The organism is Bacillus sp. DE0042 (assembly GCF_007680225.1).
Lineage (GTDB): Bacteria > Bacillota > Bacilli > Bacillales > Bacillaceae_G > Bacillus_A > Bacillus_A wiedmannii.
Genome location: NZ_VEJP01000010.1, coordinates 16,411 through 74,081 on the forward strand (window position 1 = coordinate 16,411; position 57,671 = coordinate 74,081).

A 57,671-nucleotide genomic window follows, 5' to 3' on the forward strand; every position below is an offset into this window, starting at 1 on the left:
AAAGAAGAAGTAAAAGAAGAAGTAAAAGAACCAACAAAAGAAGTTGAAGAAGCGAAAGAAGAAGTAAAAGAACCAACGAAAGAAGTTGAAGAAACAAAAGAAGAAGTAAAAGAACCAACGAAAGAAGTTGAAGAAGTAAAAGAAGAAGTAAAAGAAGAAGTAAAAGAACCAACAAAAGAAGTTGAAGAAGCGAAAGAAGAAGTAAAAGAACCAACAAAAGAAGTTGAAGAAACAAAAGAAGAAGTGAAAGAACCGGTAAAAGAAGTTGAAGAAACAAAAGAAGAAGTGAAAGAACCGGTAAAAGAAGTTAAAGAAACAAAAGAAGAAGTGAAAGAGCCGGTAAAAGAAGTTGAAGAAACAAAAGAAGAAGTAAAAAAGCCAACGAAAGAAGTTGAAGAAGTAAAAGAATCAGCAACAGGATTGGATCAAGAGCCAAAAGAGAATAATCAATTTGTTGAAAAAGAGGGAAGAAAAGCAGACACATTAAATAAACAACATACTAATAAGTCAGAGGAAGGCAAGAAATCTTTACCATCAACAGGCGGTGAAGCTAGCACATCGACTTTACTTTCTGGAATAACACTTGTTCTTTCCACCCTAAGTATGTTCGTATTTAGAAAGAGATTATTTAAGAAATAAATAACGTTTAATCTTATTATTAGATATAACTAATTTTCGCTTTTTCGAGAGGACATTATCATGGCAGTTTCATTAGAAATATGCATATGATGATGTCTTTTTTTATGAGAGAAGGATATTGCTGGGCACTTCTAAGTGTATTAGAAATGGAAGAAAGCAGATTATTGGCGGGAGATAAAGGTTGATTTGTTCACGATATATACAAATTGTAGGAAGAAATAATATGAAATATTGCATTTTATATTGTTGTATCTAGATTTTATGTTAAATTCTTCAAGGGAATATATAAATAGGGGGCAATGATATGAACAAGAAATCAAAGATTAATAAAGTGATGCTTAGTATTAGTACAATGGCGTTATCGTTAGGAGCAATTCAAACGAATGTATCAGCAGAAGAAAAGGTACCATATAATGTATTGCATTCGAAACCAGTTGGAATAGAAAAACCAGTAGATGAAGTTGGGCAAATTTCGAAAGCAGAGGAAACATTATCGTTTCAAGAACGTTTAAAAGTAGGAGACTTTTCACAGCGACCAGCATCTATTATGAAGAGCTCAGAAGTAAAGCAAATGAAAGAAAGCTATTCAATGGCTGATTTAAACAAAATGAATAATCAAGAATTGGTTGAAACGCTAGGAAGTATTAAATGGAATCAAATTACAGACTTATTCCAGTTCAATGAAGATGCAAAGGCTTTTTATAAAGACAAAGGGAAAATGCAAGCGATTATAGATGAATTAGCTCACCGAGGTAGTACGTTTACGAAAGATGATTCAAAAGGAATTCAAACGTTTACGGAAGTGTTACGTTCAGCTTTTTATCTCGCATTTTACAATAATGAATTAAGCGATTTAAATGAGAGAAGCTTCCAGGATAAATGTTTACCTGCTTTAAAAGCAATTGCAACCAATCCAAACTTTAAGCTTGGTACATATGAGCAAGATGCAGTCGTATCTGCATACGGTAAATTAATTAGTAATGCTTCAAGTGATGTGGAAACGGTTCAATACGCATCGAATATTTTAAAACAATACAATGATAATTTTCATACGTATGTAGACGATCGTATGAAAGGACAAGCTGTATACGATATGATGCAAGGTATTGATTATGATATGCAATCTTATTTATTTGAAACTCGTAAAGAAGCAAAAGATACAATGTGGTACGGGAAAATAGATGGATTTATTAATGAAATAAATCGTATTGCTCTTTTAAATGAAGTAACACCAGAAAATAAGTGGCTCGTTAATAATGGAATTTATTTTGCTAGTCGTTTAGGGAAGTTTCATAGTAATCCAAATAAAGGTTTAGAGGTTGTTACACAAGCAATGCATATGTATCCGCGTTTAAGTGAGCCGTATTTTGTTGCAGTGGAACAAATTACAACGAATTATAACGGAAAAGATTATAGCGGTAATACGGTAGATTTAGAGACGATACGTAAAGAAGGAAAAGAACAGTACTTACCAAAAACGTATACATTCGACGATGGATCTATCGTATTTAAAACAGGAGATAAAGTATCAGAAGAAAAAATTAAGAGACTATACTGGGCTGCAAAGGAAGTAAAAGCACAGTATCATCGTGTAATTGGGAATGACAAAGCATTAGAGCCAGGTAATGCAGACGACGTATTAACGATAGTAATCTATAATACTCCAGACGAATATCAGTTAAACAGACAACTGTATGGATATGAAACAAACAACGGTGGCATTTATATAGAAGAAACAGGTACATTCTTTACATATGAGCGTACGCCAGAACAAAGTATTTATAGCTTAGAAGAGTTATTCCGTCATGAGTTTACTCATTATCTTCAAGGTAGATTTGAAGTGCCAGGTTTATTTGGAAGAGGAGATATGTATCAAAATGAGAGATTAACTTGGTTCCAAGAAGGAAATGCAGAATTTTTCGCAGGATCTACTCGTACAAATAATGTAGTACCGAGAAAGAGCATCATTAGTGGATTATCATCTGATCCTGCAAGCCGTTATACAGCAGAGCGCACATTATTTGCTAAATATGGTTCTTGGGATTTCTATAATTACTCGTTCGCATTGCAATCTTATTTATATACACATCAATTTGAAACATTTGATAAAATTCAAGATTTAATTCGTGCAAATGACGTGAAAAATTATGATGCCTATCGTGAGAATTTGAGTAAAGATTCTAAACTAAATAAAGAGTATCAAGAGTATATGCAACAGCTAATTGATAATCAAGATAAATATAATGTACCGGAAGTAGCAGATGATTATTTAGCTGAACATGCACCAAAATCGTTAACAGCAGTAGAGAAAGAAATTAGTGATACGTTGCCGATGAAAGAGGCAAAAATGACAAAACATAGCTCCCAATTCTTTAATACATTTACATTAGAAGGCACATTTACAGGTAGTGTAACAAAAGGTGAATCAGAAGACTGGAACGAAATGAGTAAACGAGTAAATGAAGCACTAGAACAACTGGCGCAAAAAGAATGGAGTGGCTACAAAACTGTTACAGCATACTTCGTCAATTATCGTGTGAATAGTTCAAATGAATTTGAATATGATGTAGTCTTCCACGGTATCGCAAAAGATGATGGAGAAAATAAAGCTCCAACGGTTAATATAAATGGACCTTATAATGGGCTTGTAAAAGAAGGAATTCAATTTAAAAGTGATGGCTCAAATGATGAAGATGGAAAAATTGTTTCTTATTTATGGGAATTTGGAGATGGCAGCACAAGTGCAGAAGTTAATCCAATACATGCATATGAAAGAGAAGGAATTTATAAAGTAGCGTTAAGAGTAAAAGATGATAAAGGTAAAGAGAGCAGAAACGAAACCACTGTTACGATTAAAGATGGAAGTTTAACAGAATTAGAACCAAATAATCGTCCAGAGGAAGCGAATCGTATTGGGCTAAACACTACTATAAAAGGTAGCCTTATCGGCGGAGATCACACCGATGTTTATACATTTAATGTAGCATCAACGAAAAATATCGATATTTCCGTTTTAAATGAGTATGGAATCGGGATGACATGGGTGCTTCACCATGAATCAGATATGCAAAATTATGCCGCTTACGGTCAAGCTAATGGAAATCATATAGAGGCAAAATTTAATGCAAAACCAGGTAAGTATTATTTGTATGTATATAAATATGATAATGGCGATGGAACGTACTCATTATCACTAAAATAAACGCTTTTCCAATGTATGTTTAACTTTACTTTTTGTGGAAAATAGTATATTATATAGATATATAATATATCGGTTATTTACTAGGAGGAGCCTGTCACAATAGGTTTCTCCTGTTCTTTTTTAGGGGCCTGTCTTACAGGCTTTTCTTTAAAGGGTAAATAACTGAAAATTAAGAACTATAATCTTTGAAAGAGGTGGGGCATACACATAACAAAAAAGGGATTGTTTAAGAAAGGGGGATAAGAAATGGCTTTGTTTGGTTATCCACTTGAAACAATTTATTTATACGGATTTATTATTGCTACTATACTCACTGTTATTTATATCTTTTTTGGAGATATATTTGAATCCATATTTAGTTTTGGAGGCGGATCGGTATCCGTTGTTACTTTATTACTTAGTTTTTTCGCCATGTTATGTGGACTTAGTTATATAGGAGAATATTTATTTTCCTTTAATAGCATTCTTATTTTTGGGGCTGCATTTGCTATATCCTTTATTGGTGTCTTCATAATGAAAATATTAATTTTAAAGCCGATTGCAGAAGCAGAACAAAACACTGTGCAGCGTATGGATGAATTCATTGGTTGTAAGGGAGAGGTTATTACGACTATTCCTACAGAAGGGTTTGGTGAAGTATTAATTTCCTCCCAATTTGGAAACAATGCAATCCTAGCTAAAACAGTTGGAAAGAAAGATATTTCACAAGGAACGGAAGTTATTATCGAGGGAGTCCAAGATGGTGTTTTACTTGTACAGAACATCGCTTATTCTTTAAAGAAACCAAAATTATAAGGGGGAATTTACATGACGATTCCATTAATTATCGGTGGAGTATTACTCGCAATTTTAATTCTACTCATTTTAGTATTCATTACAAAGTATCGAACAGTTGGACCAGATGAAGCATTAATTGTTACTGGAAACTGGCTTGGTGGCGGGAAAAATGTAGTTACCACTGATGATGGAAAGAAGATTAAGATTATTCGTGGTGGCGGTACTTTCGTAGTTCCGATTATGCAAAGAGCAGAGCCTTTAAGTCTATTAAACTACAAATTAGAAGTGGGAACACGTGATACGTATACGAAACAAGGTGTACCGATTACAGTAAATGGTGTTTCTATTATTAAAGTAGGATCTACCATTGAAGAAGTTTCTACAGCAGCTGAACAATATTTAGGAAAAGAAACAGAAGAGTTGAAAATAGAAGCAAAAGAAGTTTTAGAAGGTCATCTACGTGCTATTTTATCTTCTATGACAGTAGAAGATGCCTATAGTAATAGAGAGCAATTCGCTCAAAAGGTACATGAAGTAGCTTCTACAGATTTAAAGAAGATGGGACTTCGCATCGTTTCCTTTACAATTAAAGAAATCATGGATAAGAACGGTTACTTAGATGCACTTGGTCAGCCACAAATTGCGATGGTTAAGCGTGATGCAACAGTTGCAAATGCAGAGCGTGAAAAAGAGGCACGAATTGAAAAAGCTCGTGCTGAGAAAGAAGCGAAAGAAGCTGAGTATCAACGTGATGCACAAATCGCTGAAGCTGAAAAACATAAAGAGTTAAAAGTACAATCTTATAAGAGAGACCAAGAACAAGCTCGCGCAGATGCAGATCTTTCCTATGAATTACAACAAGCAAAAGCGCAACAAGGTGTTACAGAAGAGCAAATGCGCGTTAAAATCATTGAGCGTGAAAAGCAAATTGAATTAGAAGAAAAAGAGATTGCGCGTCGTGAAAAGCAATATGATGCAGAAGTAAAGAAAAAGGCAGATGCAGATCGCTATGCTGTTGAACAATCAGCAGAAGCGGAAAAAGTAAAACAAATGAAAAAAGCAGATGCAGATCAATATAAAATTGAAGCGGAAGCAAGAGCACGTGCAGAAGAAGTTCGTGTAGAAGGTTTAGCGAAGGCGGAAATCGAAAAAGCGCAAGGTCAAGCAAAAGCAGAAGTACAAAAAGCACAAGGTACAGCGGAAGCAGATGTTATCAGATTAAAAGGTTTAGCAGAAGCGGAAGCGAAACAAAAAATTGCAGAGGCATTTGAGTTATATGGCCAAGCGGCGATTATGGATATGGTTCTTAACATGCTTCCAAGTTATGCGAAGGAAGTTGCAAGCCCACTTAGCAACATTGATAAAATTACAGTTGTCGATACAGGTGGCGGTGGTAAAAATAGCGGTGCCGGAAAAGTTGCAGGTTATGCGACTGATTTAATGGCAACGATGCAAGAAACATTAAAAGCTTCTTCTGGCATTGATTTAAAAGAGTTATTAGAAGGATTTGCTGGAAAAGGAGCAGTACAACAATTATCAAACGATAAACCTGTTGTATCTGTAGTAGAAGATGCGAAAAAAGAAGTAGAAAAAGATAAAGAATAGTAAAGCGGGAGGAACCTCTAGTAAGTGAGATACTAGAGGTTCTTCAGTGAATTATAATATTTCGAATAATATACATTTTTATATATTGTTTTAATTATTTAATTTATATAGAATGAAAAAGGTATGTATCAACTCTTCAATAGAGAAAGAGATAGAGAGTCGCATTGATACATTTGAATCGTATGATTTATATAAAGAAATTAAATGTAAAACAATTACATTTAAAACGGTATGGAGGAGTAGAAATATGTTTCAAGGGAAATTAAGGAGTAGTAGTTTAAAAGCAAAGTTACTTGTATCATTTGTTATGATTTTAATTCTTCCAAGTATTGTAATTGGTTGGACGTCTTATCAGCAGGCCAAGACGAATTTTAATGAAACGATTGTAAACTCGGCGAAAGATAATATAAAAATTTTGGATAATGTAATTAACAAGGAATTGGATAGTAAAAAAGTAGATGCAACTTATTTTACGAAATTATTCACACACTCAAGTTACCAAGCAGACCAAATTCAAAACATCCAAAATAAACTAGAAGAATACAACAAATTACATCCAGAAATGGAAGCAATCTATACAGGATCTAGTAATGGACAGTTTATTCAATCACCAGCTATTCAGATGCCAGACGGATATAATCCTACAGAAAGAGATTGGTATAAAGAGGCAGTGAAGAAAAGCGGAGAGGTAATTGTAACTGCTCCATATAAGTCACAAACGACAGGGAATATTGTTATTACACTAGCGAAACAAAATGAGGATAAAAGTGGCGTTCTTGGGATTGACTTAATAATTAATGATATTGTTACTACTTCCAAGATGGTTAATATCGGTAAGGAAGGGTATGTAGCAATATTTGATCAAGATAAAAATGTAGTAGCACACCCGAAAATGAAGCCGGGAGAGAAATTAGAAGAGAAACTTAGTAAGGAATTTTATAAACAGGAATCTGGTGATTTTCATTATTCATTAGAGGGTGAAGACCGTAATATTACTTTTAAAACGAATAAGAAAACTGGATGGAAAATAGCAGGAATTATGCCTTCAAAAGAAATTATTGAAGCAGCTGAACCTATTTTCTATAAAACGATAACTGTTATTGGTATTTCATTAATAATTGGCGGGATTTTAATTTACTTCATAATTGCTTCTATTATTAATCCGTTAAAACAACTTGTTATATCATCGAAAAAGATTAGTGAAGGCGATTTAACAGAATCTATTGCAGTTCATTCTAAAGATGAAATTGGACAGCTAGGAGAAAGCTTTAACGAGATGGCAGCATCATTACAGAATGTCATTTCCAATATAAATACTTCAGCAGGTCATGTAGCGGCATCTTCAGAAGAATTAACAGCTAGTATGAAGCAGACGAGTGAAGCAACGGAACAAATTACACAAGCGATAGAGCAAGTGTCGAGTGGAGCGGAAATACAAACGAAAGAAGTCGAAGAAGGCGCGACATTATTAGAAGAAGTTACAGAAGGAATTCAACGTGTGGCAGACAGTTCTTCATTAGTATCCACAGCATCTATGTATACGAAGAAAAAGGCTGAAGATGGTGGGAAGTTAGTTGAACAAACGGTGAATCAAATGCAATTAATCCATGAGTCTGTTTCACAATCAGATAAAGTGATTGTGTTGTTAGATGATAAATCGAAGCAAATTGGAGCAATCCTTGAGGTAATTCAACATATTGCAGAGCAGACAAATTTATTAGCATTAAATGCTGCAATTGAGGCTGCGAGAGCTGGAGAACAAGGAAGAGGATTTGCAATTGTAGCAGATGAAGTGCGAAAGTTAGCAGAACAATCAGGACAGTCTTCTACGGAAATTGGAAAGCTAGTAAAAGAGATACAATTTGACATAAAAGAAACAGTAAGCTCTATGAAGCAAGTTGGGACAGAAGTACAATCAGGACTTGTAGTTGCAAATGAAACGAAGCAAAGCTTTGTTGAAATATTGAAGTCTACAGATGATACAGTTGTACAAATTGATAGTATGGTAGAAGTAGCGAAACAAATGACAGTAGATGCAAAACAAGTCAGTGCATCTATTAATGAAATTGCAGCTACGATTGAAGAAAATGCAGCAAGCGTTCAAAATATTGCTGGTTCTTCAGAAGAACAATTAGCTTCAGTAGATGAAATCAATGCAGCAGCAGTTCATTTATCGCAAATGGCAGAAGAATTACAAGAGATGATTGGGAAATTTAAAGTGTAATAAAAAAGAAACGAGGTAGTAATTGTACCTCGTTTCTTTTTTTATCCCGCTATTTGTGGGTTGATTAAAGTTTCAGTTTATGAAGATAAAAATAAAGAAATATAGAGTAACCGTGTTATGATTAGGTAAAATTATAAAAGACTGTATTTTCGTTAAATTCTATCTTTAATTATGTTAGGGGAATGGTTTTGAGGCTTAAAAAATTAAAACTACAACCGAGAATTACATTAACAATTAGTACACTTATTCTAGTTGTACTTCTGTTAACGAGTTATTTATTTTATTATATATTGTCTGAAACGGTAGAAGAGCAAATTGGTAAACGGGCTTTGCATGTTGCAAAAACAGTTGCTGCTATACCTGAAATAACGGAAGCTTTTCAAAAAGAAAATCCAGCTTCTATTATTCAGCCAATTGCAGAAAAAATTCGAATTGATACAGATGCTGATTTTATTGTAGTTGGAAACAAAGAGGGGATTCGATATGCACATCCTAAGCGAGATAAAATAGGAGAAGCAATGGTTGGTGGAGATAATAAAGGAGTTCTATTAGAAGGAAAATCTTATATTTCGAAAGCAACTGGATCATTAGGTCCTTCATTACGCGGCAAAGTTCCAATCCGTAATCAGGAAAATGAAATTATAGGCGTGGTGTCTGTTGGATTTTCAATGAATGATATTCATGGAGCGGTAGAAGTATATGGAAAGCGTGTATTTTGGATTACAGTAATAGGTCTTTTAATCGGGATAATTGGTTCTATATATTTAGCCGGAAGTATAAAAAGAATGATGTTTGGGATGGAGCCAGAAGAAATTTCATCTTTATATGAAGAGCATAGTACAGTGATTCAATCTGTACGTGAAGGGATTATTGTCATTGATCACAATGGCATGATTAGTTTAGTCAATCAAGCGGCTTATGATATTCTTTCGTTAGATGAACAGCGTAATATTATTGGAGAATTTATTTTAAATGTAATTCCTAATTCAACGATACTAGATGTACTTCAAACTGGTGAAGAACAGTTTGATCGTCAATTAAATATAAAAGGGCAGGCTGTTATTGCGAACCGTCTACCTATTAAAGTGAAAAATAAAGTAACTGGCGTTGTATCGAGCTTACGTTTGAAATCTGAAATGGATCAGTTAACAGCAGAGTTATCTCAGACGAAGCAATATACAGAGGCATTACGAGCGCAAACGCATGAATATAACAATTTGTTGTATACGCTTTCAGGTCTTATCCAGTTAGAATCATATGAAGATGCTTTAGAGCTTATTCATAAGGAAACAGCGGTATATCAAGATTTTGTTCAATTTATTATGAAGCGAATTCAAAATCCATGGTTAGGTGGAATTTTAATTGGATTCTATAATAGAGCGCGAGAGTTAAAGATTGATTTTATGCTAGATCGAGAAAGTAGCTTAGATAAATTAAGCCCGCATATTGAGAGTAATTACGTCGTTTCTATTTTAGGAAATTTAATTACGAATGCATTTGAAGCAATTGAAAGAAATGAAGAGAATGATAAGAAGGTAAGGATGTTTGTAACTGATATTGGAGAAGAGATAGTAATTGAAGTGGAAGATTCAGGACAAGGGATTCATGATGAAGTCATTACTAGCATATTTTATAAAGGCTTCTCTACGAAAGAAGGCGGGAAACGAGGATATGGATTAGCAAAAGTGAAAGAGTTAGTAGAAGATTTAAATGGAAGTATTGCAATCGAAAGAGGGGATTTAGGTGGTGCATTATTTATTATTGCATTACCAAAAGAGAGAGGCGAATTGTAATGGGTGAGGAGATTGAAGTATTGATTGTAGAAGATGATATTCGAATTGCGGACATTCATCGTCGTTTTACTGAAAAGATTGAGGGATTTAAAGTAATTGGAACAGCAACGACTGGAGAACAAGCGAAAGAATGGCTAGAGTTTGTGAAGCCACAACTCGTTTTATTAGACGTGTACTTACCTGATATGCAAGGAACGGAACTTGTCACATATATTAGGCATAATTTGCATGATACAGATATTATTATGATTACAGCTGCATCGGAAACAGATGTGGTGAGGCACGCTCTACGAGGCGGAGTAACAGATTATATCGTAAAGCCACTTATGTTTGATCGATTTAGGGCGAGTTTGGAAAGTTACCAAAAAAAGATTGTGCAGTTAAAGAAAACTAATCAATTATCTATAGAGCAAATTGAACATTTATGGTCTCAAAGAGGCGTAAAGGGAAATGAAATAGAATATGCCCCGAAAGGGATAGATCCTTTAACTTTAGCAAAAATAAAAAAGCATATGTTAACAGTTGATGAAGAAGGTATTACGGCAGAAGTGTTAAGCTCAATGGTTGGGGTAAGCCGATCAACAGCGAGGCGCTATTTAGAGTATTTAATATCTGGAAAGAAAGTTCATGCGGAGCTTATATATGGGAGTGTAGGGAGACCAGAAAGAAGGTATTTTCTTGTTTCTTCATAACAAAAAAACAGTAGAGAATTACATTTCTTCTACTGTTTTTTACGTCTTATATTGGAATAATTCCGATTACAATTCCCGCAATTAACATCACCATTGTCGTTCCAACAGCCCAAAGTAACGTAAAGCGTTGATGTTCACCAAAATCAACTTTGGCCATTCCGACTAATAAATAAGTGGAAGCGACAAGAGGACTTAGTAAGTGAACAGGTTGCCCGAGTAATGAAGCGCGTCCCATTTCAGCTGCACTAATTCCGTAAGCAGCCGCAGCTTTCGTTAAAATAGGTAGTACCCCGAAGTAAAATGCATCATTGGACATGAAAAATGTGAACGGCATACTAAGAAGAGCTGTAATAATCGGTAGTTGTGGCCCAAGAGCGTCAGGTATAAGAGTAACTACACTTTGAGCCATTGCATCTACCATTTTTGTTCCTGATAAAATACCAGTGAAAATTCCAGCGGCAAATACGAGAGAAACAACCGCTAATACGTTTCCTGCGTGAGAAGCAATACGTTCTTTCTGTTGTTCTAAGTTCGGATAGTTAAGCATAACAGCAATAGCGAAAGCGATTGTAAATAAAACAGGTAACGGCATAATTTCTAGTATGAGACAAACAAGTAAGGTAACAGTTAATAAAAAGTTAATCCATAGAAGTTTAGGGCGTTTATGAACGGCAGCTTCTACTGTTGCAGCTTGCTCATCCATCGTTTGCATTTGTTTTAAATATTGTACATCCATAATTCCTAATCGTTTTCTTTCCTTTTTTCCAAGATAGTAAGCAACGAAAACGACCCAAATTGCACCAGCAATCATTCCTGGTATAAGTGGTGTAAAGAGCTCTGATGCGTCTAGTCCAAGAGCACTCATAACCCGAGCTGTCGGTCCGCCCCATGGTGTAAGATTTGTCACTCCTGCTCCTAACATAACAACCCCAGCTAATATAAGTGGATTCATTCCAAGGCGTTTATATAATGGGTACATTGCGGAAACCGTAATCATATACGTTGTTGTTCCATCCCCATCTAATGAAACGATAATAGTAAGAATCGCTGTACCAACAACAATTTTTAAAGGATCTCCTTTTACAAATTTTAAAATCCTACTAATGACAGGATCGAATAAACCGCTATCAATCATAATTCCAAAATACAAAATAGCAAACATAAGCATAATACCAGTAGGTGCTAGTTTTTGAATTCCTTCTAACATCATAGGTCCCATATTTGCATAAAAACCACCAATTAATGCGAAAGTAATTGGAATTAATATTAATGCTACTAGTGCCGACATACGTTTCGTCATAATTAAAAACATAAAGACAAATACCATCGCAAATCCAAGTAGTGCTAACATGTAATCTCCCCCTCAAAAATGATTGCGCTTTCAAAATGTAATGAAAATTCAGAAAAAAGTGTTTTTTATTTATCATAAAAGCATTCATTCAAATGGTAAATAATTTGAAAAATAACATCATTAGAAGCATAATTTTTATTTTGGTCATTTTGTTCACGGTAGTTAATTTGAATTTTTAAAAAGTAAGCTGCTCTCCGTAAGAATGGTAGAATAAGATGAAAATATTGAAGTGTGAAATAGGGAGTAGATTTTATATGAAAACGAGAATTGAAGAGATTTATAGTTCTTATGAAGGAAAAGTAGAAGAGATTTTTGTTAATGAATCTTCTTACGTATATGAGTGGGAAAATTTAATGATGATCCGAAAAAATAACGGTGAGCTTGAAAAAGTTGCGGTCGGTATTAGTGGAAATATAAGATTAGTAAATGTAGTTGTTGGGCAACAAATTAATACAGATATATTATTAGTTAAGTTAGAAGATGATTTATTAATTACAGGTTGTGAATGATGAGAGATGTGTAGAAATGACTGCACATCTTTTTTGTTCCATATATTACAAAAAGTACATTGTTTTTTCACAAATCTCACACAAGTTTTTGATATTCTCTTTGTGGAAGATGCGGTTAGGGAGGAAATAAAATGAGAACAAAGTATGTGATGTTTGCTATATGCTTATTCTTTGTCTTTACAATAGTAGGATGTGGTAAGAAACAAGCAGAGGCTGTAGCAATTGATGAGAAACATGATAAGTGTGATATTTGCCAAATTGGGGTAATGGATAATCAATTTGCAACAGAAGTCATTTTAGAAAATGGAAAAGCGTTAAAGTTTGATGATATCGGTTGTATGTATAAATGGATGGAGATTAATCCAGGTGAAAAGACGAAAGAAAAATTTGTTCGAGATTATGATTCGAAAGAGTGGATTTCATTAGAAGATGCGACTTACGTATATGATAAAACAATAACGACACCGATGGCCTATAATGTCATTTCATTTGAAAATAAAAAGGATGCAGAAAGCTTTGTGTCTAACTATAAAGGGAAAGTTCTTTCATATAAAGAGCTAGCAGAGCATAAATGGGAAATGAATAAAGAAATGATGGGGAACCCGAAAAAAGGAAATCACGGTGGACATCATTAATAATAGAAAAGGACAACTATATAGTTGTCTTTTTTTATTATTACTCAGGTGCAAATATAGAAAAGGTGTAAAATTTTTAGAAGAACGGTTACAATGGAATATAGTAACCTAAAGCAATCATTTATGTACTTTTTAGAAATGTATACAAATGCGGTAAAATCGTGCTAAACTAATTGCTTCATAATGTTAATGATGAGGCCATCAGGCACATCATTCCAATAGGTTGAGAAACATAGTATAGGTTTTAAGATAATCCGATTAAAGAAGGAATATAAAGGGCTTATGGATAAATGTACTCAAGAAGAGTTATTGTATGTGATGGAGGAATGGTTAAGAAAACATTATCTTTCATAGGAGCTGTAGTTGTGAGAAAACAAAAAATTTTATTATGTATGTTATTAGGACTTTTAATGACGGTAGTGGCTTGCGATAAGCAAGAGGAGCCAGAATCGAAACCGGTTCATGTGAAAAACGAAAAGAAAAAAGAAAAGCATAAAGAACAGGAAGAACCTAAAGAAGAAAAAAGTATAAATTTAATGGACAAACAGTTGCTACTTTCTGCGACTCTTGGCGACACGGAAACAGCTATGAAGCTGATTCAAGATGGAGCCAATATAAACGTAGAAGGTGACAACGGAGAAACTCCTATCCTTGCAGCAACGTATCAAAATCATGTAGAGACAGTTAAAGCATTAATTGGTGCAGGTGCTAATATTGAAAGTAAAGATGAGAAACAAAGTAATCCATTTCTTTATGCAAGTAGAGAAGGATATACAGACATTGTAAAGCTACTAATTAATGCAGGGGTTAATACGAAAGAAATTACTAAATCAGGTGGAACAGCACTCATTTCTGCATCTGAACGTGGCCATATAGAGGTTGTAAAAGAATTGTTAGAGCATACAGATATTGATGTGAATTATAGAAATGCTCGTGGTGGAACGGCTTTAGTAGAAGCAATCGTATTAGGAAATGGTAGTGAAAATCATAAGAAAGTAATTCAAATGCTTATTGACCACGGGGCAGATGTAAATATGGCCAATAAGGAAAATATTACGCCACTGCAATATGCTGAAAAAAGAGGTTTTAAAGATATTGCAAATATGTTGAGGTTAGCTGGAGCGAATGAAGTCGTACAGCCACAACCACAACCAGTGGAATAACAAGATAAAGAAATAAAAAGTACGAAATAATCTCATTTAGATAGACAGAATGAAGAAGTCATTTAGTATGATGGATTCAGTAATGTGTATTTGAATGGGATTTTTGTTTTGTGCATGAAAAATAGATTATGAATGGTATATGGAGTAACTAAGGAGGATATAAATGAGGCTTTCAGAACTTGATTTAATAGCAATTCAGGTAGAGGTTTTATTTGTTCATAATCAAGTAGGAAAAATGAAATATGTAAATGAACAAGGGAATCCGAAAGCACCACGCTTTTTTCTTGGCAGAACTCGTGAAGGGAGTATAACGAGATATCATTGTGATCTGGATGATGGAACGGTAGGTAAGATTGAGAAATTAATTCGAGAACCTTCAAATCATATAGAGATAGCAAAGATCATTGATGTATTAAATGAAGAAAGAACAGTGAAAAATATTTGGATGGGCCCTGCTTTCATGTTCTCGAATAATTTACATAAGCCGACTAGAGCAATACAGATAACAGAGAAGAATAAAGGGCTTTTGCGAGAAAATTTTCCTAATCTAATAGAACAGATGGAATGGAGGCAACCTTACTTTGCAATTGTAAAAAATGAAAAGGTAGTTTCTATATGTTGCAGTGCTAGGAGTACGCCTCTAGCTGCTGAGGCGAGTGTGGAAACTTTAGCGGAGTTTCAAGGGAATGGATATGGTACTGATGTTGTTACAGCATGGGCGATATCAATACAAGAAGAAAAACGCATTCCACTTTATAGTACTTCTTGGGATAATTATGCTTCACAAGCAGTTGCGAGAAAACTAAAACTGATTAACTATGGAATGAATTTGCATATCACTTAAATTTTGAAAATAGTTGTTTGCTGTTGGGGTTCATTCGTATATTTAGATTATTGTTAAAAAATATGGTGAATATTAACATTCGATTAACATCTAATTAACAATCTATCAAAACTGACTTAATAAATGCGTAATATAGTAAAGGTAACAGAATAACTAGGGTAGAGAACATTTGAGAACACCCGCTTACATATAACGTGCCACTTTCTTAGGTTTGCTCTATTTCCTAGAGTTCAAATAAGGAGAAAGGTGTTCTATGTAAGTAGGTGTTTTTAGTTTGGATAAAAATAGAAAAGCTAGGTGGAACGAATGTTTAAAGAACCTTATATTGCGATGATAAAAGATTGGAAAGGGTACAAAACATACAAAAAATTACCGAAAACAGTTTTTCTTATGACTGGTTCAATGCTGGAGTTACCAGAGCGTGTATATGAATTACAGAAGCATGGACATGATGTATTTCTTCATTGTGATTTTATACAAGGTTTAAATACAAATACAGAGGAAGCTCTTTTGTATATTCAAGATGTTATCGGGGCGCAGGGTATTATTTCAACAAAAGGTTCGACAATTCGAAATGCTAATAAAATTGGATTAAAAACGATTCAACGCATTTTTATTGTTGATACTTTATCTCTTACAAAATCAATTGAGAATTGTAAAACGACTAAACCGAATGCGGTAGAGATTATGCCTGGTATTATGCCTTCCATTATTAAGCAGTTAGCAGAAGAAATAGAATTTCCTATTATTGCAGGCGGACTGATTCAAACACGAGAAGATGCGGAAATTGCTATTCGTGCAGGAGCAAGTGCAATTTCAACGAGTCATTATGAAGTATGGATACACGAAGAAAAAAGGAGTGCAATCTTGTGATTGAATTGAAAAATGTTTCAAAGGTGTATAAAAATGCGGAAGAGACAGCGGTTAAAGGTGTATCGGTTCACATTAAAAAGGGCGAGTTTTTTGTTTTAGTTGGACCTTCAGGATGTGGGAAAAGTACACTATTACGAATGATTGCTGGCTTAGAAGAGATTTCTTCGGGGGATTTAATTATTAATGAACATGTTGCAAATGATTTAGAGCCGAAAGACCGTAATCTATCAATGGTATTTCAAAATTATGCGCTATATCCACACTTATCTGTAGAAGAAAACATTTTATTCGGACTTAAGGTAAGAAAAGTACAAAAAGAAGAGCGACAAAAGCGATTAATGGAAGCAATTGAAATGGTAGGACTGAAAGAGTATGTAAAAATGAAGCCAGGACAATTATCAGGGGGACAAAGACAGCGTGTTGCGCTTGCTAGGGCGATCGTGAGTCAAGCACCAATTTGTTTAATGGATGAACCACTTTCGAATTTAGATGCGAAATTACGTGCGCAAATGAGGATTGAAATTAGAGAAATTCAGCAACGGTTAGGAATTACAATGATTTACGTTACTCACGATCAAATAGAAGCGATGACTATGGGAGATCGTATCATGGTCTTAAATAAAGGAAGCATACAGCAAGTTGGAACACCGCTTGATATATATAACGAACCAGCGAATGAATTTGTTGCAAGCTTTATAGGGTCTCCTTCGATGAATATAAATGATGGAGAAATGGACAAAGAAAAAGGTGTATTACATATAGGGCAATTGCAAATTCCATTATCTAATGGACTGTTAAAGCAATTACCAGAAGGAACAATTCGAATAGGCATGCGTCCTGAACATATTGAACTGTCTGGGGAAGGGCAAGAAGTCACGTTACAATCTGTAGAAGTATTAGGGAACGAATCTATATTAAGTTTTGCGGTAAATGGAATAACTTGGAGTGCAAAAGTCATTGGACAGCTACTCCTGAACAAAGGTGACAAAGTAAAATTATTATTCTCGCAAGATAAGTTATGCTTCTTTCACCAAAATACGAATGAACGATTAAAAGTGGTAGCTGAAGAAGAGTTGAAAGTGGTGGCGAAATAATGATTGAGGTAGGCAAGTTACCAGCACAAGAAAAAGTGTCAAAAAAGAAGTGTTTATGGAGTAAAACGAAAGATTTAAGAATAGGATTATTATTTTTGGCGCCATCTATTTTACTATTTTCGATTTTTCTTTTTTATCCATTATTTAGGACGATTTACTATAGCTTTTATTTAACAGATATACACGGAGAAGCTAATCTTTTTGTTGGCTTAGAAAATTATCAATACTTATTTTCTGATCCTGCTTTCTACAAAAGCATAAAGTCAACTTTATTATTTGTTGTATATACAGTGCCTACGAGTATTATATTCGCTTTATTTCTTGCATTGATTGCAAATGGAAAAGTAAGAGGTATTGGGTTATTCCGTGTGTTATTTTCTTCCACTATGGGAATATCAGTAGCTGCTAGTGCGGTGATTTGGCTATTTTTATTTCATCCAAGTGTCGGGTTATTTAATAATATATTAGCCTCTATGAATCTACCTGCAATCGCATGGTTAACGAGTCCAGATTGGGCATTGTTCTCTGTATCGGTTACAACGGTTTGGGTGAATACAGGATTTGCATTTTTAGTTATATTAGGTGCTTTACAAAATATTGATACGTCTTTATATGAGAGTGCATCTATAGATGGCGCTAGCTATTTATATAAGCTTCGCCGTGTTACATTACCGATGCTATCACCAACTTTATTCTTTATCGTGACAGTAACGTTAATTAGTGCGTTCCAAAGCTTTGGACAAATTGATATTTTAACGCACGGTGGACCAAATGATGCAACAAATTTAATTGTGTACTCGATTTATAAAGAGGCGTTTGTGAATCATCAATTTGGAACAGCAAGTGCACAAGCGATGATATTATTTGTTTTCATTTTCATTGCTACATTACTTCAATTTAAGTTTGCTGAGAGAAAGGTGCATTATAAATGATCGTTAAACAGTGGAAACAAAATTTCCTATTATATATGCTGCTCATTATTAGTGCAGTAATGGTGTTTTTTCCTGTACTCTATGCGTTTTTAATAAGCTTTATGACACCAGATGATATTCAAATGAGAAGGCTATTTCCGACCCAATTTACTTTCGATAATTTTATTAATATTTTTCAAAAAGTACCGCTTTTGACATACTTGTACAACAGTTTAGTTGTATCGACAGTCGTTATGATTGGACAACTTATCGTATCAAGCTTAGCGGCTTATGCTTTTGTCTTTTTACAGTTTAAAGGAAGAAACCTTATTTTCTTCCTGTTTATTTCAACGATGCTTATTCCGTGGGAAGCAACGATGGTACCGAACTTTTTAACGATTCAAAACTTCGGTTGGATCAATAGCTTTGCTGGGATGACAGTGCCGTTTTTTGCAACAGCTTTCGGTATTTTCTTGTTACGTCAACATTTTATGACGCTTCCGAATGAACTGAAAGAAGCAGCCTTTATTGAAGGGATTGGAAATGTAAGGTTTTTATTTAGCGTCGTAATTCCGTATTGTAAAACGAGTTTTATTACGCTTGGAGTATATAGTTTTTTAACAACATGGAATATGTACTTATGGCCACTCTTAGTGACCACTGATGAAAAAGTAAGAACAGTTCAAATTGGTGTAAAGCAGCTTCAGTCTCAAGAAGTTGCAACTGATTGGGGAAGCGTAATGGCCGGTGTTACGGTTATTGTCATTCCAACACTGATTTTACTATTTGTAGGGCAAAAGCAATTACAACAAGGATTAACAAAAGGTGCAATTAAATAACCAAGAGAAGGTGAGATTAAAATGAGTTTAGTTAAAAAAGGTGCTGCTCTATTAATGGCAGCAACAATGGCATTATCTAGTGCCGCTTGTTCAAGTAGTAAAACGGAGGGGAAATCTGAAGCGCAGGCAAAAGTAGCACCAGTTGAAAAAAATGGTGATAAGACTGTAATTCGTTTTTGGCATGCGATGGGTGGAAAAACACAAGGCGTACTAGATGGGCTTGTTGCAGACTATAATAAGTCACAGAATAAATACGAGATAAAGGCAGAGTTCCAAGGGACATATGAAGAGTCTTTAACGAAATTTAGAACGATGTCTGCTACGAAAGAAGCGCCAGCTCTTGTTCAGTCGAGTGAAATTACAACAAAATATATGATTGATAGCAAAAAGATTACGCCAATTGATAGTTGGATAAAAAAAGATAAGTACGACACCTCAAAGTTGGAAAAAGCAATTACAAATTATTATTCAGTTGATGGAAAAATGTATTCTATGCCATTTAATTCATCTACACCAGTACTAATTTATAATAAAGATGCTTTCGCAAAGGCGGGCTTAGATCCAGAAAAAGCTCCGAAAACGTATGCGGAATTACAAGAAGCAGCGAAAAAGTTAACGATTAAAGAAGGCGGAAATGTAAAACAATATGGATTCTCCATGCTGAATTATGGTTGGTTCTTTGAAGAATTGTTAGCGACACAAGGTGCTTTATATGTAGATAACGAAAACGGTCGCAAAGATGCTGCAAAGAAGGCGGTATTTAACGATAAAGAAGGACAGAAAGTATTTGGAATGTTAGATGATTTAAATAAAGCTGGCGCACTTGGAAAATATGGAGCAAGTTGGGATGATATTCGTGCCGCGTTCCAGTCTGGACAAGTTGCTATGTATTTAGATTCTTCAGCTGGTGTTCGCGACTTAATTGATGCATCTAAGTTTAATGTAGGCGTGTCATATATTCCATATCCAGAGGATTCGAAACAAAATGGTGTTGTTATTGGCGGAGCATCATTATGGATGACGAATATGGTTTCAGAAGAAACACAACAAGGTGCTTGGGACTTTATGAAATATTTAACGAAGCCAGACGTACAAGCAAAATGGCATACTGCAACAGGCTATTTCTCTATTAATCCAGATGCATACAATGAACCATTAGTAAAAGAGCAATATGAAAAATATCCACAGCTAAAAGTAACAGTGGAACAATTACAAGCGACGAAGCAATCTCCAGCAACTCAAGGGGCTTTAATTAGTGTATTCCCAGAATCACGAGATGCAGTTGTAAAAGCATTAGAAGCAATGTATGACGGGAAGAATAGTAAAGAAGCGTTAGATGAAGCTGCCAAAGCAACTGATAGAGCAATTAGTATTTCAGCTCGTACGAGTCAAAAATAAGAAAAAGCCGTATCCGAAAAAGGATACGGCTTTTTCAAGGAGATAAGGGATCAAAAAAATGAAGAAGTCTTATCTCTTTTATATGAGTAAAGGGTCTAGAATGAATCTTGTCCTTTTCATTATTTGTTTAACTCCATTGCAACTTGTTTGCCATTTACGAAAACCTCTGCCACCGCTACTACAACTTCCATTACTTTTTTCATGTCTCATCTCTCCTTGTTTTTTGTTTCATTTCTTACTTTTAGTATAAGGAAATATAGCACTTGCAACTATCGAATTGGATGACAAGAGACTTACATTGTTGTAAGGACAATCGTTTTATTTGTAATAAATGTGATTTTGAATATGGATTCAGAAATTTCTGTTGTTTTGAACTATAATTAGAAAGAGAGTGGTTTAGAAAGAAGGGGATAATATGAAAAGAATTCTTGTTATTAGTGATATTCATGGAGAAATAGAAAAGTTCGAACAGTTATTAGAAGAAGCTCAATATGATGCAAGACAGGATCAATTGATTTTATTAGGGGATTATGTAGATCGTGGTCCCAATGCGCGTGCTGTAATTGAAAAGGTAAAAGCGTTAAAAGAAGAGGGAGCCCTCGTTCTAAAGGGTAATCATGAAGATATGATGATTAAAGCGTTAACGACTGATGAAGAACGTTCATGGAACCATTGGGTAAAAAGGAATGGTGGAGATAAGACTTTATACAGCTATGGCTTTGTAGATGAAGATATTGTAGTTAATGAAGAAGCCTTCCAAAAACCAATTTTACAATCGCATGTTTTAGAGGAACATGTAAAATTTATTCAAGAATTAGATCATTACATTGAAACAGAAGAGTATATATTTGTACATGCCGGTGTTGAGCCATTGAAGCGAGTTTCGGAATGTGAACCATATACGTTAATGTGGATACGTAATGAGTTTCATAGTGGGTATAGTGGTGAAAAGGTTGTTGTATTTGGTCATACGGAAACAAAAACGTTTCATGGTAGTGAGAATTGTGGCGTGTATTTTGGGAGTAATCGTATTATAGGGATTGATGGCGGTGCTGTATATGGTGGCCAGTTAAATTGTTTAGAATTGCCGAGTAAAAAGGTGTACGTAGTAAAAAGTTGAAAGAGATAAGGGGAATCTTATTTCTTTCAATTTTTTACTAAGAAAAATTTAAGGAAGAATTTTTATAATAAATCTTTCAAATTTTATATTGAGAAAAACGTTAAAATATAATTATAAATAGAATTGAACGATATGGTGGAAGGTGAGAATATGCGCTTACTCGTAGTAGAAGATAATGCTTCTTTATTAGAGTCTATTGTCCAAATATTACGCGATGAATTTGAAGTAGATACAGCATTGAATGGAGAAGATGGATTATTTCTAGCATTACAAAATATATATGACGCCATTTTGCTTGATGTGATGATGCCAGAAATGGACGGTTTTGAAGTAATTCAAAAAATACGTGATGAAAAGATTGAAACACCAGTCCTATTTTTGACAGCGAGAGATTCTTTAGAAGATCGCGTGAAAGGCTTGGACTTTGGTGGGGATGACTATATCGTTAAGCCATTTCAGGCTCCAGAGTTAAAAGCGAGAATTCGTGCTTTGTTACGACGAAGTGGTAGTTTAACAACAAAGCAGACCATTCGTTATAAAGGGATTGAACTGTTTGGAAAAGATAAAGATGTTCAAGTAGATGGACAAAGTATTAAGCTAACATTAAAACAATATGAGCTTCTAGAGTACCTTGTTCAAAATAGTGGAAAGATTTTAATGCGTGAACAAATTTTTGATCGTGTTTGGGGATTTGATTCAGATACGACAGTAGCAATTGTAGAAGTGTATGTCCATCATTTACGTAAAAAATTAGAGCCATTCGGTTATCAGAAAGATATTCAAACTGTTCGAGGTATTGGATATATATTAAAAGAACAATGAAAAAGGGAAGCATGTTTCAGAAGACGCGCATTCGATTGACTATATTGAATTCATTAGTATTTATTATCTTGATAGGCGTATTAGGTAGTATTATTTATTCGTACACATATAAGCGGATTTATAATGAAGTGGATCAATCTATAAAAATGAAGGCTCAGTTTGGAAAAAAATTTGATGCTAAAATATTACCAAGAAAACGTATGGAGAACATTAAAATTGGAGATCCCCGGATAACTAAAATAACTTGGAATGGGAAAGTAGTAGAGATAGAGGGAGATAACCATAAATTTCGTTCTAGCTTTGAAGGGAATTTGGATCAGTTTTTCCCAAAGAAGTTAGGGGATTTGCAAGATATTGAAGTGCAAGGACGATATTTTAGAACCTTTGCGTTTAAAGAAGATGGGAAAATAGTTCAAATTGTACGCGATACAACAGCTGAAGAAGAGATGCTAAATACTTTATTTTTAATTCTTGTTATTGGTTGTAGTGTAGGAAGTTTATGTGCAATAGGCATCGGCTTTTTCTTAGCCGGCAGGGCACTCATACCCATTCAAAATTCGTGGGAAAAACAGCAGCAATTCGTTTCGGATGCATCACATGAATTAAGGACACCACTTGCAGTTATTCAATCAAAAACAGATGTGTTATTTCAGTCACCATCTGCGACAATAGAAGAAAAAGCGATGGATATTTCTACGATTTCAAAGGAGTGTAGACGGTTATCTAAGCTTGTAACTAATTTATTATTGTTAGCACGTTCGGATTCTAATCAAATTGAGATGGATAAGAAAACATTTCAAATGGATACATTGTTAGAAGAAATAGTAGATCCATATAAGGAAATTGCTTCATATCAAGAAAAAGAGATGATATTGAAAGTAGAACATGACATATCATTTATGGGTGATAGAGAGAGAATTCATCAAATGATGGTCATATTGTTAGATAATGCGATGAAGTATACAAATGGGGGCGGACATATTCAAATCGATTGTACGCAAACGAGCAGCTCAATTCGTATACGGGTGAAAGATGACGGGATAGGGGTTAAAGATGAGGACATCCCAAAATTATTTGATCGTTTTTATCAAGGTGATAAAGCGAGAAGTGCGTCAGAAGGAGCGGGATTAGGCCTTTCAATCGCAAATTGGATTGTAGAAAAGCATTATGGGAAAATATTAGTAGAGAGCAAATGGGGAGAGGGTACTTGTTTTGAAGTGAATTTCCCTAAAAACCAAAGAATATAAGTGAGAAGACGATCTTGTTTTTACAAGGTCGTCTTTTTTTAAGGGAAAGTTAAGAAACTATTTATAACATGTATTATATACAGAAAGTTCGTTGCATAAAGAAGCGATTATAAAAAGGTATTTGAGCAGATTATATCGATCATAATGTTATTTCGATTATGTATAGGGAATGATGGAAAAGAAAGTGTAAGAGGGAGGAATTAATTTTGAAAAAGAAAATGATGACGGTATTCACTATTGGAGTAATGAGCTTAAGCATATTAGGGGGGGCCTCTCCTTCTGAAACATCAAAAGGAAAGACAAATTACACGCAGCGCAGTAAAGAACAATTAAATAATGGGAAGATACATGCGGTACATACAGAAGAAAAGGCGGAGAATCTAGGTATTGAAACAGAAGGGAAAGAACAAATTACGCTAGAAAAAGAAATTCATGAGACGGAAGTAGGAAGAGAAGCTGAACAGTTAGGAATTTCGATTGAAGGAAAAGACGTTGGAACTCTTTCAGAAGAAATCTATGAAACAAAAGTGAAGCAAGAAGCGTTAAAGCTAGGCATATCTATAGAGAATACAACGATTGTAAATTTAATTACTCAAATTAATACGATTAAAATTAGCGATGAAGCGGATAAATTAGGCATTTCGACAAATGGAAAAGAAATAGAGGACATTGCGGAAGAAATCTATGGAACGAAAGTAAGAGAGGAAGCAGGGAAGTTAGGTATTTCACAAAAAGGAAAAGAGATAGAAACGTTAGCGCAAGAAGTGTACGAACAAAAAGTGCAGGAAGAAGCAAAAAAATATCATATTGATTTGTATGGTAAAGATATATATCAAGTATTAAGCGAAATTAATGAACAAAAAGTGTTACAAATGGCAGATGAGCTTAATATGGATAAAACGAGTATGAACGTTCAAGAATTAGCAGAAAAAATTAAAAAAGATCAGCCTGAAAAAGGAAAAGAACTAAATTTTGTACCGGTGATTCGCACGGATGCTGACGCGTTTTATTTTTATTTAACGAACTAAAAAGGGCGTGAGAGTGATACGGAGATGGAAGTGGTATATATGTATGGCTTTACTAGCTATAGCAGTATGGAATGTATATACAAATGGCATTATAAAGTATGCGGAGAAGTTAACATTCTTCAATATACAAAGCGGAAAAGAAGCAGATTTTAGTAATAATGATGAAAAGGTCATCTTATCGAATGTACCTTTAATTCAGCAATTACCAGAGCTAGATAGAGGCTGTGAAGTGACTAGCTTAGCGATGATGTTACAATATGCAGGCATTACAGTGGATAAGATGAAATTAGCAAATGAAATAAAGAAAGTTGATTTTATGAACGATGGTGTACGTGGGAATCCGAATGAAGGATTTGTAGGAAATATTTATACCTTTTCTGAATCTGGATATGGTGTATATCACGGACCACTTTTTCAATTAGCGAAAAAGTATTTACCTAATAAAGCTGTGGACTTAACAGGGAAGAGTATAGAAGAACTTTATAAGAGTGTAAAATCAGGACAACCGGTAGTTATGATTACGAATGCAACATTTGCGCCATTAGATGAAGATGAATTTACTACATGGGAAACAAATAGCGGAGATGTTTCTATTACGTATAATGAACATTGTGTAGTACTGATTGGATACGATGAAGAATTTGTATATATTCGGGATCCTCTCGAGGATAGCCTAGATGTAAAAGTGCCGAGAGGAAAATTTGAAAAGGCATGGATGCAAATGGGGAGTCAGGCGATTAGTTATGTGAAAAGCTCTAAATGAATTAGTAAGGAAATAGATGTAAGGAACTGTGAGGAGTTTTTGTGGGTGTTTTTTGTCAAAAAATAAGAGAACTTCAGCTTATTATATAAGCTGAAGTTCTCTTATTTTTTATGATTAAATCTTTAGAAGTAGTGAATATGAAAAAATGCATAATTGACAAAAAAATACATATTATCATTATATATTGTTTTATATATGTTAATTGTATAAAATTACACAAGTATTCACATTACATAAAGGAGGCTTATTATGCAAAAAATATTTAACTGGGTTAAATGTATGAGTATCAAGAAAAAATTAATCATTTCATTTTTTCTTATTTTAACTATACCAGGACTTATTATCGGTGGTGTTTCATATCAAACTGCCAAAACAAATTTTGAACAACAAATTACAGGTAAAGCAAAGGAAAATATTTCAGTTTTAAATACTGTTATTTCTCAAAATATAGAAGAGAAATTTGTTGATGCGGCGTACTTTGCAGACATTTTAACAGAGGATACATATCCAAACGGACAAGAAGAAATAGTAAGAACGAAGTTAGCGCAATATATAAAACTTCATCCAGAAGTAGAAGGTATTTATATTGGAACACAGGCGGGAAAGTTTATAAGAGAACCATTTATCCAAATGGCTGATGGGTATAATCCAACAGATAGATCTTGGTATAAAGAAGCACATGAAAATAAAGGGAAAGTAATTGTTACTGCACCATATCAATCAGCATCTACTAAAAATATGGTAGTGACAATTGCTAAAGAAGTAAAAGATGGTAAAGGTGTTATAGGAATTAACTTAAATTTAGATAACATCTTAAAAATTTCCAAAATGATTAACATTGGTGAAAAAGGTTATGCAGTTATTCTAGATCAAAATAAGCAAATTGTTAGTCATCCATCTAGAAAACCAGGTGCAAAAGTTACTGATCCGTGGATTAAACCAATTTATGAAGAAAAACAAGGAAATGTGTCTTATACAGAACAAGGTGATAAAAAGAATTTAATCTTTGCAACAAATGAGAAAACAGGATGGAAAGTAGTTGGAGTTATGTTCGACGAAGAAATTACCCAAGCTGCGAATCCAGTGTTTTATAAGACTTTGATTGTCATTGCTATCGCTATTGTATTTGGTAGTGTATTAATTTATTTCATTACAAAGTCTATTACAAGACCATTAAGAAAAATAGCTGACTCGGCACATAAAATTAGTAAGGGAGATTTGACAGAGAAAATTACAATCCATTCCAAGGATGATATAGGGAAATTAGGGAATTCATTTAATGAAATGTCTGCCTCTTTACAAGATGTGATTACTCAAATTAGTTTTTCAGCAGAACATGTCGCTGCATCGGCTGAAGAGTTAACAGCGAGCGTACAGCAAGCAAATGATGCGACAGATCAAATTACAATTGCAATGGAACAAGTATCAGGTGGGGCTGAATTACAAAGTCAAGGTGTTGAAGAAGGTGCGGTTACATTACAACAGGTAAATACAGCAATTCAAGATGTAACTGGAAGCGCGGAATCAATTTCTATCTCCTCATTACATGCGAGAGAAAGAGCTGAAGAAGGGGAAGAATTGGTTGAACAAACAGCAAAACAAATGCAGTCTATTTCTAGATCGGTATCCGAGTCAGATGCTATTATTAAACTTCTTGATGAGAAATCAAAGCAGGTAGGAGCTATTTCTGAAGCGATTCAAAACATCGCTACTCAAACGAACTTATTAGCTTTAAATGCGGCTATTGAAGCGGCAAGAGCAGGTGAACAGGGCCGAGGGTTTGCTATTGTAGCTGATGAGGTTAGAAAATTAGCGGAGCAATCAGGAGAATCATCTGGAGAGATTGCAAATTTAATTGCAGAAATTAAGGCGGATATTGAACATACTGTTAAGGCGATGGATAATGTGAATGGAGAAGTTCAACAAGGCCTTGATGTTGTAACAAAAACGAAAGCAAGTTTTACGGAAATTTTAAGTTCTACTACACATATTGTTTCTCAAGTTAATCAAATGGTAGAAACAACGAAGAGAATTGCTGGAGATGCAAATGAAGTGACAAATGCTATTGATGAAATTGCAGCGGCTGCAGAAGAAAATACAGCTAGTATGCAAAGTGTTGCTGCTTCAACAGAAGAACAAGTGAATTCAATGGAAGAAATTAGTTCAGCTTCGCAAAACTTAGCTGGGATGGCCGAAGAACTACAAGCCATGACTAGTAAATTTAAAGTATAATAACAGCAGATAAGTAAGGTGATATTATTTTCACCTTACTTATTTTTCTATTCAGCAATTAGGGGAGTCATTAACGGGATGAAAAAAAGAAAAAGACTATGGAATTTATGGAAAACGATTACATTGTTAGTTTGTACAGTTGTAATTTTTTCTTTACTTGTGACAGATATATTAATTAGTCATAATGTAGAACGGACGACGGAGGATAGCCAAGCAGAGAAAGCAAAAACAATTGCACACATTGTGGCGAATGATTCAATTGTAATCGATGGTTTGATTGGGAAGGCAGATACTTCTGCAATCCAAACGTATACAAATAGAATATTAAAAAACACAGGTGTTCAATTTATTGTAGTTATGGACATGAATGGAATAAGAAAATCACATCCAAATCCTCAAAAAATAGGCCATCATTTTATTGGGGGAGATGAAGGGCCTGCATTGAAAGGAAAGGAACATGTATCGCTGGCAGAAGGAACTTTAGGTATTTCAATGCGAGTGTTTGTACCTGTATTTTCTGAAACAGGTGAACAACTTGGAGCGGTGGCCGTTGGTATTTCAGCAGATAATGTAAAAGAGAGAGTTAAGGAAAGTAGATATATCATTTACATTGGTGTCGGAGTTGGAGTACTAGTCGGAATTATAGGAGCAATATTGCTAGCTAGACATATAAAGAAAAGTTTATTTGGTCTTGAACCTCACAGGATAGCGAAAATTCTTGAAGAAAGAAATACGATGCTACAATCTGTAAAGGAAGGTATTATTGCTGTAGATAAAGAAGCCAATGTAACTTTAATAAATAATGAGGCAAAACGATTGTTTAAGAAAAGTGGACTTGAAGAAGATTTTATCGGTAAAGATGTTGAGTTGTATATGCCTAATTCACGTATAAAAGAAGTATTACAAACGGGAGAGGTACAATTAAACGAAGAACAAAATATTTATGGAATTACGATTGTGACGAATCGTGTTCCTTTATATGTAAAAGGAGAAATAGTTGGTGCAATTGCAACATTTCGTGATAAAACAGAGGTTAGAAAATTAGCAGAAGAATTAACTGGTATTAGACTATATGCGGAAGCATTACGGGCACAATCGCATGAATTTATGAATAAAATGCATGTCGTATTAGGACTTACACACATGAAGCAGTATGAAGAATTACAGAAGTATATAAGCGGTATGGTATCAGAGCATCAATATGAAATTGGTGGGGTTATGGAGAGAATAAAAAGTCCAGTATTTGCTGGTTTTTTACTTGGGAAACTTAGCTATGCTAGAGAGAAAAATATAAAATTAATCATAAGTGAAGATTCTTACATGCCGGAAATAGATGATGAAAGTATTATTCATGAACTAATTACGATTGTCGGAAATTTAATTGATAATGCATTAGAGGCAGTGACGAATTGTGAAAAGAAGCAAGTTGAACTTGAGATACAATATGGGGATACATTAATCATTACAGTACAAGATACGGGGAAAGGTATACCAGAAGAAGAAATAGGGGCATTATTTACGAAAGGTTATTCCACAAAGGGAGATAACCGTGGTTATGGTTTGTATCTTGTAAAAGAAAGTATACAGCGAATAAATGGGGAAATTCATATGCATTCATTAGTAGGAAAGGGAACAACGATAACAATTGAAATACCTAAAGGTAGGGATGAGAGGCAAATATGATTAAAGTTTTAATTGTAGAAGATGACCCGATGGTAGCAATGTTAAATACGCATTATTTAGAGCAAGTAGGAGGGTTTGAACTTGTTCAAGCAGTTAACTCCGTTAAAGAAGCGATAGAAGTATTAGAGGAATCACGAGTAGATTTAGTATTACTTGATATTTTTATGCCTGAAGAAACTGGATTTGAGCTTTTAATGTATATTCGGAACCAAGAAAAAGAAATCGATATTATGATGATTTCAGCTGTACATGATATGGGGAGTATTAAAAAAGCATTACAATATGGTGTAGTAGATTATTTAATTAAACCATTTACATTTGAACGATTTAAAAAGGCATTAACTATATATCGAGAAAAACTTACTTTCATGAAAGAACAACAAAAAATTAGTCAATCGGAATTAGATTCGTTAATTTTGCAAAAAGAAAAAAGAGAGCCTACTGTCACTAAAGAGCTTCCGAAAGGATTAACGAAGCAAACGATGCAATTAATTTGGCAGAAGATCGAGTCGCTGAATGGACGAGCGTTTACAACAGATGAAATGGCGCAATTAGTTGGAGTTTCAAGAGTTTCTATTCGAAAGTATGTAATGTTTTTGACTGAAATTGGAGTATTAGAAAACGAAATGGTGTATCAACACGTAGGAAGACCAGTGAGTAAATTAAGATGTATTGACAAAAATAAAATAGAGTTTTACGTATAAGCGACTTATTATAAGTCGCTTATACTTTTTTTAATTACAAAATCAATTACAAAACTTACAAAAACTATTTTTACTATTGAAAGCGTTTTAATATTGTTATTAAGAAAACAAGGGGGTGCCATATGGGAATTCAAAAGAATGTGGAAGCGGTATCATTTTCTGGAGGAAATGAAGTACAAAGAGAATCTTTCGCTTCTAAAATTATGAATGTAAAAATCGGTGTTATACCTTTACCGTTATATGTAGTATTGGCTGCTATTATTTATGGGGCATCTGTATATAATAAATTGCCAGCAGATATGATTGGTGGATTTGCAGTTATTATGATCATGGGTATTTTCTTAGGTGACATTGGAATGAGAATTCCAATTTTAAAAAATATCGGCGGTCCGGCAATACTTTCATTATTTATTCCATCATTACTTGTATTTTTTAACTGGATGAATCCAGCTTCAATGGAAGCCGCGACTATGTTAATGAAAAAATCGAACTTTTTATATTTATATATTTCTTGTTTAGTAGTCGGAAGTATTTTAGGAATGAATCGTAAAGTATTAGTACAAGGTTTCGTTCGTATGTTTATACCTTTAGTAGTAGGGACGTTAGCTTCTGTAGCAGTAGGATTATTGGTCGGTTCACTATTTGGGTTTGAAATGAAGCAAACATTTTTCTTTATCATCGTACCAATTGTGAGTGGTGGTATTGGGGAAGGGATTTTACCATTGTCGCTAGCTTATAGTGATATTTTAAATGAATCATCAGCAACGTTTGTATCACAGCTTATTCCAGCGGCTATTATTGGAAATATGTTTGCAATCGTGAGTGCAGGTTATATGAAGCGTTTAGGTGAGAAGAAACCGGAGCTTAGTGGTAACGGTGTATTAGTGAAAACAGACAATCAGGCAGAATTATTAAAAGAACAAAATACAGAGAAGCCAATTGACTTCTCATTAATGGGAGCAGGTTTATTAATTGCGTGTACGTTCTTCATCTTCGGAGGATTTGCTTCTAAGTTCATCGGTATTCCTGGGGCAATCATTATGATTTTCTCAGCAGCACTTGTGAAATACTTTAAATTAATGCCAGCAAAAATGGAGCAAGGAGCATTCCATTTATATAAATTTATTTCAAAGAATTTAACTTGGCCGTTAATGGTTGGACTAGGATTGCTATATATTCCGCTAAAAGACGTAGCAGCAGTTCTTTCAGTAGGGTATGTTGTTGTGTGCGCATCAGTTGTTCTTACAATGGTAGCATCAGGTTTTCTTGTAGGGAAAGTGATGAAAATGTATCCAGTTGAATCAGCAATTGTAACGGGATGTCATAGTGGTTTAGGTGGAACTGGAGATGTTGCTATTTTATCAGCTTCAAATCGTATGGAATTAATGCCGTTTGCGCAAATTTCAACACGTTTAGGCGGGGCAGCAATGGTTGTAACAGCGACAATTTTATTAAAAATGTTTTCATGATCAAACAAGCTAGCTATATTCATATAGCTAGCTTGTCAAATTAAGGGGAGATTATAAGTATGTTAGATAATCAAATTAATGAAAGATCATTGTTACTGCATAAAGAATTAGTAGGGAAAATTGAAATTACAAGTAAAGTAGAAGTAAATTCAGCGGATGATTTAAGCCTGACATATACACCAGGTGTAGCGGAGTCTTGCAAAGCAATTGCGGCGGATGAAGAAACAGTGTATGACTATACGGCACGCGGTAATATGGTGGCAGTTGTCTCAGATGGAACAGCGGTACTTGGTTTAGGGAATATTGGACCGAAAGCAGCTATGCCTGTTATGGAAGGGAAGAGTATTTTATTTAAGAAATTTGCGAATGTAGATGCTTTCCCGTTATGTTTAGGTACGACTGATGTGGATGAAATCGTTACCCTTGTGAAAAATTTAGAGCCTACGTTTGCAGGAATTAACTTAGAAGATATTGCGGCACCACGTTGTTTTGAAATTGAAAAGCGATTAAAAGCAGAAACGAATATTCCTGTATTCCATGATGATCAACATGGAACCGCTATTGTCGTCTTAGCAGCTGTTATTAATGCATTAAAAGTTGTTAGCAAACAAATGGATAATGTGAAAATTGTTATTAACGGTGCGGGTTCGGCAGGAATTGCAATTGGAAAATTATTATTAAAGGCTGGTGCAAAGCGCATTACGTTAGTTAGCTTAGAAGGTATTGTTTGTGAAGGTGAATCATGGATGAACGAAGCACAAATTGAAGTTTCCAAAAAGACAAATCGAGAATATGTGCGTGGAACGTTAAAAGAAGCGATTCATCAAGCTGATATTTTTATTGGCGTATCTGCTCCTAACGTATTAACGAAAGAACTTGTACAAACGATGAATGAGAAAGCAATTGTGTTTGCTATGGCGAATCCAATTCCAGAAATCTTCCCAGAGGATGCATTAGAGGCTGGGGCAGCTGTAGTAGGAACAGGGCGCTCGGATTATGCGAATCAAGTAAATAATGTATTGGCGTTCCCAGGGATATTCCGTGGTGCGTTAGATGTGCGCGCGACTGATATTACAGAAGAGATGAAATTAGCGGCAGCATATGGGATCGCTAACATCATTACGGACGAAGAACGTAATGCGAATTATGTAATCCCGAATCCGTTAGATAAAAGAGTTGTTCCAAGTGTTGCGGAAGCTGTAGCGAAAGCAGCCATTGATTCAGGTGTGGCGCAAATTATGAAAATACCAAGTTATTAATAGCTAAAAGCAGTGCCTAAAAAGGCACTGCTTTTTTGAGATAAGAAATCAAAATAATGAAGAAGTGTAAAATTATTTATTTGTGTGTCTTCACTATTTATTTAATTCCATTGCAACTTGTTTACCATTTACTAAAACCTCAGTTACTGCTACGATCACTTCTATCATCTTTTTCATCTCTCCTTGTGTCATTTCTTACTTTAATAAGTATAAGAGAAGAGAGATACTTACACTATCGAAGTATATGACGTAGAAATTACATTGTTGTAAGAAAGTGTTTTAGTTTTGTCACTTTACTCAGCGGTAATTACAAACTGATCATAATATTTTTCATTCACATATATATTTAATACCCATAATCCAGATGAAGGTAGTGACATAGTGAGAGGGAGTTCGTTTGTAGTAGAATCAATTGTATTTGAAGTAGTCCAAGTTGGTTTGGAAGTTTCTTGTTGAAAGAGTACGGGTGTTGGAGTTATTGATCCTTGTTTTAGTGCAATAATAGATAGTTTTCCAGTTGGCATTTCAGGATCTAAAAAGTACCACATCATTTCATTTTTTTCATTTGCGATAATAGGACTATCAGCCATTGCGATTTTTTCTTCGATGCCTTTTAAAGGTATTTTTTCTTGTATGAAGGAGGGGGTTTCTTCCCAATTTACATCTTTTAAAACGCTAAGATGAAAGAAGGAAGGTGCATTAACTTGAGTGGATGACGTTGCGATGGCTTCTTTTTTAGGTGCTTCTGAATCAGGTTGCGCTTGTGTGCATCCAGCGATGAGAAAAGAGAAAAGTAGCATAGTTCCGATTTTTTTCATGGTGTCACACTCCTAATTTTTATTGTTAGTGTAATTGTATTTGCTAGAAAGCGGGACAATTCCTTTAAAGTATAAAAAGAGGTCGTAAGTTTTGTACGACCTCTTTTGACATTTTCTATATTTGTTCAGTTGTAAAAGTCGGTTCATTCTCTTGCGGCATCGTTAAGAAAATAACAGAAAGAACGATACATACGCCGCCTAATAATTGATATGCTCCAAAGGATTCATTTAGCCAAGCGATTGAAACGATGGCAGCTACAAGTGGTTCAATGCTAGATAAAATGCTCGTTTCTGTTGCTGCTAAATATTTCAGACTACCGATATAAAGGAGGAAAGAAAGAGTGCCACTTATGATGATAAGAATAAGCATAGAAAAAGTTTTTGGTGTAAAAGTTTGTGAAAGCTGATTCCATTCAAACGAGCGATTACAAATAAGCAGGGCAATGCCACCGATTAACATCCCCCAGCCAATTACTACAGTTGTTCCGCATTCTTTAATAAGAGAAGCTGGATGAAGGGTATAAAATGCAAAGCCAATTGCTGTTAATAGGCCGAAAATAATGGCTTCTTTCGATAAAACAATATTTTCAATTGAACCGTTTGTAATAATAAAGTACGTTCCTGTTAGGGCAGTTATAATTGCGAGTAGTTGCATAGAAGCAGGGAATTTTCTTTGTCCAAATGCGACATAAATGGTAATAAGAACAGGGCCTAGAAATTGAAATAATGTCGCTGTGACCGCATTACTAATATGAACTGTTTCGATAAAGGCATATTGCGCACCGAGCATGCCGAGAATAGAGAAAATAATAAGTTGTATGGAATGTCTAGGATGTTTCCAAATTTGAAATATGTTTTGTTTCTTTATAAGCAAGAAAGATAAAATAAATATCCCCGCAAGCAACAAGCGAATTGTTAAAAAATCAATTGATGATACGTTAGTATGTTGAAATAGCCACTGAATCATCGGGCCAGATAATCCCCATAAGGTAGCTCCTGTAATAATCATAATGAGTCCAATCCGTCTATTGTTGTTCATAATCATGCATCCCCTCTCGAGTATTTGATTTTTTATGTGTGACATGATACAAGGAATTATATATAATTTCTGGTACTGTAAAAAGTATCAGATTTTAGTTTTATTAAGGGGTCAGATATTATGTTAGAATTAACGCCTAATTTAAATACGAAAAGTAAAATAGCATTGTACGTGCAATTGTATGAGTATATAAAAAAAGAGATTAAAGATGGAACGATTCCGGCTTTTACAAAATTACCTGCTAAAAGAAAGCTGGCGAGCTATTTACAAGTGAGTAAGAATACAGTAGAAGCAGCTTACGAGCAATTACTTGCAGAAGGTTATATTGAATCGGCATCGAGAAAAGGTTATTTTGTATGTAAAATTGAACAAATGATTTATGTAGAAGGAAGCGAAGCGAAAGTAGAAGAAGTATCGTTTCGGGAGGAGAACTATAAATTTGATTTCACCCAAACAGGGGTTGATACGGATACTTTTCCGTTCACTACGTACCGCAAGCTTATAAATGATGTATGGCAGCCACATAATAATGAGTTGCTTTTTCTTGGACACTCTCAAGGAGAATTGAGCTTAAGGGAGGAAATTGCGAGCTATTTGTATGAATCTAGAGGTGTGCGTTGTTCAGCTAGTCAAATTGTATTAGGGGCGGGAACACAAATATTAGTGAAGTTACTTTTTCAATTGTTGAAGGGGAGTAATTATGCAGTTGAAAACCCAGGTTATCATAGGAAAATGGTCGTTTTTGAACAGGGAGAAAAGAAGGTTCAAATGTTGTCTTTAGATAGGGACGGAATTTGTATGACAGATTTAGAAAATAGCGATGCAAATGTTGTATTTGTAACTCCTTCTCATCAGTTCCCATATGGAATGATTATGCCTATTACGAGGAGGACGCAGCTTTTACAATGGGCAAAGAAAGAAGAAGACAGGTATATTATTGAAGATGATTACGATAGTGAATTTCGTTATTCAGGAAAGCCAATTCCGGCACTACAAGGGTTAGATACAGATGGGAAAGTTATTTATATGGGGACGCTATCAAAAGCTTTGTTACCCTCATTACGGATGAGTTATATAGTATTACCGAAGAATGTAATTGAAAAGTATCAAAAGGAATATTTATTTTATACGCAAAGTGTTTCAAGAATGGACCAAGAAGTGATAAGAAGGTTTTTAAATGAAGGCTATTGGGAAAAACATATTCATAAAATGCGTGTCGTTTACCGAAAAAAGAGGGATCGACTTGTTTTTGAAATAGAGAAGTATTTCTCTAATCGTGTTGAAGTGATAGGAGAAGATTCTGGATTACACATTTTATTACAAGTGCATAATGGAATGCGAGAAGAAGAACTAATTAAAGAAGCTGCAAAATATAGTATTAAAATATATCCTGTTTCTACGTACTATAAAGACGGTACTGCGCCTGAAAATGTAGTTTTACTTGGGTTTGCGATTTTATCAGAAGACGAAATTGCGAAAGCGATTCAATTATTACATAAGGCATGGTATACAAGAAAGTAAAAAACATCCTCCAAGCATGAGGATGTTTTTTATTATTTATTTTCATCTAAGAATAAGACCATATGCTCTTCGTCCCAATACTGTCCGTTATATTTCAGTGAACGTTCTTGTACACCGAATGTTTTAAAACCTAATGATTCATAAAGTTTCTTCGCACCATCGTTGCCAACAACAACATCAAGCATAACTTGTTCTACTTCTAAAGATTTAGCAAGTTCAAGACATTCTTTAATAAGTGCTTTTCCTGCTCCAAGTCCGCGTGCTTTTGGAGATACATATACAGAACCGATTTTAGCTTTATGTTCTTGTTTTACATATGGTTTCGTTTCCAGCGTTGCAACTCCGATTAATTGTCCATCTTTAAATGCACCTAGCGTATAGTTTTCATCTTGTGCTAATTTTTGTGCTTTATATTCAATCGCACACTCTTTATTAATAATATCTTCATAAGAAGAGCTGAAAGCTTCAGGGTTTTGCTTTAATCCTTCTACACGAAGTTCTAAATAAATTTCTGCTTCGTCTTTTGTTAATACATGGATATCCAATTATATCACCCTCCAAATCTTTGCAAATGTACCTTTATTTTATATTGAAATAAGAATAATTTCAAAAGCTTAGCTTATATGAGCTGATTTTATGACAAAATAACACCAGTAGTGTTTACTACTACTGGTGTTTTCACACGCATCTTATTCAAAAGGTAGCTCGATTATAAAGTTTGTTCCTACTCCTAATTGGCTTGTTACTAGAATGGAACCGTTATGCAATTCTACAATTTCTTTTGCAACAGCTAGCCCGATGCCTTTTCCACCAGTAGCTCTCGTTCTGGATTTATCAACACGATAAAAACGATCAAAAATATGCGGGATATCTTCTTCAGGAATACCTTCGCCTTCATCGGCTACACTTATTATAAAAGAATCTGTTTCTGTGAGCACGCGTATCGTAATAGTTGTGTTTTCTGGCGAATGTTGATAAGCATTGTGTAATAAATTTAACATAACTTGTTCCATACGTCTTTCGTCTATGCAAACTTCTAAATCATCTTTGCAATATACATGGAGTTGCATTTGTTTATTTGTTAATGTTGTTTTTGTTTTTTCAACCATTCGTTCTAAAAATGGTTGAAGAATCACTTTTTGTTTTTTTATAACAAACTGGTGTTGTTCTAATTGCACCAGCATAAATAAATCTTGGACGAGATCGGTTACACTATCAGTTTCATCCTCAATGATCTGTAAGTATTCTTCACGCTCTTCCTTCGTTAAAGACTCCCTCTTTGCTACCTTCGCATAACCTTTCATATAGGTCAATGGAGTTAATAGTTCATGGGCAACACTAGCGAGAAATTCATTCCGTTCTTTTTTCATATAAGTCAGTTCACTGGATAAATCTTCAATCGTTTTTGCTAAGCTTCCAAGTTCATCATTCCGTTTAATACCTAATTGAATTGGCGTATTTAATTTTGACATTTTTTCTGTCGCCCTCTTCATTTTTATAAGTGGTTCTGTAATAACACGCGAAAAAACAAAGACAGAAATAGTAGTCAAAATAATTGTCAAAACACCAATGATAAGAAATTGTTTCATGAGTTTAAGTAACATATTTTCTAAGAAAGATGTTTTTAATAACATATATAACTTCCCTTGAAACTCTGCTGTGTTAAGTGGGCTTACCGTTGTGATGAATTTTGATTTTTTCCAGTTCTTTTCGACGATCAATCCGCCTTTTGGAATAGGTTCTGTTTTACAAGTAAGTTGCTTCTGCATTGCCTTTGTTACGGGTTCTGAAGTGGAAATAATTTTGCCATTATTGTCTGTTAGTATGATAGCTATATCAGAGTTAGCAATTAATTCTGATTCTACTAAGTGTGCAGCTGCATCCGCGATATCGAAATCTGGATACATAGGACGGTTAGGGTTTTTATTGTATTCAGCGCGTTCGGGGTGTTGCTTTTCTTTAGCAATTGCATTCCGCTTTGTGCGGCTTGTAATTTTTTTACTATAGCGATTACCTTTTTCTAAAAGAGCAAGTGTTTCTTCCTCAATCCGCATTGTTGAAATGCTTTTGTAAAAAGATACAAAAGCAATTGTTTCAATACATAAAGCTAATATTAAAAAGTATGTCCCAATTTTAAGTGAAAGTTTACTCATTTTCTCACCATACCTTATTTCATATAAAGGGTCAGTGGTATACTATTGTCCACTGACCGAAGTAATTATTCACTTTTCCATTTATATCCGACTTTATAGACAGTTTCTAAGTAATTTTCAACTGGAAATCCTTTTTTGCGTAATTTATCACGGATATTGCGAATATGTGAATCGATTGTTCTATATTCAATGTCTGTTTCATAACCCCAAATTTTTTCGATTAAATCATCTCGGCTATAAGCACGGTTTGTATTTTGTAAAAATAGTCCAAGTAAAGAAAATTCGATAGGAGTTAGTGAAATTTTTTCATCATATACTGTGACAGTATGTTTCGTTTTATCCCACTCAATACCATTGAAGCTAACGAAGCCATCTTTCTTTGTACGGCGTAATATAGCTTCGATTCTTGCAACTAATACATGCTCATCAAATGGTTTTGTAATATAGTCATCCGCGCCCATAGTAAGACCTTTCACCATATCATAATTTTGATTACGAGCTGTTAGCATAATGATTGGAACGTTGGAAATTTGACGGATTTGATAACAAGTATCCCATCCATCCATAGTTGGCATCATAACATCTAACAAAATAATATCGAAGTCTTTTTGTTCTATTAACTTTAGTGCTTCAAGGCCAGAGGTAGCTTTCATACAAAAATAGCCGCGAGGGCTTAAGAAAAGATCTAATAATCGTAACATGCGTTCTTCATCGTCTACTAATAAAATTTTTACCATTATCTTGTGCACCCCAAACTGTTCATTCTACTTGTATAGTTTACATGAAAATAATAAAAAACTCTTTTTATGTGATTGAGTGGAAGAGTTATTTTTCGCTCAGAGTAATTGACATAAAAAATGCACTAGTTTTGCACAACTATTTTTTATAATAGAAAACGTAGCGACACAAAATACCCTATGTTGCGACATAACGTCATGTCATTTTATTTATAAAATGACAATTCCATTCTATTGTGTATGTGAGATAGAGAGGGTTTTCGTATTCACCTCGCATCGGATAAGAAAAATTTCCTATCTCACACTTTTTTTAAAAGGAGATCATACACATGAATCCAAAAGAAGAAATTTCAAAAAAAGAAAAGCAAGATCGTAATACGGTTGTCATGTGCATTGCCGTATCTATGGTTATTATTATAAGTTGTGTAAATAAAATTTTGGGGATTTTATAATATAAAAAAAGCTTATTGCTTCTTAAGAAGCAATAAGCTTTTTTCATTATTAGGGAAATAGTTCTATATAATAAACCAAGGTAAAATCGCTAACCCAGAAGTTACAATCGCTATAGTAAATATTAAAAGCATAGCTCGTTTGTTTTGTTTCATGTCACATTCTCCTTTATATATCAATTGAATGCTATACGTTCATTTCATGATTGGTGCCTCACTAATTAAAGTGTCACTTTATACTTTTAGTATAATGAATGGAAAGGTTTGGTACGATCGATAAAGGTGACATGAAGATTACATTGTTGTAATGAAAAAAGCACCTTCCTTAATAAGAAGATGCTTTTAAAAAACTATATTGAAGTATTAATCATTTAAGAACAGAACCATATGTTCCTCGTCCCAATATTGCCCGTTATGTTTTAATGAACGCTCTTGTACGCCGTAAGTTTGGAAGCCTAATGATTCATATAATTTTTTTGCAGCATCGTTACCAACTACAACATCGAGCATAAGTTGTTCTACATGTAGTTTATCGGCATTTTCAATAATTGCTTTAATTAGAGCTCGTCCTGCTCCAAGGCCACGCGCTTTTGGGGAAACAAAAACGGAACCGATTTTTGCTTTATGTTCTTGTTTAATGAAAGGCTTTGTTTCTAAAGTAGAAATGCCGATTAAATCGTTATCTTTGAAGACCCCTAGAGTATACTTATCCGGATTGCTTAATCGTTTTGCCATAGCAGCTACAGGATCCTCATGTTTAAGAACATCTTCATAAGAAGAGCTAAAAGCTTCCGGGTTCTTCGTTAAACCTTCCATACAAACTTTTAAATATATTTCTGCGTCCTCTGTCGTTAATAAGCGAATTTCCATAGTTATAACCTCCTTGGTCGATTTCAAATCAAATAAATCCATTACTTCAATAAGATTGTGTATGCGTTTTGTTAACAGTCTCTTTTAATTTGTAAAAGAATGAAAAGATATATGCTACAATGTTTTGTTTTTAATATGTAATGAAATTATATATTAACTTCATTAACTATTCAAGCCTTTAATATATTACATTTTTATAACTAAAATAACTCCTCAACCGAGGAGTTATTTTAGTTATTCGATTGATAACCATCAATTCGATGTGGATGTGTGTAAATATTGCAAGATTCATTTCTAATAAATCCTACGACTGTAATGCCTAAATCATGAGCGAGTTGTAATGCTAATTTTGTTGGAGCGGATTTAGATAGAACCATTTCACATCCGATTTTTGAAACTTTGAGTAAAATTTCGGATGAAATACGCCCACTAAATGCAATGATTTTTCCTTTAACAGATATATCGTTGCGCAAACAATGGCCATATATTTTATCTAATGCATTATGTCTTCCGATGTCCATTCTTGATAGGAGGATATTGTTTCGATCACATAGCGCGGTATTGTGAACCCCGCCGGTTTGGCGAAAGGTAGTGGAAGATTGTTGTAAAGTATTCATTAAGTAAAAGCATTCTTCAGGAGTAATTTTTACATGTATATCATGTAAATCTTTTGCTTTTGCTGCATCGTTAACGAAAATAAAACCTTGTCTACCTTTTCCGCAGCAAGAAGTGATGTATCGTTTATTATATAAAGTTTGATAGAGTGGATTTACTTTTGATGATGTTACATGGACAATTCCGTTATCTTTTTGCACCCATAGCTCTTCAACATCTTTATAGGAAGCAATAATTCCTTCAGAAATTAAAAAACCAATTACCATATCTTCAATATAATTTGGTGTGCATACAACTGTTACATATTCTTCACCATTTAATTTAATAGTAATAGGAGATTCTGTAACAATCTCATCCAGTTGTTTTGAAAATGTACCAGATTGATAGCGTACAATTGTATAAGTCTCTTGCGTAGGCCCCATATTTAATTCCCCTTTTATATGTATTTCTCTCCCATATTTATCATAAAACAATGGGGAAATAAAAACACCTATTAGCAAGGAAATCACAGATTATTTTGGTTATTATTGTATATGTACGATATAATAGAACCGTAGAATAGTGATATTTTCAAGCTTTCGTAGTTATACCTTATAACATCTAGAATCGACTTCATAAGAAAAGTATTCGGGCAGAGCGTTTCAAAAATATGTACAGTAATGCGATTTTGAAAACGGATTCATAATTGTGTTGTACAGTTGGTTGTAAGGAGAGGGGAAACTATGGCAGAACAGACAGTCCGTGTAACCGTGGATGGTAAAGAATTTTCCACATCGGGTGAAAAGACGATACTACAATTATTTAACGAGAGTAATTTGGAACATCCTCAAATTTGTCATGTACCAGAAGTAGATCCAATTCAAACTTGTGATACGTGTATTGTAGAAGTAAATGGGAAGTTATTACGTGCTTGTTCAACGAAATTAGAAAACGGTATGCATATCGAAAGACAGTCCCAGCGTGCGAAAGAGGCACAGACTGAGGCAATGGATCGAATATTAGAGAATCATTTATTGTATTGTACCGTTTGTGATAACAATAATGGTAACTGTAAAGTTCATAACACGGTACATATGATGGGAATTGAAGAACAGAAATATCCGTATGAGCCGAAAGTAAGTGCTTGTGAAGTAGATATGTCACATCCGTTTTATCGGTATGATCCAAATCAATGTATTGCTTGTGGACAGTGTGTAGAAGTATGTCAAAACTTACAGGTTAATGAAACTATATCGATAGACTGGAACTTAGATCGTCCACGTGTTATATGGGATCATGGTGTAAGCATAAATGACTCATCTTGTGTAAGTTGTGGGCAGTGTGTAACAGTATGTCCATGTAATGCGTTAATGGAAAAAACAATGCTAGGTGAAGCTGGGTTCATGACTGGATTAAAACCAGATGTGTTAGATCCGATGATTGATTTTGTAAAGGATGTAGAGCCTGGATATAGTAGTATTTTAGCGGTTTCAGAAGTAGAGGCTGCGATGCGTAAGACGAAAGTTAATAAAACAAAAACAGTTTGTACATTTTGTGGTGTCGGTTGTTCCTTTGAAGTATGGACAAAAGATCGTCATATATTAAAAGTACAACCTGTTTCAGATGCACCTGTTAATGGTATTTCCACATGTGTAAAAGGTAAATTTGGATGGGACTTTGTAAATAGTGAAGATCGAATTACGAAGCCATTAATTCGCCAAGGAGATATGTTTGTTGAAGCTTCATGGGAAGAAGCATTAGAAGTTGTTGCTTCTAACATGCAGCATATTAAATCTCAATATGGCAGCGATGCGTTTGGATTCATTTCTTCATCGAAAGTAACGAATGAAGAAAATTACCTTATGCAAAAACTAGCCCGACAAATATATGGAACGAATAATGTGGACAATTGTTCTCGTTATTGTCAATCTCCAGCGACAGACGGTTTATTTAAAACTGTCGGTATGGGCGGGGATGCTGGAACAGTGAAAGATATAGCTGAAGCAGGCCTTGTTATTATCGTTGGTGCGAATCCAACAGAAGGACATCCTGTACTTGCGACGAGAGTAAAACGTGCTCATAAATTACACGAGCAAAAACTGATTGTAGCAGACCTTCGTAAACATGAAATGGCAGAGCGTGCGGATTTATTTATTCATCCGCGCCAAGGTACGGATTACGTATGGCTTGCTGGTATTACGAAATATATTATTGATCAAGATTGGCACGATAAAAAGTTTTTAGCTGAAAATGTGAAGAACTTTGATGAATATAGCAAAATGTTAGAAAAGTATACGCTCGATTATACAGAAGAAATTACGGGGATTTCTAAAGCTCAGTTAAAAGAAATGGCCCGTATGGTATATGAAGCAGATGGTACTTGTATACTTTGGGGAATGGGTGTAACGCAAAATACAGGAGGAAGTACGACATCAGCAGCAATTTCAAATTTACTACTTGTTACGGGTAACTATCGTCGTCCTGGTGCAGGTGCATACCCATTACGAGGACATAATAACGTACAAGGTGCTTGTGATATGGCAACATTACCAAACTGGCTTCCTGGTTATCAAGCAGTATCAGATGATACGCTTCGTGCGAAATTTGAAAAAGCATACGGTACAACTATTCCGAAAGCACCAGGATTAAATAATATTGCAATGTTACTTGCAGCGGAAGAAGGAAAACTACGCGGTATGTATGTCATGGGTGAAGAAATGGCTTTAGTCGATTCAAATGCGAACCATGTGCAACATATTCTATCAAATTTAGACTTCCTCGTTGTTCAAGATATGTTCTTATCAAAAACAGCTCGTTTTGCTGATGTTATTTTACCGGCAGCACCAAGCTTAGAAAAAGAAGGAACGTTTACGAATACAGAGCGCCGTATTCAAAGATTATATGAAGTATTGAAACCGCTTGGTGATTCCAAACCAGACTGGTGGATTTTGCAAAAAGTTGCTCGTGCACTGGGCGGGGATTGGAATTACGAAAGTCCAAGTGAAATTATGGACGAAATCGCATCACTTGCACCGTTATACTCTCAAGCGACGTATGACCGTCTAGAAGGATGGAATAGTTTATGTTGGGGTAGTCATGATGGTAGCGATACACCGCTATTATATGTAGACGGATTTAACTTCCCAGATAAACTTGCTCGTTTATCATTAGATGAATGGGTACCACCGGTTGTAGCGCCAGATGAGTATGATTTACTTTTAAATAATGGTCGTATGCTAGAACATTTCCATGAAGGGAATATGACGAATAAGTCGGCTGGTATTTTATCTAAAGTATCTGAAGTATTCGTTGAAATTTCACCTGAACTCGCTATAGAGCGCAATGTGAAAGATGGTGGTCTTGTAGAATTAGCATCACCATTTGGGAAAATTAAAGTACAAGCGCTTATTACTGATCGTGTAACGGGGAAAGAGCTATATTTACCAATGCATGCAACAGTAAATGAAGAGGCAATCAATATTTTAACTGGGACGGCAACAGACCTTTATACGTGTACACCAGCATATAAACAAACGATGGTGAAAATGCGTGTGTTACGTGAAAAAGGAAATCGTCCGTTACCATCTTCAAACCCGCGAGATAAAAAGCGTAATCCGCAAAATGGTGTTGAAATCGAGCAAAAGTGGCAAAGAAAACAATACGTATCACTTGTGGACTAGGGGGCGGAGAGAATGGCGAAAGAAATTACGTTAATAAAAAAGAAAGTTGTAACAGAGGAAGAGCAGAAACAGCAAGTAGCAGATGAACTTCTAAATGAGCTATCTAATAATCGTGAAGCAGTAGAAGAAACGATGCAGCTTTTAGCACAGTTGCAGAAGGCTGGTATATTAGATGCAGCGATTAGTTTACTTGCTGCGAAGGAAGATGTTTCAAAAATCGCTGTGGAGCAATTAAATCGTGAATCCGTTAAAAATGCACTCAACAATATGATGGGGGCGGGGGAAGCGCTATCCGCAGTTGACCCAGAAGTAACAAAGCAAATCACATCGAGTTTAGTTACTGGATTGCAATTTGCAACAGATGAATTAAATAGTGGGAAAAAAACAAAAGTGATGGATTTCTTTAAAGTGTTAAAAGATCCAGATATCAATAGAGCCATTACATTCGGTTTTAGCTTCTTGAAAGCATTTGGGCAAGGATTAGAGAAAAAATAGAGTAAATGAAAAAGTGATGGGAAGTAGCCATCACTTTTTTCATTGTATGTATAAGAGTGTTCATGTTAAGCGGAATATATTATTATTAAAAAGATGGATTGGAAATGGAAATATGGAATCCATCTCAAATATCGTTTTAGAATGTGGAGGAATATATGCAACACCGTAAAAGACTATCTATACCAGGGGTAATGGGACATTCCTTTCAAACAGTTAGATTTGCTTTTTGGAATGTATTAACCTTTCAACTTGCTTATAAATTATTAGCAGCGATTGTATTTGTTCCGCTATTTGGGATTATTTTTAATAAGTTATTGTATTTTGGTGGTTATGCAAATGCGACGAATGATGAATTATTAGCGTTTTTAAAGACACCATACGGCATTTGGGCAATCGTAATTTTATCATTGTTAGCACTGTTTCTTATCTTTACGGAATTTGCGGTACTTATTATTATTTCGTACTTCGCTCATAAAAGACAAAAGGTGAAATTACGTCCGATTTTATATAAAACTGTAACGTATTTACCTACTCTGTTCACATATTGCTTACCAGGATTTATTTTATATGCTGTCGTATTGTTACCCCTTTTAAATATTGGATATGAAACGGCATTGATTCCGCAAATTCAAATTCCTAACTTTATTACAGGAGAACTGTTTAAGACAACGATGGGACAGGTTGGTTATTACACATTTTTTGCTGTAGTTGCATATTTGAACCTTCGCTGGATTTTTGTTCTACCTATTGTTGTTTTAGAGCAAAAGCCGTTTCGCACAGCAGCACGTAAAAGTGCAACGTTAGTAAAAGAAAGTTTTTTAAAAGTACTATTCTTTTTAGTAGGATTTTTTATTTCAATAGGGATTGTGTACGGTGTATTTTTTGGAATGTATTTATTGTGTCTATGGGGCATGTACGAATTTACAAATCCACAGGGAACATTTGCATTATTAGCGGAATCAACAATGTCTGTATTTTTAACGAGTACATTGTATTTATTTAGTTTTATTGTGACGCCATTTTATATTATGGCAATAACACGATTATATTTACAAAAGGTTCCGGTTGAAGATGTTTTATTAGAAGAAGGATTAGATTATTCGAAAACGAAAGCAGATAAATGTTTCTTCCAAAAACATCGTTGGAAATTTATTGGCGTATATATTGTAGGAATTATTACTGCGGGAATGGTTGTTGCTTTCATTGTGACCTTTATTACAAACACATATAAAGAACCAATTATTATGGCGCATCGTGGTTATATTTCAAAAGGTGTAGAGAATACGAAAGAAGCTGTGCAGGGGGCTATTGATGCGAAAGCAGACTACGCTGAAATTGATGTACTGCAAACGAAAGACGGTGAACTAGCAGTTATACATGATTTGAAGCTAAAACGTCTTGCTAATGCTAATGTTCATGTGTCAGATTTAACGATGGATGAGTTAAGGCAGCTTACTCTTAGTCAAGACGGATTGTCAGGACAAATAAGTACGCTGGATGAAATCATTAAGCTGTCAAAGGACAAAATTAAACTTAATATTGAAGTGAAGCTTCATGGTGGCGAAAAAGATTTCGTAAACAAAGTATTAAAAGCGATTAAAGATAATGAATTTGAGAAGCAATGTGTCATTCAAACGCTACACTATCCGCTTATTAAAGAGTTTAAACGTGCAAATCCAAATATAAAAGTAGGATATATACTGTATGCAAGTAGAGCCAACTTAAAGAATGTGAAAGCTGATTTTTATGTAGCGGAAGAATACATGTTAAATAAGAAATTAGTAAAAGAAGCAAGGAAGTTAAATAAGCCAATTTACGTATGGACGGTAAACGATATGGAAAGTTTAAAGGGATATTATAAGTTAAACGTAGATGGTATCATTACCGATTATCCTGAAGATGCACGTGAAACAATTAAGATGTTAAAAGAACAAGAAGCGGAAGAAAGTGATCTGTTTGATAAAATTAGTGAAACAACAGATGATTTATTTTCCAAGTTATTTATAAGTTATTCAGCTGCTGGCTAAATGCCTGCAGCTGTTTTTTTATGAAAAGAATATATCCCTAAAGTATTGTACAAATTATTAACTGTATATGTATACGGAATCACTCGGGTTTCTTACATTGTTACATTATTGTCGAATAATAAGTGAATGCTGCTTATTTTTAGGGAGTATAATAAAAATAGAGTGATAGATAATGAAATGGAGCGAGGATGCTAATAGAATCAATGTTACATATATTTACACTATTCTAAATATATAAACTTTTAAAAAATGATATGTTAGCGTTTTCATGACTTTTAAGTTATGCTAGAATAAGGACATAAGTTATTAATTATTACAAAAAGAAAAAAGACTTTCTTTTTTCTGTTAATTATAAGGGGGCATTTCATTATGCGTATTGGGGTACCAGCAGAAATTAAAAACAACGAAAACCGTGTGGCAATGACACCAGCAGGTGTTGTACATTTAATTCGTAACAATCACGAGGTATTCATTCAAAAGGGTGCAGGTCTAGGATCTGGTTTCACAGATGCTCAGTATGTTGAAGCAGGAGCGAAAATTGTTGATACGGCTGAAGAAGCTTGGAACATGGAAATGGTTATGAAAGTTAAGGAACCAGTTGAAAGCGAATACAAACACTTCAGCGAAGGTTTAATCTTATTCACATACTTACACTTAGCTCCAGAACCAGAATTAACAAAAGCGTTAATTGAGAAGAAAGTTGTTGCGATTGCATACGAAACAGTACAATTAGAAAACCGTTCTCTACCATTACTTGCACCTATGAGTGAAGTAGCTGGTCGTATGGCTGCACAAATTGGTGCACAATTCCTTGAGAAAAACAAAGGCGGTAAAGGTATCTTACTTGCAGGTGTTCCAGGGGTTAAACGTGGTAAAGTAACAATCATCGGTGGTGGACAAGCTGGTACAAATGCTGCTAAAATTGCAGTTGGACTAGGTGCGGATGTAACAATCATCGACTTAAGTGCAGAACGTCTTCGTCAATTAGATGACATTTTCGGAAACCAAGTAAAAACTTTAATGTCTAATCCTTACAATATTGCAGAAGCTGTAAAAGAGTCTGATCTTGTAATCGGTGCAGTATTAATCCCAGGTGCAAAAGCGCCAAAACTTGTAACAGAAGAAATGATTCAATCAATGGAGCCAGGTTCTGTTGTTGTAGATATCGCGATTGACCAAGGTGGTATTTTCGAAACAACTGACCGTATTACAACTCATGATAACCCAACTTACGAAAAACACGGCGTTGTTCATTATGCAGTTGCAAACATGCCAGGTGCGGTTCCACGTACATCAACTCTTGCATTAACAAACGTAACAGTACCATATGCAGTACAAATTGCTAACAAAGGCTACAAAGAAGCTTGCCTAGGCAACTCTGCATTACTAAAAGGTATTAACACATTAGACGGCTATGTAACATTCGAAGCAGTTGCAGAAGCTCACGGTGTAGAGTACAAAGGTGCTAAAGAATTATTAGAAGCAGAAACAGTATCTTGCTAATAGAAGCATTATACAAAACAAAATCGAACAATATATAAACCAACATGATAAGAGCTAAGAGTGAAGATCTCTTAGCTCTTCTTGGCAAAAGGGGGCATACATCGTGGCCAACCTATTTAAAAAGAAATCCGTTACGCAATTGTTAGGGGAAAGTAAAAGTAAAACTTTAACGAAAACGCTAGGGGCATTCGACCTAACAATGCTAGGGATTGGTGCGATAATCGGTACAGGAGTTCTAGTATTAACAGGATTAGTAGCAGCAAGAGATGCTGGTCCAGCAGTTATTTTTTCATTCATGATAGCAGCGATTGTTTGTGGATTTGCAGCATTATGTTACGCAGAGGTCGCTTCTACACTTCCTGTTTCAGGTAGTGTGTACACATACTCATATGCAACAATTGGTGAGTTTGTAGCTCATTTAATGGGATGGACATTACTATCCGTATATGTTGTAACAACTGCCGCAGTAGCTGGTGGATGGACGGGTTATTTCCATAACTTAGTGAGTGGATTGGGACTTGAAATTCCAAAAGCGTTGTTAACGATTCCAGCGCAAGGTGGTATGGTAAACTTACCAGCAGTTATCGTTACGTTAGTAATAACTTGGTTGTTATCACGAGGTACGAAAGAAAGTAAGCGTGTGAATAACATAATGGTATTAATTAAAATTGGTATTGTTGTTTTATTCATTGCAGTTGGTGTATTCTACGTGAAACCAGAAAACTGGATACCATTTGCACCGTATGGCTTAAGTGGAGTCTTTGCCGGAGGAGCAGCAGTATTCTTCGCTTTCTTAGGATTTGATGCATTAGCAACTTCTGCTGAAGAAGTGAAAAATCCGCAACGTGATCTACCGATTGGTATTATTGCTTCATTAGTCATTTGTACAATCATTTATGTTGTAGTTTGTCTCGTTATGACAGGTATGGTTTCTTACAAGGAATTAGATGTACCTGAAGCTATGGCTTATGTACTTGAAGTTGTAGGACAAGATAAAGTGGCTGGTGTAATTGCTATTGGAGCTGTAATTGGTATTATGGCTGTAATTTTCGCGTACATCTATGCTACGACACGCGTATTCTTCGCTATGAGTCGTGACGGTTTATTACCAAAATCTTTCGCGAAAATTAACAAGAAGACTGAAGCGCCAACATTTTCAGTTTGGTTAACAGGAATTGGTAGTGCTTTAATTGCTGGATTTATCGATTTAAAAGAATTGTCAAATTTAGCGAATATTGGAGCGTTATTAACATTCGCCATGGTTGGTGTAACTGTTATCATTCTTCGTAAAACGCATCCGAAATTACAACGTGGATTTATGGTACCACTTGTACCAATCTTGCCGATTATTTCAGTTGCATGTTGTCTATTCTTAATGGTAAACCTACCATTAAAAACATGGATATACTTCGGTGTTTGGTTAGCAATCGGAGTAGTTGTATACTTTGTTTATTCGAAAAAACATAGTCATTTAAAAGACGATGGAAGTTCGCAGGATAATTTAGAACAAGCTAATTAACAGCTAATTAAAAGGGATATAAGTATAGTAAGCCTTGTGCGTCTAGGGAACGCGCAAGGCTTTTTTCTTTTGTGTAAAATGTACATCCTTTTTTGTATGAGAATGTAATGGATGCAGAAAATATGTATACGTCTTATGAAAATGTGAACAAAATGTTCGAAAAAATATATGAGATTTCATTGACACATATGAATAGACGCTCATATAATAAGAGTATAAGATATATGAATGATTGTTCATATGTTCAAATGAAGAGGTGAGCTATAATGGCTGGAAATAAAGTAGAAACACCACAAGAGACATGTTCTCAAACGATAATTCATGAAGAAGTTGTTGATCAAGTAAAACAAACAATTCCAACTGATGAAAGTTTAAGTAAAGTAGCAGAATTATTTAAAGTATTAGGCGATCGTACACGTACGAGAATATTACATGCATTATTTGAAGCTGAAATGTGTGTTTGTGATTTAGCGTATTTATTAGGAATGACACAATCATCTATTTCACATCAGCTTCGTGTGTTAAAGCAAGCGAAACTTGTAAAGAATCGTAAAGAAGGAAAGGTCGTTTATTATTCGTTAGCTGACCAGCACGTAATTCATATCTTCGAGCAAGCGTTTGAACACGTAAACGAGGAAGAATAAAAAAGAACGCGAGGAGGGAGAACGATGGCTGAGGCATTAGTGAAAAAGAAACTGATGTTAGAAGGTTTAGATTGTGCGAACTGCGCAATGAAAATTGAAAAAGGTGTTGGAAATATAGAAGGAGTAAATTCTTGCTCTGTAAATTTTGCGACCAAAACAATGGTTTTAGAAACAGCACAAAATAAAGAAAGCGAAGTTGTTACAGAAGCAAAACAACTCGTTACAAAATTAGAACCGCATATTAAAGTACAAGAAGAACAAAAAAATAAAGTTGCAAAAGAAGTATTTATATTAGAAGGTTTAGATTGCGCGAACTGTGCGATGAAGATTGAAAATAAAGTGAAGGAAATGCCGGCTATTTCAGCAGCAACTGTTGATTTCGTATCAAAGAAATTAAGAGTTGAAGTAGCGAATAAAAGAGAATTAGAAGCGACTGTAGCAAATATAACAAATGTCGTACAAAAGTTAGAACCAGATGTGAAAGTTGTTCGTGAAGAAAAAGGTGGTCATGACCACGGACATAGTCACGACCATGGTGAAGCAAATGTGAAAAAGATGGTAGGACGATTAGTGGTCGGCGGAATTTTGACAGCAATTGCCGCATTAGCTGGTTTACCACAAATGATAACAATTCCGTTATTCGTCCTTGCGTATTTATTAATAGGCGGAGATATCGTTTGGAGAGCGGTAAGAAACATAACTCGCGGCCAAGTGTTCGATGAGAACTTCTTAATGGCAATTGCAACACTAGGAGCTTTTGCGATTCAACAATATTCAGAAGCTGTTGCGGTAATGCTATTCTATCAAGTAGGGGAACTATTCCAAAGTATTGCGGTCAATCGCTCCCGAAAGTCAATTACTTCATTAATGGATATCCGTCCTGATTATGCGAATGTGAAGGTTGGAAATGAAACGAAACAAGTATCACCAGAAGATGTACAAATCGGCGATTATATTATCGTGAAGCCTGGTGAGAAAGTACCATTAGACGGAAAAGTAGTTGAAGGAACATCAATGGTAGATACTTCAGCATTGACTGGTGAATCTGTACCACGTGAAGTCGAAGTTGGAAATGATGTATTAAGTGGTTTTGTGAACCAAAATGGTGTATTAACAATTGAAGTGACAAAAGAATTTGGTGAATCAACTGTATCAAAAATTTTAGATTTAGTTCAAAATGCAAGCAGTAAAAAAGCGCCAACAGAAAACTTTATTACGAAGTTCGCGCGTTACTATACTCCAGTTGTAGTTATTACAGCAGCGATCATGGCATTTATTCCACCACTTATTTTAGAAGGAGCTACATTCTCAGAATGGATTTATAGAGCTTTAGTGTTCTTAGTAATCTCTTGTCCATGTGCGTTAGTTGTATCTATTCCTCTTGGATTCTTTGGAGGAATTGGTGGTGCATCTAAAAGTGGTGTGTTAATAAAAGGAAGTAACTATTTAGAAGCTTTAAATGATGTGAAATATATTGTTTTTGATAAAACAGGAACATTAACAAAAGGTGTCTTCAAAGTTACAAAAATGGAACCAAGCGAAGGTATTACAAATGAAGAATTATTAGAGTATGCAGCATTTGCTGAAGTGTATTCTAATCATCCAATTGCACAATCTATTCGAAAGGCATATGGAAAATCAATTGATGAAAAAATAATCGATGAGTATAACGAAATTTCTGGTCATGGTACAGTCGTAAAAGTACAAGGAAAAGAAATTTTTGCAGGTAATGCTAAATTAATGAGAAAAGAAAAAATTACATTTAAGCAACCAGAAACGGTAGGTACATTAGTTCACGTTGCTTTAGATGGGGAATATGCAGGTTATATCGTTATCTCTGATGAGGTAAAAGAAGATTCAAAACAAGCAATTCAAAAACTAAAAGAACTAGGTATTAAGAAGACAGTCATGTTAACGGGTGATGCAAAATCAGTTGGTGAGGCTGTTGGTAAAGAATTAGGTTTAGATGAAGTTCACGCAGAACTATTACCGCAACAAAAAGTCGAAGAGATTGAAAAAATTGATGCGGCGAAGAATGGAAAAGAAAAAGTTGCTTTCGTTGGTGATGGTATTAATGACACACCGGTATTAGCAAGAGCAGATGTTGGTATTGCGATGGGTGGTTTAGGATCAGATGCAGCGATTGAGGCGGCAGACATTGTTATTATGACTGATGAGCCTTCAAAAATTGCAACAGCCTTAAATATTGCAAAACGCACACGACGCATTGTATGGCAGAATATCATCTTTGCATTAGGGGTAAAAGGATTAGTTTTATTACTTGGTGCTTTTGGTATTGCAACAATGTGGGAAGCTGTCTTCTCAGATGTTGGTGTGACACTACTTGCAGTGTTAAATGCAATGCGTGTACTACGAGTGAAAGATTTATAAAAAAGAGGACGCAACCTGCGTCCTCTTTTTTAGGTTATTTTGTTGAAATTGACTCAATAAAATAATAACAAATATTATTTTATTAATAAATAACGTAATATTAAAATTTACAAATAAAAAATATTTGTCGTACTATTTTAATATATTTTCCACGAAGATACATATCGTATTGAAAAAACAGAGAAGGAAAAGCTTCTCTGTTTTACTTTTGTATATTTTTTTCAACTTGTTCTCGAACAGTTTGAATGTAATTCATTTTATGATCCCAACATTCTTGACTTAAATCGACAGGGTACTCTTCGGGATTTAAAGTTCGCATATATTCTTCCCAAAATAGTGCGAGACTCTGTTCGTTATATTTTTGAATATCTAATATACCTGGTAGTTCATATGTTCTTTCGCCGTTAACGAAAATGTCTTTATGCAGTTCGCGTGCTTCAAAGTTTGTTACAAATTTACTTATATACGTGTGAACAGGATGAAACATTTTTAAACGTTCTTCTTTTCCTGGTTCTTCAGAATCTAATGCAATATAATCGCCTTCTGCATGATCGTTAACTCGATTGATAATGCGATAAATTCGTTTCAGTCCTGGAGTGGTAATTTTTTCAGGGTTAGATGAAATTTTAATTGTATCATTTAACTTTCCATCAGTATCTTCAATCGCAACTAGTTTATAAACGGCCCCTAACGCTGGTTGTTCAAAGGACGTAATTAATTTTGTTCCAACGCCCCATACATCAATTTTTGCGCCTTGAGATTTCAAATGCATAATTGTGTATTCATCTAAATCGCTAGAAGCAATAATTTTTGTATGTGTAAACCCAGCTTCATCTAGTAGTTTTCTTGCCTTTTTAGATAAATAAGCCATATCACCACTATCAAGGCGAATGCCGTAAAAATCGATACGATCTTCAAACTCTTTCGCGACGCGAATTGCATTTGGAACACCTGATTTTAAAGTGTCGTATGTATCAACAAGAAAGACACATTTTTTATGAGTTTCAGCGTATTTCTTAAACGCGACATATTCATCACGATAAGCTTGAACGAAAGAGTGAGCGTGTGTGCCGGCTACAGGTATTCCGAAGCGTTTTCCAGCACGAACGTTACTCGTAGACGAAAACCCACCAATAAAGGCAGCACGTGTGCCCCAAAGAGCTGCATCAAACTCGTGGGCACGTCTTGTACCAAATTCTAAAAGATCATCATTATTTGCAGCATGCTTCATACGAGCAGCTTTTGTTGCAATTAATGTTTGGTAATTCACAATGTTTAACAGGGCAGTTTCAATAATTTGTGCTTCACCGAGCGGTGCATCAACACGTAATAAAGGCTCGTTATTAAAAACAACCTCACCTTCTTGCATACTTCGAACGGTCCCAGTGAATTTCATATTTTGTAAATACTGAAGGAATTCTTCTTCAAATTGTAATTCTGCTAAATAAGCGATATCGCTTTCGGTAAAGCTGAAGTTTTCTATGTACTCTACAATCTTTTCAAGGCCGGCAAAAACAGCATAACCGTTCTCGAATGGAAGTTTTCGAAAGTATAAATCAAACACCGAGCGGCGATTATGAATACCATCTTTCCAATATGTATAAGCCATATTAATTTGATATAAATCTGTATGTAAGGCATAGCTATCGTCTTTATAATAAGTCATCGCGAAAACACCTCCATAATTTGGTTATAGTATACCAATTTTTCACCGCTCGTAGCAAAGAATGGATATGAAAGTGGAGTCAAGAGGGAAAAAAATGAAATAATGCATATTTTTTAGAAAATTAACATTTATCAATTTATATTTCTCAAGATTTTATGTATTATTAGAGTAATGGGGGTAATGAGAATGGAGGAGGACAATGCAACAAACATTAGAAAAAATAGGCAAACAAGTCTTTTATAAACGGCTACAGCAAAAAATGACACAAGAAGAATTATGTCAGGGCATTTGTTCTGTCTCATACTTAAGTAAAATCGAAAATGGAAAGATCGAGGCATCAGAAGAAATTCTACAATTGCTCTGCACAAGGTTAGAGATTGCCGTGACGGATTTGAGAGATGTAGAAGAAGATGTGAAGGGGAAGCTAGAGGATTGGCATAAAGCTATCGTTCATTTAGAAAGAGAACGAATTGAGCAAATATATGTTGATTTACAAGAACAAATGGAGCAAGTAACGGATTTTGAAATTATGAATTATTATGAGCTACTATATGTACGTTATCTTATGATTAAGCGTGATATTGGCAACGGAGTGGAAAGATTAAATAAATTAAAAAAAGGGTATAAAAAATTATCTCAGTTCCAAAAAATGTTATTCACATATAATGTTTCATTACTAAATTGTTTACAAAACAAATGGAAGATAGGATTAGAGAGTTTAATTGAAACAGAAAAAATGGCGAAAGAGCTAAATTATCATGAGAATGGTATTTACTATAATTTAGCATTGGCATATAGTCACTTAGAAAATCCCTATAAAGCTATGCATTTCGCTAACATTGCAATCGAGGGATTCCGTAGTGAATATAAATTCCGTAATGTGATAAACTGTCAATTTATTATAGCGATTTGTTTTGTAAGGCAAGGGCAGTACAAAGAGGCTTTGGATATGTACAATAGCATTTTACGTGAAGCGAGTTCGTTTTCTGAAAATGAGGTAATTATGAGTATCGCTTTAAGTAATATTGCCGAGGTCTATGGTAACCAAAAACAATATGAAAAGGCTAAAGAATTTTATTTAAAAAGTTTGCAATATCATCAACATGAAGATGATAATTACTTAGATACTTTATATCATACGGCATTACAGTGTATTCATTTAAAACAAATGGATGAAGCGAACCAGTGGATAGAAAAAGGTATCTCTATTGCTCAGCGACACGAAAAGTATAAAAGGGTATTATATTTACTAATTATTCTACAATATAAATATTTCCGCACATCGGATGAATATAAGAAATTTCTAGAATTAGAGGCTATACCATTTTTTAAAAGTGAAGGTAATTTAGTGTATTTAAAGCAAGTATATTTAGAAATTGCGAATTATTTCGAAGGGATCCGTAATTTCGAAGAGAGTAGTCGTTATTATAAAGAAACTATTTCGCTATTGGAAAAAGGAGAGGAGAAATAATATGAAAAAAGTGATGTTTTTAGGACTTGTTGTTGGAGTTGTATTTTTGACGCAGTTTATTGAACAGTATTCGTCAAGACCGGATGTTTTAACGCAAGGAACACAAATAGTTGAAACAATTGAATCGTAATAAAAACCCCTTTCCAATCGGAAAGGGGTTTTTCAATATTTGTTCCCCAAAATTCTACAAAACTTGAGAAAATAATTATTTGAATTTTTAGTATATTAATAGTGGAAACATAGTGCTACGATAAAACTACTCTTTTTCAAAAAAAATTTTTATTAGGGGGAAGGTTCATGAAAAAGAAAAGTTTAGCGTTAGTGTTAGCGACAGGAATGGCAGTTACAACGTTTGGAGGGACAGGCTCTGCGTTTGCAGATTCTAAAAATGTGCTCTCTACGAAGAAGTACAATGAGACAGTACAGTCACCGGAGTTTATTTCTGGTGATCTAACTGGAGCGACTGGTAAGAAAGCGGAATCTGTTGTGTTTGATTACTTAAACGCAGCAAAAGGTGATTATAAGTTAGGGGAAAAGAGTGCGCAAGATTCTTTCAAAGTAAAACAAGTGAAAAAAGATGCTGTAACTGATTCAACAGTAGTACGTATGCAACAAGTATACGAAGGAGTACCTGTATGGGGATCTACTCAAGTAGCTCACGTAAGTAAAGATGGTTCTTTAAAAGTATTGTCTGGAACAGTTGCGCCTGATTTAGACAAAAAGGAAAAGCTGAAAAATAAAAATAAGATTGAAGGCGCAAAAGCAATTGAAATCGCGCAGCAAGATTTAGGTGTAACACCGAAATATGAGGTAGAACCAAAAGCGGACTTATATGTATATCAAAATGGTGAAGAAACAACATATGCATACGTTGTAAATCTAAACTTCTTAGATCCAAGTCCAGGAAACTACTACTATTTCATTGAAGCAGACAGCGGTAAAGTATTAAATAAGTTTAATACAATCGATCATGTGACGAATGATGATAAGTCACCAGTTAAACAAGAGGCTCCTAAGCAAGATGCAAAAGCAGTTGTAAAGCCTGTAACAGGAACAAATAAAGTAGGAACTGGTAAAGGGGTATTAGGAGATACGAAATCGCTTAATACAACGTTATCTGGATCATCTTACTACTTACAGGATAATACACGCGGGGCAACGATTTTCACATATGATGCGAAAAATCGTTCAACATTACCAGGAACATTATGGGCAGAT

General features: G+C 34.8%; 47 protein-coding genes and 2 pseudogenes (1 of these 49 running past the window's edge). 40 read left to right on the forward strand and 9 right to left on the reverse strand.

The features are described 5' to 3' along the window. The 8 genes and pseudogenes from FS802_RS26885 to FS802_RS26915 all read left to right on the forward strand — a co-directional run. Positions 1-639 (forward strand): LPXTG cell wall anchor domain-containing protein (locus tag FS802_RS26885; RefSeq protein WP_144525641.1); only part of this gene is annotated, 639 nt, incomplete at its 5' end. Between the two features lie 304 nt (positions 640-943). Then, on the forward strand, positions 944-3,841 hold the full coding sequence (gene colA, locus FS802_RS26890; RefSeq protein ID WP_098707814.1) for a collagenase ColA: 2,898 nt from the start codon (positions 944-946) through the stop codon (positions 3,839-3,841). A 246-nt stretch (positions 3,842-4,087) separates the two neighbouring features. Then, on the forward strand, positions 4,088-4,636 hold the full coding sequence (locus FS802_RS26895; protein ID WP_001173143.1) for an NfeD family protein: 549 nt from the start codon (positions 4,088-4,090) through the stop codon (positions 4,634-4,636). A gap of 12 nt (positions 4,637-4,648) precedes the next feature. Continuing rightward, the gene (locus FS802_RS26900) at positions 4,649-6,223 is read left to right on the forward strand and encodes a flotillin lipid rafts scaffold protein FloT (protein WP_000154996.1); all 1,575 of its coding nucleotides are present in this window, start codon (positions 4,649-4,651) and stop codon (positions 6,221-6,223) included. 307 nt (positions 6,224-6,530) lie between these two features. Further along, positions 6,531-7,505: pseudogene (locus FS802_RS32115) on the forward strand (HAMP domain-containing protein); the annotation flags it as partial. 81 nt (positions 7,506-7,586) lie between these two features. Further along, positions 7,587-8,447, forward strand: a complete 861-nt coding sequence (locus FS802_RS32120) for a methyl-accepting chemotaxis protein (RefSeq protein WP_438285633.1) — start codon at positions 7,587-7,589, stop codon at positions 8,445-8,447. A gap of 182 nt (positions 8,448-8,629) precedes the next feature. Next, on the forward strand, positions 8,630-10,240 hold the full coding sequence (locus FS802_RS26910; protein ID WP_098116319.1) for an ATP-binding protein: 1,611 nt from the start codon (positions 8,630-8,632) through the stop codon (positions 10,238-10,240). Then, positions 10,240-10,932, forward strand: a complete 693-nt coding sequence (locus FS802_RS26915) for a response regulator (RefSeq protein ID WP_000503457.1) — start codon at positions 10,240-10,242, stop codon at positions 10,930-10,932. Before FS802_RS26910 ends, FS802_RS26915 begins: the two co-directional genes overlap by 1 nt. 46 nt (positions 10,933-10,978) lie before the next feature. On the opposite strand, the gene FS802_RS26920 is transcribed toward FS802_RS26915, so the two are convergent. Continuing rightward, positions 10,979-12,283 carry a CitMHS family transporter gene (locus tag FS802_RS26920; protein WP_144525606.1) on the reverse strand — a complete coding sequence of 435 codons (1,305 nt, stop codon included), beginning with the start codon at positions 12,281-12,283 and terminating at the stop codon, positions 10,979-10,981. 254 nt (positions 12,284-12,537) lie between these two features. Here FS802_RS26920 and FS802_RS26925 point away from each other — a divergent pair, with 254 nt between their 5' ends. The 20 genes and pseudogenes from FS802_RS26925 (at position 12,538) to FS802_RS27015 (ending at position 32,876) form a co-directional block, all read left to right on the forward strand. Then, positions 12,538-12,792, forward strand: coding sequence for a hypothetical protein (locus FS802_RS26925; protein WP_000857382.1), 255 nt, complete (start codon positions 12,538-12,540; stop codon positions 12,790-12,792). A gap of 131 nt (positions 12,793-12,923) precedes the next feature. Further along, the gene (locus FS802_RS26930; RefSeq protein WP_076542276.1) at positions 12,924-13,427 is read left to right on the forward strand and encodes a nitrous oxide reductase accessory protein NosL; all 504 of its coding nucleotides are present in this window, start codon (positions 12,924-12,926) and stop codon (positions 13,425-13,427) included. A 290-nt stretch (positions 13,428-13,717) separates the two neighbouring features. Then, the gene (locus FS802_RS26935) at positions 13,718-14,590 is read left to right on the forward strand and encodes an ankyrin repeat domain-containing protein (protein WP_000287346.1); all 873 of its coding nucleotides are present in this window, start codon (positions 13,718-13,720) and stop codon (positions 14,588-14,590) included. A 163-nt stretch (positions 14,591-14,753) separates the two neighbouring features. Then, on the forward strand, positions 14,754-15,434 hold the full coding sequence (locus FS802_RS26940) for a GNAT family N-acetyltransferase (RefSeq protein WP_001239733.1): 681 nt from the start codon (positions 14,754-14,756) through the stop codon (positions 15,432-15,434). Positions 15,435-15,740: 306 nt separating this feature from the next. Beyond that, positions 15,741-16,307: a glycerol-3-phosphate responsive antiterminator gene (locus FS802_RS26945; protein WP_000472007.1), complete on the forward strand. Its 567-nt coding sequence runs from the start codon at positions 15,741-15,743 to the stop codon at positions 16,305-16,307. Further along, complete coding sequence (locus FS802_RS26950) at positions 16,304-17,401, forward strand: ABC transporter ATP-binding protein (RefSeq protein ID WP_141521271.1); 1,098 nt, start codon at positions 16,304-16,306, stop codon at positions 17,399-17,401. Before FS802_RS26945 ends, FS802_RS26950 begins: the two co-directional genes overlap by 4 nt. Then, entirely contained in the window at positions 17,401-18,333 is a 933-nt protein-coding gene (locus FS802_RS26955; RefSeq protein ID WP_098116321.1) for a carbohydrate ABC transporter permease, read from the forward strand. The genes FS802_RS26950 and FS802_RS26955 overlap by 1 nt, the downstream gene beginning before the upstream one ends. Then, positions 18,330-19,151 carry a carbohydrate ABC transporter permease gene (locus FS802_RS26960; protein ID WP_064477144.1) on the forward strand — a complete coding sequence of 274 codons (822 nt, stop codon included), beginning with the start codon at positions 18,330-18,332 and terminating at the stop codon, positions 19,149-19,151. The genes FS802_RS26955 and FS802_RS26960 overlap by 4 nt, the downstream gene beginning before the upstream one ends. Positions 19,152-19,172: 21 nt before the next feature. After that, positions 19,173-20,549, forward strand: a complete 1,377-nt coding sequence (locus FS802_RS26965; RefSeq protein ID WP_064477143.1) for an ABC transporter substrate-binding protein — start codon at positions 19,173-19,175, stop codon at positions 20,547-20,549. Between the two features lie 415 nt (positions 20,550-20,964). Then, complete coding sequence (locus FS802_RS26970; protein WP_078183462.1) at positions 20,965-21,669, forward strand: metallophosphoesterase family protein; 705 nt, start codon at positions 20,965-20,967, stop codon at positions 21,667-21,669. A gap of 150 nt (positions 21,670-21,819) precedes the next feature. After that, positions 21,820-22,491 (forward strand): response regulator transcription factor, encoded by a 672-nt coding sequence (locus tag FS802_RS26975; RefSeq protein WP_098116322.1) that lies wholly within the window; start codon positions 21,820-21,822, stop codon positions 22,489-22,491. Continuing rightward, positions 22,488-23,738: a sensor histidine kinase gene (locus tag FS802_RS26980; RefSeq protein ID WP_098116323.1), complete on the forward strand. Its 1,251-nt coding sequence runs from the start codon at positions 22,488-22,490 to the stop codon at positions 23,736-23,738. Before FS802_RS26975 ends, FS802_RS26980 begins: the two co-directional genes overlap by 4 nt. Positions 23,739-23,944: 206 nt before the next feature. Beyond that, positions 23,945-24,766, forward strand: a complete 822-nt coding sequence (locus FS802_RS26985) for a transporter (protein WP_098654547.1) — start codon at positions 23,945-23,947, stop codon at positions 24,764-24,766. A gap of 13 nt (positions 24,767-24,779) precedes the next feature. Continuing rightward, entirely contained in the window at positions 24,780-25,529 is a 750-nt protein-coding gene (locus FS802_RS26990) for a C39 family peptidase (RefSeq protein ID WP_141521273.1), read from the forward strand. A gap of 279 nt (positions 25,530-25,808) precedes the next feature. Next, positions 25,809-26,822: pseudogene (locus tag FS802_RS32125) on the forward strand (HAMP domain-containing protein); the annotation flags it as partial. Between the two features lie 120 nt (positions 26,823-26,942). Further along, positions 26,943-27,761 (forward strand): methyl-accepting chemotaxis protein, encoded by an 819-nt coding sequence (locus FS802_RS32130; protein ID WP_483296244.1) that lies wholly within the window; start codon positions 26,943-26,945, stop codon positions 27,759-27,761. A 78-nt stretch (positions 27,762-27,839) separates the two neighbouring features. Beyond that, positions 27,840-29,444 carry a sensor histidine kinase gene (locus FS802_RS27000; protein WP_016089373.1) on the forward strand — a complete coding sequence of 535 codons (1,605 nt, stop codon included), beginning with the start codon at positions 27,840-27,842 and terminating at the stop codon, positions 29,442-29,444. Next, positions 29,441-30,148: a response regulator gene (locus FS802_RS27005; protein ID WP_048541629.1), complete on the forward strand. Its 708-nt coding sequence runs from the start codon at positions 29,441-29,443 to the stop codon at positions 30,146-30,148. Before FS802_RS27000 ends, FS802_RS27005 begins: the two co-directional genes overlap by 4 nt. Positions 30,149-30,270: 122 nt before the next feature. Beyond that, positions 30,271-31,617, forward strand: coding sequence for a 2-hydroxycarboxylate transporter family protein (locus tag FS802_RS27010; protein WP_000512729.1), 1,347 nt, complete (start codon positions 30,271-30,273; stop codon positions 31,615-31,617). 59 nt (positions 31,618-31,676) lie between these two features. Next, complete coding sequence (locus FS802_RS27015) at positions 31,677-32,876, forward strand: NAD(P)-dependent malic enzyme (protein WP_000886554.1); 1,200 nt, start codon at positions 31,677-31,679, stop codon at positions 32,874-32,876. Positions 32,877-33,169: 293 nt separating this feature from the next. On the opposite strand, the gene FS802_RS27020 is transcribed toward FS802_RS27015, so the two are convergent. Both FS802_RS27020 and FS802_RS27025 read right to left on the reverse strand, forming a co-directional pair. Further along, positions 33,170-33,694 carry a DUF4871 domain-containing protein gene (locus FS802_RS27020; protein WP_000719655.1) on the reverse strand — a complete coding sequence of 175 codons (525 nt, stop codon included), beginning with the start codon at positions 33,692-33,694 and terminating at the stop codon, positions 33,170-33,172. A 115-nt stretch (positions 33,695-33,809) separates the two neighbouring features. Then, positions 33,810-34,733, reverse strand: coding sequence for a DMT family transporter (locus FS802_RS27025; RefSeq protein ID WP_098654549.1), 924 nt, complete (start codon positions 34,731-34,733; stop codon positions 33,810-33,812). A 120-nt stretch (positions 34,734-34,853) separates the two neighbouring features. Here FS802_RS27025 and pdxR point away from each other — a divergent pair, with 120 nt between their 5' ends. Further along, complete coding sequence (gene pdxR, locus FS802_RS27030; RefSeq protein WP_000891914.1) at positions 34,854-36,254, forward strand: MocR-like pyridoxine biosynthesis transcription factor PdxR; 1,401 nt, start codon at positions 34,854-34,856, stop codon at positions 36,252-36,254. A 32-nt stretch (positions 36,255-36,286) separates the two neighbouring features. Here pdxR and FS802_RS27035 read toward each other — a convergent pair whose 3' ends face one another. From FS802_RS27035 to FS802_RS27045, 3 genes are all read right to left on the reverse strand, one after another. Further along, positions 36,287-36,799, reverse strand: a complete 513-nt coding sequence (locus FS802_RS27035) for a GNAT family N-acetyltransferase (protein ID WP_000351216.1) — start codon at positions 36,797-36,799, stop codon at positions 36,287-36,289. 144 nt (positions 36,800-36,943) lie between these two features. Next, positions 36,944-38,407, reverse strand: a complete 1,464-nt coding sequence (locus FS802_RS27040; protein WP_070169392.1) for a sensor histidine kinase — start codon at positions 38,405-38,407, stop codon at positions 36,944-36,946. Positions 38,408-38,472: 65 nt separating this feature from the next. Beyond that, entirely contained in the window at positions 38,473-39,144 is a 672-nt protein-coding gene (locus FS802_RS27045; protein ID WP_000238953.1) for a response regulator transcription factor, read from the reverse strand. Positions 39,145-39,473: 329 nt separating this feature from the next. Between FS802_RS27045 and FS802_RS31790 the strand changes: the two genes are divergently transcribed. After that, entirely contained in the window at positions 39,474-39,596 is a 123-nt protein-coding gene (locus FS802_RS31790; protein ID WP_001068388.1) for a hypothetical protein, read from the forward strand. Positions 39,597-39,956: 360 nt separating this feature from the next. Here FS802_RS31790 and FS802_RS27050 read toward each other — a convergent pair whose 3' ends face one another. Beyond that, positions 39,957-40,463 (reverse strand): GNAT family N-acetyltransferase, encoded by a 507-nt coding sequence (locus FS802_RS27050; RefSeq protein WP_000405878.1) that lies wholly within the window; start codon positions 40,461-40,463, stop codon positions 39,957-39,959. 230 nt (positions 40,464-40,693) lie between these two features. After that, the gene (gene fdhD / locus FS802_RS27055; protein ID WP_000529227.1) at positions 40,694-41,500 is read right to left on the reverse strand and encodes a formate dehydrogenase accessory sulfurtransferase FdhD; all 807 of its coding nucleotides are present in this window, start codon (positions 41,498-41,500) and stop codon (positions 40,694-40,696) included. Between the two features lie 300 nt (positions 41,501-41,800). Between fdhD and fdhF the strand changes: the two genes are divergently transcribed. The 7 genes from fdhF to FS802_RS27090 all read left to right on the forward strand — a co-directional run bounded on the left by fdhF (position 41,801) and on the right by FS802_RS27090 (position 53,316). Further along, entirely contained in the window at positions 41,801-44,737 is a 2,937-nt protein-coding gene (fdhF, locus tag FS802_RS27060; RefSeq protein ID WP_000840694.1) for a formate dehydrogenase subunit alpha, read from the forward strand. Positions 44,738-44,749: 12 nt separating this feature from the next. Next, entirely contained in the window at positions 44,750-45,232 is a 483-nt protein-coding gene (locus tag FS802_RS27065; protein ID WP_001040530.1) for a helical membrane plugin domain-containing protein, read from the forward strand. A 155-nt stretch (positions 45,233-45,387) separates the two neighbouring features. Further along, positions 45,388-47,259 (forward strand): glycerophosphoryl diester phosphodiesterase membrane domain-containing protein, encoded by a 1,872-nt coding sequence (locus FS802_RS27070; RefSeq protein WP_144525610.1) that lies wholly within the window; start codon positions 45,388-45,390, stop codon positions 47,257-47,259. Between the two features lie 369 nt (positions 47,260-47,628). Then, positions 47,629-48,762: an alanine dehydrogenase gene (gene ald, locus FS802_RS27075; protein ID WP_001219749.1), complete on the forward strand. Its 1,134-nt coding sequence runs from the start codon at positions 47,629-47,631 to the stop codon at positions 48,760-48,762. A 103-nt stretch (positions 48,763-48,865) separates the two neighbouring features. Continuing rightward, a complete protein-coding gene (locus tag FS802_RS27080; RefSeq protein ID WP_001284886.1) occupies positions 48,866-50,281 on the forward strand; it encodes an amino acid permease in 1,416 nt (471 codons plus the stop codon). Between the two features lie 266 nt (positions 50,282-50,547). Continuing rightward, complete coding sequence (locus tag FS802_RS27085) at positions 50,548-50,925, forward strand: ArsR/SmtB family transcription factor (protein WP_000918377.1); 378 nt, start codon at positions 50,548-50,550, stop codon at positions 50,923-50,925. Between the two features lie 24 nt (positions 50,926-50,949). After that, on the forward strand, positions 50,950-53,316 hold the full coding sequence (locus FS802_RS27090) for a heavy metal translocating P-type ATPase (protein ID WP_144525612.1): 2,367 nt from the start codon (positions 50,950-50,952) through the stop codon (positions 53,314-53,316). A gap of 202 nt (positions 53,317-53,518) precedes the next feature. Here the strand turns inward: FS802_RS27090 and FS802_RS27095 are convergent, their stop codons facing one another. Further along, on the reverse strand, positions 53,519-54,982 hold the full coding sequence (locus tag FS802_RS27095; RefSeq protein WP_098654552.1) for a nicotinate phosphoribosyltransferase: 1,464 nt from the start codon (positions 54,980-54,982) through the stop codon (positions 53,519-53,521). A gap of 199 nt (positions 54,983-55,181) precedes the next feature. Here FS802_RS27095 and FS802_RS27100 point away from each other — a divergent pair, with 199 nt between their 5' ends. The 3 genes from FS802_RS27100 to FS802_RS27110 form a co-directional block, all read left to right on the forward strand. Further along, complete coding sequence (locus FS802_RS27100) at positions 55,182-56,453, forward strand: helix-turn-helix domain-containing protein (protein WP_098654553.1); 1,272 nt, start codon at positions 55,182-55,184, stop codon at positions 56,451-56,453. Position 56,454: 1 nt separating this feature from the next. Continuing rightward, positions 56,455-56,583: an NprX family peptide pheromone gene (locus tag FS802_RS27105; RefSeq protein ID WP_141545954.1), complete on the forward strand. Its 129-nt coding sequence runs from the start codon at positions 56,455-56,457 to the stop codon at positions 56,581-56,583. Between the two features lie 167 nt (positions 56,584-56,750). Continuing rightward, positions 56,751-57,671, forward strand: partial view of a M4 family metallopeptidase gene (locus FS802_RS27110; RefSeq protein WP_000730372.1) — the 5' portion only. The gene runs 780 nt beyond the window's last position; the window shows 921 of its 1,701 coding nt (coding positions 1-921); it begins with the start codon at positions 56,751-56,753; its stop codon lies beyond the right edge, outside the window.

Excerpts from the sequence above, each read along its gene's own strand:
- colA (WP_098707814.1), top strand. The coding sequence starts at position 944 with ATGAACAAGAAATCAAAGATTAATAAAGTGATGCTTAGTATTAGTACA.
- FS802_RS26895 (WP_001173143.1), top strand. The coding sequence starts at position 4,088 with ATGGCTTTGTTTGGTTATCCACTTGAAACAATTTATTTATACGGATTT.
- FS802_RS26900 (WP_000154996.1), top strand. The coding sequence starts at position 4,649 with ATGACGATTCCATTAATTATCGGTGGAGTATTACTCGCAATTTTAATT.
- FS802_RS32120 (WP_438285633.1), top strand. The coding sequence starts at position 7,587 with ATGAAGCAGACGAGTGAAGCAACGGAACAAATTACACAAGCGATAGAG.
- FS802_RS26910 (WP_098116319.1), top strand. The coding sequence starts at position 8,630 with ATGGTTTTGAGGCTTAAAAAATTAAAACTACAACCGAGAATTACATTA.
- FS802_RS26915 (WP_000503457.1), top strand. The coding sequence starts at position 10,240 with ATGGGTGAGGAGATTGAAGTATTGATTGTAGAAGATGATATTCGAATT.
- FS802_RS26920 (WP_144525606.1), bottom strand. The coding sequence starts at position 12,283 with ATGTTAGCACTACTTGGATTTGCGATGGTATTTGTCTTTATGTTTTTA.
- FS802_RS26925 (WP_000857382.1), top strand. The coding sequence starts at position 12,538 with ATGAAAACGAGAATTGAAGAGATTTATAGTTCTTATGAAGGAAAAGTA.
- FS802_RS26930 (WP_076542276.1), top strand. The coding sequence starts at position 12,924 with ATGAGAACAAAGTATGTGATGTTTGCTATATGCTTATTCTTTGTCTTT.
- FS802_RS26935 (WP_000287346.1), top strand. The coding sequence starts at position 13,718 with ATGTACTCAAGAAGAGTTATTGTATGTGATGGAGGAATGGTTAAGAAA.
- FS802_RS26940 (WP_001239733.1), top strand. The coding sequence starts at position 14,754 with ATGAGGCTTTCAGAACTTGATTTAATAGCAATTCAGGTAGAGGTTTTA.
- FS802_RS26945 (WP_000472007.1), top strand. The coding sequence starts at position 15,741 with ATGTTTAAAGAACCTTATATTGCGATGATAAAAGATTGGAAAGGGTAC.
- FS802_RS26955 (WP_098116321.1), top strand. The coding sequence starts at position 17,401 with ATGATTGAGGTAGGCAAGTTACCAGCACAAGAAAAAGTGTCAAAAAAG.
- FS802_RS26960 (WP_064477144.1), top strand. The coding sequence starts at position 18,330 with ATGATCGTTAAACAGTGGAAACAAAATTTCCTATTATATATGCTGCTC.
- FS802_RS26965 (WP_064477143.1), top strand. The coding sequence starts at position 19,173 with ATGAGTTTAGTTAAAAAAGGTGCTGCTCTATTAATGGCAGCAACAATG.
- FS802_RS26970 (WP_078183462.1), top strand. The coding sequence starts at position 20,965 with ATGAAAAGAATTCTTGTTATTAGTGATATTCATGGAGAAATAGAAAAG.
- FS802_RS26975 (WP_098116322.1), top strand. The coding sequence starts at position 21,820 with ATGCGCTTACTCGTAGTAGAAGATAATGCTTCTTTATTAGAGTCTATT.
- FS802_RS26980 (WP_098116323.1), top strand. The coding sequence starts at position 22,488 with ATGAAAAAGGGAAGCATGTTTCAGAAGACGCGCATTCGATTGACTATA.
- FS802_RS32130 (WP_483296244.1), top strand. The coding sequence starts at position 26,943 with ATGGAACAAGTATCAGGTGGGGCTGAATTACAAAGTCAAGGTGTTGAA.
- FS802_RS27000 (WP_016089373.1), top strand. The coding sequence starts at position 27,840 with ATGAAAAAAAGAAAAAGACTATGGAATTTATGGAAAACGATTACATTG.
- FS802_RS27005 (WP_048541629.1), top strand. The coding sequence starts at position 29,441 with ATGATTAAAGTTTTAATTGTAGAAGATGACCCGATGGTAGCAATGTTA.
- FS802_RS27010 (WP_000512729.1), top strand. The coding sequence starts at position 30,271 with ATGGGAATTCAAAAGAATGTGGAAGCGGTATCATTTTCTGGAGGAAAT.
- FS802_RS27015 (WP_000886554.1), top strand. The coding sequence starts at position 31,677 with ATGTTAGATAATCAAATTAATGAAAGATCATTGTTACTGCATAAAGAA.
- FS802_RS27020 (WP_000719655.1), bottom strand. The coding sequence starts at position 33,694 with ATGAAAAAAATCGGAACTATGCTACTTTTCTCTTTTCTCATCGCTGGA.
- FS802_RS27025 (WP_098654549.1), bottom strand. The coding sequence starts at position 34,733 with ATGAACAACAATAGACGGATTGGACTCATTATGATTATTACAGGAGCT.
- pdxR (WP_000891914.1), top strand. The coding sequence starts at position 34,854 with ATGTTAGAATTAACGCCTAATTTAAATACGAAAAGTAAAATAGCATTG.
- FS802_RS27040 (WP_070169392.1), bottom strand. The coding sequence starts at position 38,407 with ATGAGTAAACTTTCACTTAAAATTGGGACATACTTTTTAATATTAGCT.
- FS802_RS27045 (WP_000238953.1), bottom strand. The coding sequence starts at position 39,144 with ATGGTAAAAATTTTATTAGTAGACGATGAAGAACGCATGTTACGATTA.
- FS802_RS31790 (WP_001068388.1), top strand. The coding sequence starts at position 39,474 with ATGAATCCAAAAGAAGAAATTTCAAAAAAAGAAAAGCAAGATCGTAAT.
- FS802_RS27050 (WP_000405878.1), bottom strand. The coding sequence starts at position 40,463 with ATGGAAATTCGCTTATTAACGACAGAGGACGCAGAAATATATTTAAAA.
- fdhD (WP_000529227.1), bottom strand. The coding sequence starts at position 41,500 with ATGGGGCCTACGCAAGAGACTTATACAATTGTACGCTATCAATCTGGT.
- fdhF (WP_000840694.1), top strand. The coding sequence starts at position 41,801 with ATGGCAGAACAGACAGTCCGTGTAACCGTGGATGGTAAAGAATTTTCC.
- FS802_RS27065 (WP_001040530.1), top strand. The coding sequence starts at position 44,750 with ATGGCGAAAGAAATTACGTTAATAAAAAAGAAAGTTGTAACAGAGGAA.
- FS802_RS27070 (WP_144525610.1), top strand. The coding sequence starts at position 45,388 with ATGCAACACCGTAAAAGACTATCTATACCAGGGGTAATGGGACATTCC.
- ald (WP_001219749.1), top strand. The coding sequence starts at position 47,629 with ATGCGTATTGGGGTACCAGCAGAAATTAAAAACAACGAAAACCGTGTG.
- FS802_RS27085 (WP_000918377.1), top strand. The coding sequence starts at position 50,548 with ATGGCTGGAAATAAAGTAGAAACACCACAAGAGACATGTTCTCAAACG.
- FS802_RS27090 (WP_144525612.1), top strand. The coding sequence starts at position 50,950 with ATGGCTGAGGCATTAGTGAAAAAGAAACTGATGTTAGAAGGTTTAGAT.
- FS802_RS27095 (WP_098654552.1), bottom strand. The coding sequence starts at position 54,982 with ATGACTTATTATAAAGACGATAGCTATGCCTTACATACAGATTTATAT.
- FS802_RS27100 (WP_098654553.1), top strand. The coding sequence starts at position 55,182 with ATGCAACAAACATTAGAAAAAATAGGCAAACAAGTCTTTTATAAACGG.
- FS802_RS27105 (WP_141545954.1), top strand. The coding sequence starts at position 56,455 with ATGAAAAAAGTGATGTTTTTAGGACTTGTTGTTGGAGTTGTATTTTTG.